Origin of the sequence: Geobacillus sp. YHL, assembly GCF_022341265.1 — a bacterium.
GTDB lineage: Bacteria > Bacillota > Bacilli > Bacillales > Anoxybacillaceae > Geobacillus > Geobacillus thermoleovorans.
Map to the genome: position 1 here is coordinate 1 of NZ_JAEIGB010000018.1, position 57321 is coordinate 57321.

At 52.0% G+C, this 57321-nt stretch carries 52 protein-coding genes, 4 pseudogenes and 3 riboswitches (1 of these 59 only partly in view); of the genes and pseudogenes, 38 read left to right on the plus strand and 18 right to left on the minus strand.

From position 1 onward, the window contains the following. The 6 genes and pseudogenes from JCR24_RS13485 to copZ all read left to right on the plus strand — a co-directional run. Positions 1-602, plus strand: a pseudogene (locus JCR24_RS13485) (IS630-like element ISBs2 family transposase); the annotation flags it as partial. Positions 603-718: 116 nt separating this feature from the next. Continuing rightward, positions 719-2152, plus strand: a complete 1434-nt coding sequence (locus tag JCR24_RS13490; RefSeq protein ID WP_238980794.1) for a glycoside hydrolase family 1 protein — start codon at positions 719-721, stop codon at positions 2150-2152. 133 nt (positions 2153-2285) lie between these two features. Continuing rightward, on the plus strand, positions 2286-2837 hold the full coding sequence (locus JCR24_RS13495; RefSeq protein ID WP_238980795.1) for an NADPH-dependent FMN reductase: 552 nt from the start codon (positions 2286-2288) through the stop codon (positions 2835-2837). Positions 2838-2985: 148 nt separating this feature from the next. Next, complete coding sequence (locus tag JCR24_RS13500) at positions 2986-3297, plus strand: metal-sensing transcriptional repressor (protein WP_013523213.1); 312 nt, start codon at positions 2986-2988, stop codon at positions 3295-3297. Positions 3298-3312: 15 nt separating this feature from the next. After that, entirely contained in the window at positions 3313-5709 is a 2397-nt protein-coding gene (locus JCR24_RS13505; RefSeq protein WP_238980796.1) for a heavy metal translocating P-type ATPase, read from the plus strand. A 21-nt stretch (positions 5710-5730) separates the two neighbouring features. Continuing rightward, on the plus strand, positions 5731-5934 hold the full coding sequence (gene copZ / locus JCR24_RS13510) for a copper chaperone CopZ (RefSeq protein ID WP_011230404.1): 204 nt from the start codon (positions 5731-5733) through the stop codon (positions 5932-5934). 217 nt (positions 5935-6151) lie between these two features. Here the strand turns inward: copZ and JCR24_RS13515 are convergent, their stop codons facing one another. Together JCR24_RS13515 and JCR24_RS13520 are read right to left on the minus strand one after the other, a co-directional pair. Further along, entirely contained in the window at positions 6152-7738 is a 1587-nt protein-coding gene (locus tag JCR24_RS13515; RefSeq protein ID WP_238980797.1) for a multicopper oxidase family protein, read from the minus strand. A gap of 129 nt (positions 7739-7867) precedes the next feature. Continuing rightward, positions 7868-8758 (minus strand): C39 family peptidase, encoded by an 891-nt coding sequence (locus JCR24_RS13520; protein WP_013146009.1) that lies wholly within the window; start codon positions 8756-8758, stop codon positions 7868-7870. Between the two features lie 286 nt (positions 8759-9044). Here JCR24_RS13520 and asnB point away from each other — a divergent pair, with 286 nt between their 5' ends. From asnB to JCR24_RS13540, 4 genes are all read left to right on the plus strand, one after another. Further along, the gene (gene asnB / locus JCR24_RS13525; protein ID WP_011230407.1) at positions 9045-10952 is read left to right on the plus strand and encodes an asparagine synthase (glutamine-hydrolyzing); all 1908 of its coding nucleotides are present in this window, start codon (positions 9045-9047) and stop codon (positions 10950-10952) included. Between the two features lie 384 nt (positions 10953-11336). Further along, entirely contained in the window at positions 11337-13004 is a 1668-nt protein-coding gene (locus JCR24_RS13530) for an IS1634 family transposase (protein WP_238980798.1), read from the plus strand. Positions 13005-13414: 410 nt separating this feature from the next. Further along, positions 13415-13610, plus strand: a riboswitch (cobalamin riboswitch). A 55-nt stretch (positions 13611-13665) separates the two neighbouring features. Further along, complete coding sequence (locus JCR24_RS13535) at positions 13666-16023, plus strand: ribonucleoside-diphosphate reductase subunit alpha (RefSeq protein ID WP_238980799.1); 2358 nt, start codon at positions 13666-13668, stop codon at positions 16021-16023. A 110-nt stretch (positions 16024-16133) separates the two neighbouring features. Further along, positions 16134-17174 (plus strand): ribonucleotide-diphosphate reductase subunit beta, encoded by a 1041-nt coding sequence (locus JCR24_RS13540; RefSeq protein ID WP_014195238.1) that lies wholly within the window; start codon positions 16134-16136, stop codon positions 17172-17174. Positions 17175-17634: 460 nt separating this feature from the next. On the opposite strand, the gene JCR24_RS13545 is transcribed toward JCR24_RS13540, so the two are convergent. After that, positions 17635-18171: an HD domain-containing protein gene (locus tag JCR24_RS13545; protein WP_062898484.1), complete on the minus strand. Its 537-nt coding sequence runs from the start codon at positions 18169-18171 to the stop codon at positions 17635-17637. Between the two features lie 129 nt (positions 18172-18300). Further along, positions 18301-18654 carry a 2Fe-2S iron-sulfur cluster-binding protein gene (locus tag JCR24_RS13550; RefSeq protein WP_011230415.1) on the minus strand — a complete coding sequence of 118 codons (354 nt, stop codon included), beginning with the start codon at positions 18652-18654 and terminating at the stop codon, positions 18301-18303. Between the two features lie 136 nt (positions 18655-18790). On the opposite strand from JCR24_RS13550, the gene JCR24_RS13555 reads away from it, so the two are divergent. Beyond that, positions 18791-19255, plus strand: coding sequence for a hypothetical protein (locus tag JCR24_RS13555; RefSeq protein ID WP_011230416.1), 465 nt, complete (start codon positions 18791-18793; stop codon positions 19253-19255). A 169-nt stretch (positions 19256-19424) separates the two neighbouring features. Here the strand turns inward: JCR24_RS13555 and JCR24_RS13560 are convergent, their stop codons facing one another. Beyond that, positions 19425-20279 (minus strand): family 1 encapsulin nanocompartment shell protein, encoded by an 855-nt coding sequence (locus JCR24_RS13560; protein WP_011230417.1) that lies wholly within the window; start codon positions 20277-20279, stop codon positions 19425-19427. A gap of 15 nt (positions 20280-20294) precedes the next feature. Next, positions 20295-20888, minus strand: coding sequence for an IMEF encapsulin system ferritin-like cargo protein (locus tag JCR24_RS13565; protein WP_238980800.1), 594 nt, complete (start codon positions 20886-20888; stop codon positions 20295-20297). Between the two features lie 224 nt (positions 20889-21112). Here JCR24_RS13565 and murB point away from each other — a divergent pair, with 224 nt between their 5' ends. Both murB and JCR24_RS13575 read left to right on the plus strand, forming a co-directional pair. Continuing rightward, on the plus strand, positions 21113-22027 hold the full coding sequence (murB, locus tag JCR24_RS13570) for a UDP-N-acetylmuramate dehydrogenase (protein ID WP_013145998.1): 915 nt from the start codon (positions 21113-21115) through the stop codon (positions 22025-22027). 110 nt (positions 22028-22137) lie between these two features. Beyond that, on the plus strand, positions 22138-23076 hold the full coding sequence (locus JCR24_RS13575; protein WP_023633960.1) for a diacylglycerol/lipid kinase family protein: 939 nt from the start codon (positions 22138-22140) through the stop codon (positions 23074-23076). Between the two features lie 349 nt (positions 23077-23425). On the opposite strand, the gene JCR24_RS13580 is transcribed toward JCR24_RS13575, so the two are convergent. Next, the gene (locus tag JCR24_RS13580; RefSeq protein ID WP_225995649.1) at positions 23426-24487 is read right to left on the minus strand and encodes a DUF5667 domain-containing protein; all 1062 of its coding nucleotides are present in this window, start codon (positions 24485-24487) and stop codon (positions 23426-23428) included. Positions 24488-24813: 326 nt separating this feature from the next. Here JCR24_RS13580 and JCR24_RS13585 point away from each other — a divergent pair, with 326 nt between their 5' ends. The 6 genes from JCR24_RS13585 (at position 24814) to JCR24_RS13610 (ending at position 29738) form a co-directional block, all read left to right on the plus strand. Then, positions 24814-25557, plus strand: coding sequence for a threonine/serine exporter family protein (locus tag JCR24_RS13585; RefSeq protein ID WP_063167400.1), 744 nt, complete (start codon positions 24814-24816; stop codon positions 25555-25557). Between the two features lie 12 nt (positions 25558-25569). Further along, complete coding sequence (locus JCR24_RS13590) at positions 25570-25995, plus strand: threonine/serine exporter family protein (RefSeq protein ID WP_020279520.1); 426 nt, start codon at positions 25570-25572, stop codon at positions 25993-25995. A 115-nt stretch (positions 25996-26110) separates the two neighbouring features. After that, complete coding sequence (locus JCR24_RS13595) at positions 26111-27280, plus strand: M20 peptidase aminoacylase family protein (RefSeq protein ID WP_238980801.1); 1170 nt, start codon at positions 26111-26113, stop codon at positions 27278-27280. Then, positions 27255-28094 carry a GNAT family N-acetyltransferase gene (locus tag JCR24_RS13600; RefSeq protein ID WP_238980802.1) on the plus strand — a complete coding sequence of 280 codons (840 nt, stop codon included), beginning with the start codon at positions 27255-27257 and terminating at the stop codon, positions 28092-28094. The genes JCR24_RS13595 and JCR24_RS13600 overlap by 26 nt, the downstream gene beginning before the upstream one ends. Further along, on the plus strand, positions 28091-29218 hold the full coding sequence (gene menC / locus JCR24_RS13605) for an o-succinylbenzoate synthase (protein ID WP_238980803.1): 1128 nt from the start codon (positions 28091-28093) through the stop codon (positions 29216-29218). The genes JCR24_RS13600 and menC overlap by 4 nt, the downstream gene beginning before the upstream one ends. 25 nt (positions 29219-29243) lie before the next feature. Next, the gene (locus JCR24_RS13610) at positions 29244-29738 is read left to right on the plus strand and encodes a GNAT family N-acetyltransferase (RefSeq protein WP_015374232.1); all 495 of its coding nucleotides are present in this window, start codon (positions 29244-29246) and stop codon (positions 29736-29738) included. A gap of 59 nt (positions 29739-29797) precedes the next feature. Here JCR24_RS13610 and JCR24_RS13615 read toward each other — a convergent pair whose 3' ends face one another. Together JCR24_RS13615 and JCR24_RS13620 are read right to left on the minus strand one after the other, a co-directional pair. Further along, positions 29798-31333 (minus strand): solute symporter family protein, encoded by a 1536-nt coding sequence (locus JCR24_RS13615; protein WP_238980804.1) that lies wholly within the window; start codon positions 31331-31333, stop codon positions 29798-29800. Further along, positions 31333-31674 carry a DUF485 domain-containing protein gene (locus tag JCR24_RS13620; protein ID WP_015374234.1) on the minus strand — a complete coding sequence of 114 codons (342 nt, stop codon included), beginning with the start codon at positions 31672-31674 and terminating at the stop codon, positions 31333-31335. The genes JCR24_RS13615 and JCR24_RS13620 overlap by 1 nt, the downstream gene beginning before the upstream one ends. A 314-nt stretch (positions 31675-31988) precedes the next feature. Here JCR24_RS13620 and bcaP point away from each other — a divergent pair, with 314 nt between their 5' ends. The 3 genes from bcaP (at position 31989) to JCR24_RS13635 (ending at position 35505) form a co-directional block, all read left to right on the plus strand. Further along, a complete protein-coding gene (gene bcaP, locus JCR24_RS13625) occupies positions 31989-33404 on the plus strand; it encodes a branched-chain amino acid transporter BcaP (RefSeq protein WP_238980805.1) in 1416 nt (471 codons plus the stop codon). Positions 33405-33682: 278 nt separating this feature from the next. Further along, on the plus strand, positions 33683-34441 hold the full coding sequence (gene sigI, locus JCR24_RS13630) for an RNA polymerase sigma factor SigI (protein ID WP_238980806.1): 759 nt from the start codon (positions 33683-33685) through the stop codon (positions 34439-34441). After that, complete coding sequence (locus JCR24_RS13635; protein WP_238980807.1) at positions 34438-35505, plus strand: anti-sigma factor domain-containing protein; 1068 nt, start codon at positions 34438-34440, stop codon at positions 35503-35505. Before sigI ends, JCR24_RS13635 begins: the two co-directional genes overlap by 4 nt. Positions 35506-35517: 12 nt before the next feature. Here the strand turns inward: JCR24_RS13635 and JCR24_RS13640 are convergent, their stop codons facing one another. Then, positions 35518-35718, minus strand: a complete 201-nt coding sequence (locus JCR24_RS13640) for an alpha/beta-type small acid-soluble spore protein (protein WP_025948410.1) — start codon at positions 35716-35718, stop codon at positions 35518-35520. 118 nt (positions 35719-35836) lie between these two features. On the opposite strand from JCR24_RS13640, the pseudogene JCR24_RS13645 reads away from it, so the two are divergent. The 7 genes and pseudogenes from JCR24_RS13645 to JCR24_RS13675 all read left to right on the plus strand — a co-directional run. Next, positions 35837-36076: pseudogene (locus JCR24_RS13645) on the plus strand (sugar ABC transporter substrate-binding protein); the annotation flags it as partial. 283 nt (positions 36077-36359) lie between these two features. After that, a pseudogene (locus JCR24_RS13650) lies at positions 36360-36632 on the plus strand (ABC transporter permease subunit); the annotation flags it as partial. Positions 36633-36797: 165 nt separating this feature from the next. Then, a complete protein-coding gene (locus JCR24_RS13655; protein WP_238980808.1) occupies positions 36798-38036 on the plus strand; it encodes an MFS transporter in 1239 nt (412 codons plus the stop codon). 85 nt (positions 38037-38121) lie between these two features. Beyond that, positions 38122-38321 (plus strand): annotated as a pseudogene (locus JCR24_RS13660) (glutathione-dependent formaldehyde dehydrogenase); the annotation flags it as partial. A 61-nt stretch (positions 38322-38382) separates the two neighbouring features. Beyond that, complete coding sequence (locus tag JCR24_RS13665; RefSeq protein ID WP_011230440.1) at positions 38383-38538, plus strand: hypothetical protein; 156 nt, start codon at positions 38383-38385, stop codon at positions 38536-38538. Next, positions 38535-38702 carry a hypothetical protein gene (locus tag JCR24_RS13670; protein WP_011230441.1) on the plus strand — a complete coding sequence of 56 codons (168 nt, stop codon included), beginning with the start codon at positions 38535-38537 and terminating at the stop codon, positions 38700-38702. The genes JCR24_RS13665 and JCR24_RS13670 overlap by 4 nt, the downstream gene beginning before the upstream one ends. Next, entirely contained in the window at positions 38695-38847 is a 153-nt protein-coding gene (locus JCR24_RS13675; RefSeq protein ID WP_013145978.1) for a hypothetical protein, read from the plus strand. Before JCR24_RS13670 ends, JCR24_RS13675 begins: the two co-directional genes overlap by 8 nt. Positions 38848-38926: 79 nt before the next feature. Here JCR24_RS13675 and JCR24_RS13680 read toward each other — a convergent pair whose 3' ends face one another. Then, positions 38927-40699 (minus strand): B12-binding domain-containing radical SAM protein, encoded by a 1773-nt coding sequence (locus JCR24_RS13680; protein ID WP_238980809.1) that lies wholly within the window; start codon positions 40697-40699, stop codon positions 38927-38929. A gap of 264 nt (positions 40700-40963) precedes the next feature. Between JCR24_RS13680 and JCR24_RS13685 the strand changes: the two genes are divergently transcribed. Both JCR24_RS13685 and JCR24_RS13690 read left to right on the plus strand, forming a co-directional pair. Then, on the plus strand, positions 40964-43180 hold the full coding sequence (locus tag JCR24_RS13685) for a PAS domain-containing sensor histidine kinase (RefSeq protein ID WP_238980810.1): 2217 nt from the start codon (positions 40964-40966) through the stop codon (positions 43178-43180). After that, a complete protein-coding gene (locus JCR24_RS13690; protein ID WP_011230446.1) occupies positions 43170-43664 on the plus strand; it encodes a methylated-DNA--[protein]-cysteine S-methyltransferase in 495 nt (164 codons plus the stop codon). The genes JCR24_RS13685 and JCR24_RS13690 overlap by 11 nt, the downstream gene beginning before the upstream one ends. Before the next feature lie 149 nt (positions 43665-43813). Here JCR24_RS13690 and JCR24_RS13695 read toward each other — a convergent pair whose 3' ends face one another. The 6 genes from JCR24_RS13695 to JCR24_RS13720 all read right to left on the minus strand — a co-directional run bounded on the left by JCR24_RS13695 (position 43814) and on the right by JCR24_RS13720 (position 51004). Beyond that, positions 43814-44827, minus strand: a complete 1014-nt coding sequence (locus JCR24_RS13695) for an ABC transporter permease (protein WP_238980811.1) — start codon at positions 44825-44827, stop codon at positions 43814-43816. After that, complete coding sequence (locus tag JCR24_RS13700) at positions 44769-46319, minus strand: sugar ABC transporter ATP-binding protein (protein WP_238980812.1); 1551 nt, start codon at positions 46317-46319, stop codon at positions 44769-44771. Before JCR24_RS13700 ends, JCR24_RS13695 begins: the two co-directional genes overlap by 59 nt. After that, entirely contained in the window at positions 46316-47476 is a 1161-nt protein-coding gene (locus tag JCR24_RS13705) for a sugar ABC transporter substrate-binding protein (RefSeq protein ID WP_238980813.1), read from the minus strand. The genes JCR24_RS13700 and JCR24_RS13705 overlap by 4 nt, the downstream gene beginning before the upstream one ends. Continuing rightward, entirely contained in the window at positions 47463-48530 is a 1068-nt protein-coding gene (gene mtnA, locus JCR24_RS13710) for an S-methyl-5-thioribose-1-phosphate isomerase (RefSeq protein ID WP_238980814.1), read from the minus strand. The genes JCR24_RS13705 and mtnA overlap by 14 nt, the downstream gene beginning before the upstream one ends. A 69-nt stretch (positions 48531-48599) precedes the next feature. Next, positions 48600-49790 carry an S-methyl-5-thioribose kinase gene (gene mtnK / locus JCR24_RS13715; RefSeq protein ID WP_060788073.1) on the minus strand — a complete coding sequence of 397 codons (1191 nt, stop codon included), beginning with the start codon at positions 49788-49790 and terminating at the stop codon, positions 48600-48602. 138 nt (positions 49791-49928) lie between these two features. Further along, a riboswitch (SAM riboswitch) is annotated at positions 49929-50097 on the minus strand. A gap of 94 nt (positions 50098-50191) precedes the next feature. Further along, complete coding sequence (locus JCR24_RS13720) at positions 50192-51004, minus strand: carbon-nitrogen family hydrolase (protein WP_238980815.1); 813 nt, start codon at positions 51002-51004, stop codon at positions 50192-50194. A 97-nt stretch (positions 51005-51101) separates the two neighbouring features. Between JCR24_RS13720 and JCR24_RS13725 the strand changes: the two genes are divergently transcribed. The 5 genes from JCR24_RS13725 to JCR24_RS13745 all read left to right on the plus strand — a co-directional run bounded on the left by JCR24_RS13725 (position 51102) and on the right by JCR24_RS13745 (position 55660). Continuing rightward, positions 51102-52289 (plus strand): pyridoxal phosphate-dependent aminotransferase, encoded by a 1188-nt coding sequence (locus JCR24_RS13725; RefSeq protein ID WP_305054824.1) that lies wholly within the window; start codon positions 51102-51104, stop codon positions 52287-52289. Positions 52290-52373: 84 nt separating this feature from the next. After that, a riboswitch (SAM riboswitch) is annotated at positions 52374-52482 on the plus strand. A 71-nt stretch (positions 52483-52553) separates the two neighbouring features. Next, positions 52554-53795, plus strand: a complete 1242-nt coding sequence (gene mtnW / locus JCR24_RS13730; RefSeq protein ID WP_062898494.1) for a 2,3-diketo-5-methylthiopentyl-1-phosphate enolase — start codon at positions 52554-52556, stop codon at positions 53793-53795. After that, complete coding sequence (gene mtnX / locus JCR24_RS13735) at positions 53792-54454, plus strand: 2-hydroxy-3-keto-5-methylthiopentenyl-1-phosphate phosphatase (RefSeq protein WP_238980816.1); 663 nt, start codon at positions 53792-53794, stop codon at positions 54452-54454. Before mtnW ends, mtnX begins: the two co-directional genes overlap by 4 nt. Further along, complete coding sequence (locus tag JCR24_RS13740; protein ID WP_013145967.1) at positions 54451-55083, plus strand: methylthioribulose 1-phosphate dehydratase; 633 nt, start codon at positions 54451-54453, stop codon at positions 55081-55083. Before mtnX ends, JCR24_RS13740 begins: the two co-directional genes overlap by 4 nt. A 34-nt stretch (positions 55084-55117) precedes the next feature. Beyond that, the gene (locus JCR24_RS13745) at positions 55118-55660 is read left to right on the plus strand and encodes a 1,2-dihydroxy-3-keto-5-methylthiopentene dioxygenase (RefSeq protein ID WP_011230457.1); all 543 of its coding nucleotides are present in this window, start codon (positions 55118-55120) and stop codon (positions 55658-55660) included. A 46-nt stretch (positions 55661-55706) separates the two neighbouring features. Here the strand turns inward: JCR24_RS13745 and JCR24_RS13750 are convergent, their stop codons facing one another. Beyond that, positions 55707-56441 (minus strand): ZIP family metal transporter, encoded by a 735-nt coding sequence (locus JCR24_RS13750; protein ID WP_238980817.1) that lies wholly within the window; start codon positions 56439-56441, stop codon positions 55707-55709. 221 nt (positions 56442-56662) lie between these two features. On the opposite strand from JCR24_RS13750, the gene JCR24_RS13755 reads away from it, so the two are divergent. Together JCR24_RS13755 and JCR24_RS13760 are read left to right on the plus strand one after the other, a co-directional pair. Further along, positions 56663-57112, plus strand: coding sequence for a MarR family winged helix-turn-helix transcriptional regulator (locus JCR24_RS13755; protein WP_238980818.1), 450 nt, complete (start codon positions 56663-56665; stop codon positions 57110-57112). A gap of 87 nt (positions 57113-57199) precedes the next feature. After that, positions 57200-57321, plus strand: the 5' end (the start) of a protein-coding gene (locus JCR24_RS13760) for a phosphate propanoyltransferase (RefSeq protein WP_031212856.1). The gene runs 445 nt beyond the window's last position; the window shows 122 of its 567 coding nt (coding positions 1-122); it begins with the start codon at positions 57200-57202; its stop codon lies beyond the right edge, outside the window.

Below are 57321 nucleotides of genomic sequence, written 5' to 3' on the forward strand. Positions count from 1 at the left end.
ACTAGCCAATGCCGATGAAGAGAAACAAAAAGAATTCGTCGAAATCACCTTCCCTGAAGTAAAAAAAACTGGTAGATGGGAACATCGCCCATGTCCTCTTTCAAGATGAGTCGATGATTCGTGATTACCAAGCGATTCAAAAAACATGGTTTGTCAAAGGAAAACAACGAATCATTCCGACGTTTGGAAAACATCAAGGGCTGAAGCTGATTGGCACGTTGAACTACGAAACAGGGGAAGTGTTTTGCATCGAAGAAGAACGCTATGACGCGGAAACATTTCTTCGATTTCTTCAACTTGTGTTAGAACGCTATCCCACAGGCAAAATAGTGATGATTTTAGATAACGCTCGAATTCACCATGCCAAACTCATTCAGCCATTTTTAAAAGAACACGAAGATCGGTTAGAGCTCGTCTTTTTGCCACCATACAGTCCGCAATTGAACTTGATTGAAGGGCTATGGAAATGGCTGAAATCAGACGTGATTTACAACGTGTTCTATTCGAGTGTGCAAGAAATTAGAAAGAATGTCCAAGCCTTTATTCAGCGAATCAACCAGAAACCAGAACAAACGATCGATCGTTTGTGTGTTCAGTTGTAAATCTTTAATTCAACTTATATAGCAAAGTTATTTTTGGTAAACTAATGAGGAGGGGGAGCACTGGGGAGGTGCTCTTCTTGTTTATTATGTGCCTATAGAGAAGGAGGAATAAACCGATGAATAAAAAGTTTCCAGAAGGCTTTTTATGGGGAGGAGCGACGGCGGCCAACCAGATCGAAGGAGGATTTGGCGAAGGAAACAAAGGGGTAAGCATTGCCGATGTGCTTCCGGGAGGAAAGATGAGGCAACAACTGCTTAGGGAAAAAGGGTTGCAGTTTGCCATTGATAAGGAGAAGTACACATACCCGAACCATGAAGCGATCGACTTTTACCACCGGTATAAAGAGGATATAGCCCTGTTTGCTGAGATGGGATTTAAAGCGTTCCGCCTATCGATCGCCTGGACGCGCATCTTCCCGAACGGCACCGAGCTTGAGCCAAATGAAGAAGGGCTTGCCTTCTATGATCGGGTGTTCGATGAGTTACATAAATACGGGATTGAGCCGGTGGTGACGATTTCCCATTATGAAATGCCGCTCCATTTGGCCAAAGAATACGGTGGCTGGCGGAGCCGCGAACTGGTAACGTTGTTTGAACGTTACGCCAAGGTGATTTTCCAGCGTTATAAAGATAAAGTGAAATATTGGCTGACGTTTAACGAAATAAACGGTGCGCTCCATTTTCCGCTCATGAGCATGGGATTTGTGCCGGAAAGCGAAGAGACGAAATATCAAGAGTTGTTTCAAGCGTTCCATCATCAATTTGTCGCCAGCAGCCTGGCGGTGAAGGCGTGCCGCGAGATCATTCCGGACGCAAAAATCGGCTGCATGATTCTCGCCGCCCCCGTGTACCCGTACGACTGCAATCCAGAAAACGTCATGCATGCACTTGAAGAGGAGCGGCTGTTGAATTTCTTTTGCGCCGACGTTCAAGTGCGCGGCGAGTATCCATCCTTTATGAAACGCGTGTTCGACGAGCGCGGGGTGAAACTCGATATTCGCGACGGGGATTTAGAACTGATCAAGAAGCATACGGTCGACTATATCGGTTTAAGCTACTATATGTCCGTCACCCAGAAAAAAGACAAGATGGATGATGAGCTCATCCCCGGCAGCGTATTTGATGGGGTGAAAAATCCGTTCCTTCAAGCGAGCGATTGGGGCTGGGAGATCGACCCTATAGGGCTGCGCATCATTTTAAACCGGTTGTACGATCGGTATCGCGTACCGCTTTTTATTGTGGAAAACGGGCTTGGGGCGCATGACAAAGTGGAAGAAGACGGCTCGATTCACGACGATTACCGCATTGACTATTTGCGCCGTCATATTGAAGCAGCGCGCGAAGCGATCGCCGATGGCGTCGACTTGCTTGGCTATCTTGTATGGGGCTGCATTGACCTCGTGAGCGCCTCCACCGGCGAGTTTTCAAAACGGTACGGGTTGATTTACGTCGATAAACACGATGACGGCAGCGGCACGCTCGAGCGGAGAAAGAAAAAGTCGTTTGATTGGTATCAAAACGTCATCGCGACGAACGGGGAAGAGTTATAATGGGAATGACCGCAAGGGGAATTTGAAGCAAAAGGCAGCTTCTGGAAGTAAAAGGAAAAATAAGAGAATGCATGCTCGCCTTGCGCTGTGGAGGAAATTGACCATCAACCCCATTTGAAGGAGGACGAAAATGATGAACATTGTGGCTCTTGTCGGAAGCTTGCGAAAAGACTCATATAACCGGAAATTAGCGGAGTGGATGAGGGGACGGTACAAAGACAAATTCCAATTGGACATGGCCGATATCGGCGCTTTGCCGCATTACAATCAAGACGATGAGCTCGATCCACCGGATGTCGTGGCGGCGTTCAAGCGGCAAGTGGCGGATGCAGACGGCGTTTTGATCGTGACGCCGGAGTACAACTGGTCCGTTCCCGGCGTGTTGAAAAATGCGTTAGACTGGCTGTCGCGTGTGGACAAAGTGTTGGTCAATAAACCCGTGATGATTGCCGGAGTATCGACAGGGATGATGGGAACGATCCGTGCCCAGCTTCATTTGCGCCAAATCTTGCAAAGCCCGGGGCTAGCGGCGAAAGTGTTGCCGCCGGCCGGGAACGAGGTATTGATTAATTTTGTGAACCAAAAGTTCGATGAATCGGGGCAATTGACGGACGCAGCAACGATCCAATTGTTGGATCAGGTGATCGAACGGTTTGTTCAATGGATTGCCCAAAGCGGACGGTGAGCACCGTTCGCTTTTTCTTTCGGTAGGCAATGAGTCCGAGTCAGCTGAACAATTGGCTTGATGATGGTGGGCATGATTTGTATTAAGGAGCTTATGTTGCGTTTTATACCCATTACCGGTATAATGTAATGAAAAGAGGTGATGTTTGATGAACCATTATGAAGATCATCATGTGGATAAAAAAATGGTTCCACGAACGGAACAGGAAATCGAACGCATCATCAAGCGCTTGAAGCGCATTGAAGGGCAAGTGCGCGGGGTGCAAAAAATGGTGGAGGACAATCGTTATTGCATCGATATTTTAGTGCAAATTTCAGCGATCAGAGCGGCGTTGAACCAAGTCGGGCTGCAGCTGCTTGAACGCCACGTGAGCCATTGCGTGGCGAAAGCGATCCGTGAAGGGAGCGGAGACGAATCGATTCGCGAATTGATGGATGTGATGAAACAATTTTCGAAGTAAGGGAGGGAAAGGGAAATGGGAGAGCCGAAAACCGTGACGCTGAAGGTGACGGGCATGACATGCGCCGCGTGCGCCAATCGGATTGAGAAAGTATTGAATAAGATGGATGGCGTCAAAGCCCATGTCAATTTGGCCATGGAAAAAGCAACGATTCAATACGATCCATCAAAACAAACGATCGCCGATATCGAAACGAAAATTGAGAATTTGGGGTATGGCGTTGCGACGGAAAAAGTGACGCTTGATATTGAAGGAATGACATGTGCGGCCTGTGCGACGCGGATTGAAAAAGGGTTAAATCGGATGGAAGGTGTGACAAGCGCTGCTGTCAACTTGGCGACAAACAGCGCGGTGGTCGAATACAAGGAGGGTGTTACATCTGTCGAAGACATTTTAGAGAAAATCAAAAAGCTTGGGTATAAGGGGCAAATTCGAAACGAAGAACAAGACGATGCTGGCCGGAAAGAAGAGCGGTTGAAACAAAAACAACGGCAACTTGCCATTTCCATCATCTTATCGTTGCCGCTGCTTTATACGATGCTGGCTCATATGCCGTTTGATATGGGCTTGCCGATGCCGCAGCTCTTGATGAATCCGTGGTTCCAGCTTCTTTTCGCTACACCGGTTCAGTTCTACATCGGCGGTCCTTTCTATGTCGGGGCGTACCGGGCGTTGCGAAACAAGAGCGCGAACATGGACGTCCTCGTGGCGCTTGGAACATCGGCCGCGTACGTTTACAGCTTGTACGAAGCTTTTCGGACACTTGGGAATCCTGACTATATGCCGAGACTGTATTTTGAAACAAGCGCCGTCTTGATTACGCTTGTGCTTGTCGGAAAATACGTTGAGGCTCTTGCGAAAGGGCGGACAACGGAAGCGATTTCAAAGCTCCTTAGCTTGCAGGCAAAGGAAGCTACTGTCATCCGTCATGGGGAAGAAAGAAAAGTTCCGCTCGAGGAAGTGGTGATCGGCGATACGATCCTTGTCAAGCCAGGAGAAAAAATCCCGGTGGACGGTACGGTCATCGCCGGAGCATCTTCCGTAGACGAATCGATGATTACCGGTGAATCGATCCCGGTTGATAAAAAGGAAGGCGACTATGTGATCGGGGCGACGATGAATACGAATGGCGTACTGACCATTCGTGCCGAAAAAGTCGGAAAAGATACCGCGCTGGCCAATATCATTAAAATCGTTGAAGAGGCGCAAGGGTCGAAAGCCCCGATTCAGCGGATGGCGGACACGATCTCTGGCATTTTCGTTCCAATCGTTGTCGGCATTGCTGTCGTTGCATTCATTATATGGTACTTCTTTGCTGCGCCGGGTGATTTGGCGAAAGCGCTTGAGGCGGCCATCGCCGTTCTTGTCATCGCGTGCCCTTGTGCGCTCGGTTTGGCCACACCGACATCGATTATGGTCGGCACCGGCAAAGGGGCAGAACAGGGAATTCTCTTTAAAGGAGGTGAGTACCTAGAGAGAACGCATAAAATCAATGCCGTATTACTCGATAAAACAGGAACCGTGACAAAAGGAAAACCGGAAGTCACCGATGTGCTAGCCTTCCGCGAGGACATGCTCGATTATGCGGTTTCCGCCGAGAGCGCTTCGGAGCATCCGCTGGCTCATGCGATTGTTGAATACGGGAAGAAACAAGCGATTTCGATGAAGCCATTGGAGCACTTCTCCGCCATTACCGGCCACGGAATTGAAGCTGTCATTGACGGAAAAAGCATCCTTATTGGGACGCGAAAATTGATGAAGGAACGCTCTGTAGCGATTTCTGTGCATGAAGATAAAATGGTAGAGCTTGAAAAACAAGGGAAAACAGTGATGCTCGTTGCCATCGATGGACAGCTTGCCGGCATCATTGCTGTCGCGGATACGGTGAAAGAAAGCTCGAAAGAAGCGATTCAAACATTAAAACAAATGGGCATCGATGTCTATATGGCAACAGGGGACAATCAACGGACAGCGGAAGCGATCGCCAATGAAGTAGGCATTGAGCATGTGTACGCCGAGGTGCTCCCGGAAAACAAAGCGAACATCGTGGAGGATTTGCAAAAGCAAGGAAAACGAGTCGCGATGGTCGGCGATGGGATTAACGACGCTCCAGCTCTGGCCAAAGCGGATATTGGGATGGCGATTGGCACAGGAGCTGATGTCGCCATCGAGACCGCTGATGTGACCTTGGTCGGCGGCGATTTGCGCCATATCCCGAAAGCCATTGAGTTGAGCCGCCAAACGATGAAAAACATTCGGCAAAATCTGTTCTGGGCGTTGTTTTATAATACGATTGGCATTCCGGTCGCCGCTTTCGGATTATTGGAGCCATGGATCGCTGGAGCGGCGATGGCATTCAGTTCTGTGTCGGTTGTCGCCAACGCGCTTCGTTTGAAACGCGTGAAACTATAAACATTCAAGGAGGAATGGACGATGACCATTACATTACAAGTACAAGGAATGACATGCGGACATTGCAAAGCGGCGGTGACCAATGCCCTTCAAGCGTTGGATGGCGTCAGCCGTGTAGAAGTGCATTTGCAAGAAGGAACTGTCGATGTGGAGTATGATGAAACAAAGGTCAGCGTAGAAAAACTGAAAGAAGCGATTGAAGAGCAAGGATATGATGTGAAATAACATACGGAAGGTGCCCCGAAGTGATGACGGGGCACTTTTTTATCCAGAGCGTAACGGGACATTGTCATCGCCTAAACGAGTTCTCGGCTGGGGAAAGTTTTTTCTCTTCTTGAAGAATATCGAGAAAGCGAGATGTTATAATGAAAATAACAGGCGCGGAAAAAAGAGGGACTGACCCAAAACGCATTTGTGTTTTGGGTCAGTCCCTTGAGCTTTTTTATTCACCTTTATTGGTTGTGTCATTCGGATCTGGAGTATAGTCCGATTTGTAGTCGGTATATTTGACTTCTGTCACCATTCCCGCTGAAGCATGGTGCAAGTCATGGCAATGGAACATCCAATTTCCCGGATGATCCGCTTTAAACGCGACGACATATTCTTCACCAGGGTTTACATTCAAGGAATCCTTCATCAATGGAGAGCCTGTGACCGGCTTGCCGTTTTTGCTCAACACTTGGAAGAAGTGCCCGTGTAAATGCATCGGATGTACATCCATCGGCGAGTTGTTCACGATTTTTACTTTTACGAAATCTCCTGTCTTCACATAGATCGGCGCTGTGTCAGGATACGTTTTCCCATTAATCGTGTAGATCATGCCATTTTTGCCCATGGCGGTTCCTAAATCCATTGTATACTCTACATCATATTTTTGGTCTAACGTAAATGGACCTGTTTCATATTTTCCATATGTTGTCATATCCACGACAGGGAGGTTTTCTTTTGCATTTGCTTTGTCCGTATTGTTTGCTTGTCCTTCGTATTGAATTTTCACTTTCATGCCATCGGTGCCTTTCATATTGCCGTGGCATTCCAGCAGCCATTCACCCGGGTTATTGGCGATAAACTCAATGTCGTAGCGCTCACCCGGAGCGATATTCAACAGTTCATCTTTGATTGGTTGCGGGTTCTTTAACGGTTGGCCGTCCGTTGCGACAATTTTAAACTCATGTCCATGCAAATGAAGCTTGTGGGACATGTACCCTGCATTGATCAGACGAAGCCGCACTTTTTCGCCTTTTTTCACTTTTAACGGTTGGACAGCAGCCCCGCTTTTTCCGTTAATCGTGAAAATATCGTACATATTCATATTATGTCCCATGCTGTTCATATCCATTTGTTGATTATCAGAGCTATTTCCATTATTCATATTACTATGATCCATGCCGCTCATATTCATGTCCATATGGCTTTCGGCGTCCGGGTCGCTCATCCATTCATCTAATACAAGCGTGTAATCTCGATCGACTTTTTCTTCATTTTTCGGTTCTACGATTAATGTACCGTATAATCCCTTGTCCACTTGCTCGGCGCTTTTTTGATGGGAATGATACCAATACGTTCCCGGCACGGTTGCTGTAAATTCATACGTAAACGTTTCACCCGGTTTAATGGCGTCCATCGTGACACCCGGTACTCCATCTTGGTTATTTGGAACAGGGTAGCCGTGCCAGTGAATCGTTGTCGGTTCCGGCAATTCATTTTTTACTACGATTTTTACTTTGTCTCCTTGCTTCACGCGGATTTGTGCACCAGGCACGGATCCATTATACGTGTATACCGGGAGTTTGATTTGACCATTAATGGGTAATAACGCTTCCTTCGCAGTAAGGTGAATTTCTTTCCCGGATAATACTTCTGTATTGGTTGCTAAAGGCAATTGCTGCTTGCTCGTTTCAGCGGAAGTATTTTCTTTTTCCATATTCATGCCGGACATGTCGTGTCCCTGCATGGAAGATGGATTTGAGCAAGCTGCGCCAATCGCTGCTACTCCTGCGAAAATGGCGCCAAGCAGCCATTTTTTCATGTCGTTTTCCCTCCTTAAGCTTGTAGTGGGAGATGCAATGATATGATAAAAAATAGATGTGCAAAATGTATGGAGAAAATCGTTCAACTGAAATGTAAAAAAAGGCAAGCGATTCGGATTCACCGATGTCTAACGGTGGTAGGTAATCGCCTGCCGTCCCATTTGAACCCAAGCGTCGATAAAGTCTTGTTTCGGCGCTTTTTGGTTTTTGACAGCGGTCAATGGATCATTGAAATAAATGTACTGCTCATCGTATCCCGTAATGAGCACCGCGTGTTCCCGGTACGTGATTTTGATCGGGCCTTGCGGGGTTTGCCATTCCCGAAAGGCAGAGGGAGGAAGAGGACGAAAGGTGGTGTTGGTGATCACCCAAACCGGTGTGCCTTTGGCCAAGTATGTATAGATGTTCTCAAACGATTGCCCTGTTAAGTCGATGATTTGGTTAGGCAAGTACCGCTCAGCCAACTGCTTGATCGGCTTATGGTACACGCCGTATCCAGGCTTCGATAACGTATACATATCGCCGACAAACCCTTCATTTGGGTGGCCGTAAAACACTTGGCCATTTCGCACTTGATACGGAGTAGGATTTTTCTTGATTTGTTTCGCCAACGTCATCTTATCGACGCGAATGCCGGCATGATTCAAGAGCATGGCCAAGCTGGTTACTTCGCATCCCCTCGGCAGTTCCGGAAGCTGAGACAAAAGGGGGGCGTCAATCAGGACGGATGTCCTTAGCGCTTGTTTCTTTGAAGAGGCAACTGATCGATTCGCCTCCTTTGCTTGATTGCTGGGGGACGGATTGGTTTCTCTGCTGTTTCTGTTCTGTATGAAGGCTTTGATGGCATCGCCTGTCTGGGCCGAACTTGCATAATAGGATAATGAGGCGGCCAATAGCAAGAAACAGGAAATATACAATCCGAGCGACAGTTGATCCATCCTCCCGTTTAGAGGTCTTCTCAAGAGAACAAAACAAAGGGAAACGATGAGAAAAGTCAAAAAAAGGATAAACGCTAACAAGCCATTCTCAACTCCTTTATAACACGTGTGTGTTTTTATAGTAACAGATCGATGTGCAAAAATGGTGAAATTCACACTTTCTCCATATTTTATCGTTAATATTATGAGAAACTGAAAATCTTGCAAGCAGTTTTCCTGAAAAAATGGAAACAGATTGTTTTTGAAACTTGATGTTGTGTACGATAGAATGAAAGTGTCTTTGTATAAATCATTTTAGTTTTAAACAAAAAGGTTTTTGGTGTTGTTTTTGGATTCTTCTTAGCAAAGTGGGGGGACAATCATCGCCATGTGCGGTTTTATTGGCTGTATTCATGATCGCCCAAGAGCGATTGAGCAAACATGGAAAACAACGTTGGTGGAGATGAACCGCCTGATTACCCATCGCGGCCCCGACGATGAGGGGTATTTTTTTGATGACTACGTGAGTTTTGGTTTTCGGCGTTTGAGCATCATCGATCTGGAGGCGGGACATCAGCCGCTGTCTTATGAAAACGATCGATATTGGATCATTTTTAACGGGGAAATTTACAACTATCTTGAATTGCGGGAAGAGCTGGCGGCGAAAGGATATTCGTTTGCGACGCATTCGGATACCGAGGTGATTGTTGCCCTTTACAGCGCGGAAAAAGAAAAAGCGGTCGAAAAGCTGCGCGGGATGTTTGCGTTTGTCATTTGGGACAAGCAAGAGAAAACGGTGTTTGCGGCGCGGGATCCGTTCGGCATTAAGCCGTTTTTTTATGCGGAGCAAGGAGATCGCACGTTTTTCGCTTCGGAAAAGAAAAGCATCTTGCTGGCCCTCAGACAGGAATCGCCAAACGGTGATTCCCTGCAGCATTATTTAACATTCCAATATGTCCCTGAGCCGCTGACGATGTCGGCCGGCATTTACAAGCTGGAGCCGGGGCATTATCTCAAGAAAAAAGTCGGAAAACCGCTCACCATTCATCGTTATTGGAAGGCATCCTTCGAGCCCATTCGCCAATCGGAAGAGGAGCTTGTAAAGAAAATCCGCGATGCGCTGTTTGATTCGGTCAACGTCCATATGCGCAGCGATGTGCCGGTCGGTGCGTTTTTGTCGGGAGGCATTGATTCATCGTTCATCGTCGCCATCGCGAAACAATTCCATCCGCACCTGAAGACATTTTCCGTCGGGTTTGAGCGGGAAGGGTTCAGTGAAATCGATGTCGCAAAAGAAACCGCAGAGAAGCTTGGGGTAGACAACATTAGCTATGTCATCTCACCGCAGGAGTATATGGAAGAGCTGCCGAAAATTATGTGGCATATGGACGATCCGCTTGCCGATCCTGCGGCTGTGCCGCTGTATTTTGTCGCTCGTGAGGCGAGAAAGCATGTCACGGTTGTGCTTTCCGGCGAGGGGGCGGACGAGCTGTTTGGCGGCTACAACATTTACCGCGAACCAGAGTCGTTGCGGCTGTTTGCGCGCATGCCAAACATCGTAAAAGCGGTGTTGCGGGTGATCGCGAAGATGCTTCCGGACGGAATGAAAGGAAAAAGCTTTTTGGAGCGCGGAACGACGCCGCTTGAAGAACGGTATGTCGGCAATGCGAAAATCTATAGCGAAAAGGAAAAAGCGGCGTTGCTCAAAACGTACCAAGAGGGGCGCGAATATACGGCGGTGACGGCTCCTTTTTACCGCGAAACGCTTCATTACCCACCCGTCAACCGGATGCAGTATATTGATCTTCATACATGGCTAAGGGGCGATATTTTAGTCAAAGCGGACAAAATGACGATGGCCCATTCGCTTGAGCTGCGCGTTCCCTTTTTAGACAAAAAGGTATTTGAGGTTGCTAGGCAAATCGCCCCTGACATGAAAACAGCCAACGGCACGACGAAATATATTTTGCGCAAAGCGGCCGAGGGCATCGTACCGGATCATGTGTTAAACCGGAAAAAATTAGGGTTTCCCGTGCCGATTCGCCACTGGCTGAAAAACGAAATGTATGACTGGGCGAGACAGCTCATCAACGAAAGCGAAACTGATCATCTGTTCCATAAGGACGTGCTCTATCGGCTGCTGGATGAACATGCCCGCCACAAGGCGGATCATAGCCGCAAGCTGTGGACGGTCTTGGCGTTTATGGTTTGGCATCAAGTCTATGTGGAAAAGAAGTACGATTTTGCTCAATCCGTACAAAACGAGAAGCGGCCAGCGTCTGTTTTGGAGGCGTAGCAGAGAAATGAAGCGTCCCGGAGCTCAGTCGGGACGCTTTTTTATCATCTGAACCGAGAAAACTCTCATTCCTTCCAGTGAAGCGAAAGCGGGGAAACAGGTCCGCTTTGATTTTTAAAACAGGATTTTATCATCTCTAACCGAGAAGATCCCCCCTTCCACGCGTTCAGTGTAAGCGGGGGATATGAATCGGCGCCTTCCATCATGGATGTTCCCCCCGAGTTCGACAGTTTTGAGGCCATTTTAGGCAAATGAAAATGGCCAAAATGCTGTTATATCAAAGATTTCGCGATGCGGATCCTAGAAAAAAACGCTGAATTTCATAGGCACACGACTTGTTTATTTTAACTTTTAAAACAGCTGAATATCGGTTATAATATAGGCATGTACATACGGCGAGTAACACGCAAAAACAAAGATGGAACGACCGTGGCGTATCTCCAGCTTGCTCACAACGAATGGGATCCGAAGGCCAAATATGCGAAAGCGAAGGTGATTTATTCGTTTGGGCGCGAAGACGAGGTGGATCGCGCTGTCTTGGAGCGTCTGGCCAAAAGCATTTCGCGATTCCTTTCTCCTGAGCAGGCTTGGGAAATCGAGACGTTGACAGGAGAAGTGTCGGATGACTTTCAGTTTCAATCAAGCAAACGCCTTGGTGGCGCTTGGCTTTTGGATCAGCTCTGGAGACAACTGGGATTGGGAGAGATTCTCCACTCCTTGTTTGCCTCCCGATATCATCAGATTCCGTTGGAACGGCTGATTTTTGCCATGGTGGCGAATCGTGCCCTTCATCCGTCAAGCAAGTTGGCGATGGAGGAGTGGGTGGAGAAAGACGTGCATATCCCTCATCTTCCCCAAGTCGCCAGCCACCAGTTGTACCGGGCGATGGATGAGCTGCTGGCTGTGCAGCCGGAATTGGAACGCCAAGTGTTCCATGCCGTGGCCGATTTATTGAACCTGGAAGTCGATTTGATTTACTTTGATACGACTTCGTCGTACTTCGAAGTGGATCCATCCGAAACACCAGAAGGAGAATCGCTTCGAAAGCAGGGGTTTTCCAAAGATAAGCGTCCCGATTTGGTCCAAATCGTCATTGGACTGGCCGTCACCCGGGAAGGAGTCCCCATTCGCGCTTGGGTATGGCCTGGCAATACGATGGATATGACGGTCATCAAACAGGTGAAACAAGACTTGATTGGCTGGAAGCTTGGGCGTGTGATCAGCGTGATGGACCGCGGATTTTCGTCTGAAGAGAATTTGCGAATCTTGCAACAGGCCGGGGGACACTACATTGTCGGCGAAAAAATGCGGTCCGGCAAAGCCGCCGTCGAAGAGGCCCTAAACCGTCGCGGGCGCTACCAACAAGTTCGCGAGAACTTGCATATCAAAGAAATCATCGTGGGCGACGGAGAAGCGCGTCAGCGCTATGTTCTCGTGTACAATCCCAGCGAAGCCGAACGCCAACGCAAGGAACGGGAAAAGCTGCTCGAATCGCTGAAAGAGGAGTTGGAGGGGCTTCGCCAACTCCCCAATGAAGCTCATCATAAGGCCACCTGCCGGCTGCGTTCCCATCCGTCCTACGGAAAATACTTGCGTCAATTGAAGGATGGAACGCTTCGCATCGACAAGCAAGCGGTTCGTGAAGCGGAAAAGTACGATGGCAAATATCTCATCCGAACCTCCGATGACACCTTGTCTGCCGAGGATGTCGCGCTTGGGTATAAGCAACTGGTGGATATCGAGCAGGCCTTTCGGACGTTGAAATCAACACTCGAGCTGCGCCCCATGTATCATCGCTTGGAAGACCGTATCCGGGCGCATGTGCTGCTCAGTTGGCTGGCTCTCTTGCTGGTTCGGATCGTGGAGATCCGAACTCATGAATCGTGGCCGAAAGTAAGAGACGAATGCGAGCGTCTCATGCTTGGACATTTTTCTTCAAAAAACGGCGACCTTTATCAACGAACCGAACTGACGGCCAAACAAGCGCTATTCCTTGCGGCTCTAGGGCTGGAACCTCCTCCAAAGATTCTAGGCATCCACCCTCGCACCTAGATACACGCCCGAAGTGTGCCCAAATGCCTCCGATCCCTTTTGTATCAAGGGGCGAGAGGCATTTTGTTTGCCTAGTGACTGTCGAACTCGGGTTCCCCAACGCCGCCCAAAATATCTTGAAAGAAGGGCTTCGTTGGCTGTCTTCGGAAGGCAACCAAACCGTGGGATGCACGGGGATGGCTTGGCTGGCAACCTGACGTGGGGCGGGTGTTCCAAAGAATCTCCCACCTCTACGCATTTGCGTAGGTGGGAGAGTGTTCAGGAACGGAATATGAACAAAAAACGATAATTGGCAGAAAGGAAAATTCCATTCAACTGCTCTTGCAATTTTCCCGGTTTTGGTATATGCTTGTTCCATCAGGATGCTAAAATACTATATATTGGTTTTGAAGTCTTGTTGTACAACTACATATCGTTCTGCCAAGCAATGGTGTCCATCAGGACTTAATAGGGAATCCGGTGTGAATCCGGAACTGCCCCCGCAACTGTATGTGCGGACGAAATGGGATGGCCACTGGCGGCAAGAGCCATTCGGCGCGCCGCTGGGAAGGCCCCAAAGTAGGACGATGCACGAGTCAGGAGACCTGCCTTGCTTGGAACGTTTCATGTTCTTCGGGGTGTGAGAAGATGAAACGATAGGGGAAAAGAAAAAGGGTTTCGTATGCCTTTTTTCCGTCTGTCGTTTCATCCGCTCGCCTGCCCGAGCGGATTTTTTATTGAAGGAGTGGGGAAACGAATGACCGCATTGACGAAAATGATCATCATCGATGACCAAGGGAAGCCGGTTTCTTTTTCACGTGAAGAGTTTGCGTCGCTGATTGGGCAAGCCGCCGCTGGATTCGGCCGTCTGTCGCTTGATGAATACGTCGAGCGTGTTTGGCAGCTTCTCAGTCGAAAGGAGTCCGTCACGGTAGAACAGCTGCACCAAACGGCTATTTTGGAAGGACTTTCTTACATTGATGAAGATGAGCCGGACTGGACATTTGTGTGCGCCCGGCTGTATTTGCGGCAATTGTACCGTGAAGCGGCGCGGCAGCGTGGGTATGACGAGCGCGAGCGGTATGGCGATTTCTACTCGCTGCTTGTTGCGCTGACAGAACAAGGGGTGTACAGTCCGCTGCTGCTTGAACGTTATACGAAAGAAGAAATTGATGCCATCGGTGCGTTTCTTGATCCGGAGAAGGACAAGCTGTTTACGTACATCGGGCTGCGCACGCTCGCTGATCGGTATTTGGCCCGCGATTATGAGCGGCGGCTGTATGAATTGCCGCAGGAGCGGTTTCTTGTCATCGCCATGACGCTAATGGCGAATGAACCACCCAAGCGGCGCCTTGAGCTCGTGAAGGAAGCGTATTGGGCGTTAAGCAACTTATACATGACCGTGGCGACGCCGACGCTTGCCAATGCCGGAAAGTCATACGGCCAGCTGTCGAGCTGCTTTGTCGACACGGTCGATGACAGCTTGCAAGGGATTTATGACAGCAACACCGACATCGCCAATTTGTCGAAATCGGGCGGCGGCATCGGCGTCTATTTAGGCAAAATCCGTTCGCGCGGCAGCGACATCAAAGGATTCAAAGGGGTCTCCTCCGGCGTCATCCCGTGGATGAAGCAGTTGAACAATACAGCGGTGAGCGTCGATCAGTTGGGACAGCGAAAAGGGGCCATTTCCGTCTATTTGGATGTATGGCATAAAGACATTTTTGCGTTTCTCGATGCGCGGCTCAACAACGGTGACGAACGGCTGCGGACGCATGATTTGTTCACCGGCGTTTGCATCCCTGATTTGTTCATGGAGCAAGTCGAACAGCGCGGCGACTGGTATTTGTTTGATCCGCATGAAGTGCGGAAGGTGATGGGGTTTAGCTTGGAAGATTTTTATGATGAGGAAAAAGGGTGCGGGAGTTTCCGCGAGAAATACTGGCAATGTGTCAACGAACCAAGACTGTCGAAAGAAAAAGTGCCGGCGATCGAAGTGATGAAAAGCATCATGCGCAGCCAGCTCGAGTCGGGGACGCCGTTTATGTTTTACCGCGATGAAGTGAACCGGCAAAATCCGAATCGCCATCTCGGGATGATCTACTGCAGCAACCTTTGCACGGAAATCGCGCAAAACCAAAGCCCAACGGTGATGAAGCGGCAATATGTAAAAGACGGGATGATCATCATTGAAAAAATACCAGGCGATTTTGTCGTCTGCAATTTATCGTCGATCAACTTGGCGCGGGCGGTGATCGATGGGGTTTTGGCGCGGCTCATCCCGATTCAAATGCGGATGCTCGATAATGTCATTGATTTAAACAATATTCCGGTGCTGCAGGCCGGCCTGACGAACGAAAAATACCGCGCTGTCGGGCTTGGAACCTTTGGCTGGCATCATCTTTTGGCGTTAAAAGGCATTCGCTGGGAGTCGGAGGAAGCGGTCCGCTATGCCGACGAGCTGTATGAAACGATCGCGTATTTGGCGATTCAAGCGAGCATGGAGCTCGCCAAAGAGAAAGGGAGCTACCCGGCGTTTCCGGGGTCGGACTGGCAGACGGGCGCTTATTTTGAGCGGCGCGGCTACGAAAGCCACGGTGAACTCGATTGGGATCGGCTGAAGCAAGATGTGGCCCGCTACGGGATGCGCAACGGCTATATCATGGCCATCGCCCCGAACGCATCGACGTCGATCATCGCTGGCAGCACGGCGAGCATTGATCCCATTTTCTTAAAAGTATACGCCGAGGAAAAGAAAGATTATAAGATTCCCGTTACGGTGCCGGATTTAAACGAACAGACGACATGGTATTACAAATCGGCGTACCATATCGACCAACGTTGGAGCATCAAGCAAAACGCCGCCCGCCAGCGCCATATCGACCAAGCCATCTCCTTTAACTTCTACGTCATGAACACGATTAAGGCAAAAGAGTTGCTCGATTTGCATTTGACGGCGTGGAAGTCGGGGTTGAAAACGACGTATTACGTGCGTTCGACATCGGGGACGATCGAAGAGTGCGATTCTTGCGCGAGCTGACCAAGGGGCGCAACAAACGCCTTTGGTCGGGCTTTCCCTTCCTTGTGCGGGAGGGGCGTCCGCGGTTGGCCGCGCACATGATACTAGAAAACGAAAGGAAGGAATGGACGATGACGATCGGCTTAGTCAAACGACCGATTATGGATCCAGAGGCGCCGAACCGTTCGACGGGCATTATCAACGGCCGCTGCTCGAATGTGTTGAACTGGGACGATATCGCCTACCCATGGGCGTATGCGAAATATAAGCGAATGCTCGCCAACTTTTGGACACCGTTTGAAATCAATATGGCCCAAGATGTGAAGCAGTTTCCGCAGCTGACCGACCGCGAGCAGGATGCGTTTTTGAAAATCATTGGACTCTTGGCGCTGCTTGACAGCATCCAAACCGACTACGCCGGACGTGTCGCTGATTACATTACGGACCCGAGCATCAATGCGCTCATGATCATGCTCGCCCAGCAGGAAGTCATTCACAACCATTCCTATTCGTACGTGCTCTCGAGCCTTGTGCCGAAAGCGAAGCAAGATGAAGTATTCGACTTTTGGCGGAACGAACCGACGCTGCGCAAGCGGAACGATTTTGTGACGAACGGCTACAAGGCGTTTGCGGAAGAGCCGAATGTGGAAAACTTGTTGCGCTCCATCGTTTTTGACGTCATTTTAGAAGGACTGTTTTTCTACTCAGGGTTTGCGTTCTTCTACAACCTTGCGCGCCAGCAAAAAATGGTGGCGACGAGCACGATGATCAATTACATCAACCGCGACGAGCACATTCATGTTGATTTGTTTGCGAAAATTTTCAAAGAAGTGTTGAACGAATACCCGGAGTATCGGACGCCGGAGCTTTCCGATTTTGTCCGTGAAACGTTTACGAAAGCGGCTGAGCTGGAAATCGAATGGGCCGGGGAAATCATCGGGAATGACATCGATGGCATCGACTTGGCTGATTTGGAAGCGTACATTAAGTTTTACGCCAACGTCCGCGCTCATCAGCTCGGTTTTGACCGCCCGTTTGACGGCTATCGGACGAACCCGCTCCGCTGGATTAAAGCGTATGAAGAAGTCGACCTCGGCAAATCAGACTTCTTCGAGCAAAAACCGCGCCAATATACGAAAGTGCAAGTGGACAACGGATTTGATGAGTTATAAATGAGAGAAGCCACGTTTGACAACGGTCAGCGTGGCTTTTTTGTCAGGCAAGGCCGTTCGCCTTTTGCTTGACTTGCCGTTTTTTGACCTACATTTCGCACCCTGAATAAAAATTCAAAGTAAGCCTGATTTTAACGAATAAAAATTAGTTATTTTACAATATTTGGAAAAACATTTATTTTTATGTGAATATTGAGATTGTTTTTTGTATATTATGCAAAGGTTGCGAAATATGAGTTTTGAACGAACAGCAGCGGGCGTTTTAGCAGGACAGATGATGCCAAGCAGTCTTGAAATGTGAGCGAACGATGTATCATTCAATGGGGATGGGACTTGGTGTTGCTGGCGCGCACAGTAGCCCACCTGATTCAAGGGTGAGCTGCTTCCGTTCAGAGCAGACATGGTTTGTGGCGATATCTCGTTTCCTGTTTACGGGAAATGACGACATTAAAGCAACTGTTCAAATGATATCTCCGAGCCACTTTTGGGCGTGCTGACGGCTGACGAGTTCGTCGAGCTGGCGGATTTTTTTCCATGCTAAGTCGTCGCTGATCGTTCGATAATGGTGGCGGCCGCCGGGCTCCTCGTCGGCTTCGTCGGCCCATTTGACGATGGCTTGGAGCGGCGTTCGTTTCCATTCTCCGTCTGGAAGGTAGGAATCGGTATGAAGCAAAATCGCCAGGGCAATTTCCTTAGCGTTTTGCGGATGTTCGCCCAGGCGGATCAGCAGCTTATGGGCGCGCTCGGCCCCTTTGATGGCGTGGATGTCGTTTTGCCGGTATTGTTCGTAGTCCCAACGGCCGTTTTTGTACCATGTGTAATGGCCGATATCATGAAGCAGTGCCGCTTTTGTCGCCAAGTCGACGTTCACTCCGTGGCGGAGGGCAAGGTGGTAGGCATGGTACGCCGCGGTGATGGCGTGGGCGAGGCCGGATCGTTTTAAATATTTTTGCGCAATCGGATGGGCAAAGACGTCGGTTAAGGTGACCGTTCTCATAGGCATCCCCTCCGTTTTTTGTATTTCTCACCATCATACCATGGCGTAAAGAGTCAGGCAATGAGAGAAAGTAGGTGGGAGCGGTTGCATGGGAAAAAATAAGCCGATCGTGCTAAAATAGCGCTCGGCTTATTGGATTTGTGCTTGGCAGGCAAGCCGTTTGGCTGGTTGATCCGTTTTTTCGCGCTCGCGCCGCGTTTTCGGAGCGAGAAGGTGAGCGCCGGCCAGAACGGTGACCATGCAACGGCCACACGTTCCTTTTTTGCATTTGTGATCGAGCAGAACACCTTGTCCTAGGGCGGCGTCAAGAAGCGAAACGCCGGGGGCTGGCTGCACGGTGAACGTTTTCCCTTTTTGTTCGATTTGAATGACAGACGGCCGCACGGCGGACGGCCCATCGGGCTTAGGCGGCGCGGCAGAAATGGAGCGCTCCGATGGCCGGACGGCAGGCTTCAGTGAGCCGACCGTGAATGTTTTACCCATTTTTTTACACATCTCCTTTAAATTACATGGTTAGTTTGAAAATGAATCTCATTTACATCCGAATGAATGATTGGTATCATAATAGTAAAAGGAATTGCGAAAACGCCATCTTGGCTAGGGACAAGGGGGAGACACCATGGGCATTCCGATGAACGGACTGCGCGATATGAAAGCGATTTTGGCCAACGAGCGAAAAGTCGGCGGCGCGGTGGAAGCGGCGCTTCTCCGCCTCCGTTCCGGCGAAGAATATCGAAACGTCTGCATCGTTCATATCGATCAACTAGGCGCCCAATACTATTCGGTCGGTTTTGTGACCGAACAAGGGGAACGGCTCATCGTCAACGTTCATGACATCAGCGTCATCTCTGCGCCTGAACATAAAAAAATTCGTGAGCTGAACAACGCCGCTTATAAACGGGAAGCCATCAACAACAAGCGGCGCTATTTAAAACGCCTCTTTGAGATTTATGAAGGCAGTTATACCGTTCATTTTTGGCGGGAAGCGAAAATGATTATCGATGACATCGGTGTTGAGGCGCTCAGCCCCGAATTGTCGCTGCTCGTCTCCAACGTTCAAGGACAAACGGCCCGCACCGCTTAATGGGAAAATCAAGAAACCGCCCGGCGATCTCCCCTATCGTCCGGGCGCGTCTTCGTTAAAGGGAATTTGCTGTGCCTCGTTTTCATGGCGCGGATCGCTGGCCATATGCCGTTCTTGCTGTTTGATGGCAAGGGAAGCCCGCGTGCCGCTTCTCCGGATCAGGCGCTGCTCATGCTGACTCGTTCGGATCCTCGAGCGTGCAGATGGCGCTTGGACGTTTGATGCGCGGCACAACCGATTCGTAGACACGGAACAAGTAGTTCATGTTTTCCGTATCTAAAAACGCGGTTTGCACATCGACGGCAACAGCGAGGTCGATGTTTTGCCGCCCTGTGTCAATGACGACCCCGCGTTTGCCTTTAATGACCGGAGTTTGGTAAATGCCGGCGGTCATCAGCTCGCGGATGTGCTCAATTTCAAGCACGTGCGTTCCTTCATGGACGCGGTGGATCAACGCATACAATTCCGGCGACAAGACGAGCGCGTATGGGCCGGTATGGCCGAGCTGAAGCAGCTTGTTGCGTGCTTCGACGACGTCAGTAAAGGCGTTGCCCGATTTCATCCAATCGCTGCGAATGTGGGCGATTTTTCCTTTGACGTTCATAATGCCCGGCACATCAAATTCAGTTGAACCATTGAAAATCAAATCGTCCTCGAGCAGCGCGCACTGCTGGGCGGCGTTGGCGGCGGCGGAAAAGTCGATCGGGCTGCCGAGCTGTTTCGCCTGTTCAATGTCACGCCAGTACAAAATAAAGTCTTTATACAAAAGCGGGATCGTTAAATGCACGCGGCGCGCCGGCTCGGAAAGGCTCAGCTCTTTGCCGTGGAAGCTCATGTCCCCCTGTTCCGGGTTCATATAAATATCGTTGGCGACCGACTGGACACCTTCGCCGAGCGGACCGTACAAATCGATAAATCGGCGGCCGACGAGCTGGCGCCGCGCCGTTTCAATGACCAGTTCGTCAAGCTCGCCCCATTGGCTGCTTGTGAGCGGGGCTTCTGGATACAGCTTCGTTTTATCCATGTTTCCTCTCCTTTCTTATCCGTGTTTTAAGCTGCCGACTGTCAGTTGCCGTCTCGTTCCGATCGATGGGCGGACAGGCGCCGGGTCGGAAGGCGGGACGGCGTACTGCGCCAGTTTCAAATGGTCTTTTTGATGCTCTTTTTCGTCAGTCGGCACCGAAGCAGCGAGGGAAACCGGCGCATCCAGTGCACGGTTGAGCATTTCAAGGGCGGCTTTCATCCGCTGGTAGTCCGCAGCGGTCATGTCGCGCAGTGCCGCAATCGCCGGTTCATGTTCCGTTCCTTTATAGTGGAAGAGGGACAAATCGAGATGCTCCAAAAAGTTGTGCAAGCCGAATTTTTCAAGGCTGATGTCTTGCAACAGGCGCAAAAAGTCGCCGTTTTCCCGCGATAAGAATGCTTCGTCCGCCAATGCCTCCTCCAACTTTGGAAGCAAGGCGGTCAAACGGTCAAACCGGTGTTCCTCTTCTTCGTAAATATGATGCCAATACAGCCGTTCATGGTCGTCCGCGGCCTTTTCAATCGTCGGCTCTAAAATCGCTTGAAACTGGCTGAGCGCCTCTTTCGACCGGCCGAGAATGGCGCTGACTTCCGCTAACGTGTCGTACAATGGACTCCCTCCTACACTATGATTGATTGTTATCATCTTTTCCATATTGAAAGAGGCATAAACATCTCGTCTTCCTTCGAACGTCACCTTTTCTCCTGGTCCGGAATAAAACAGAATAAGGAACATTGCCCACTTGATATGCGACGCGATTCCAGCGATAATGGAAACGATGTGGAATGAATGCCGCCAAGCGGCACGGAAGAAGTAAAGAAGGTGACAGAACGATGGAACATGCGGAACAGATTTATCAAAGACTCGTAGAGATTTGTGGAGAAAGAAATGTCCTTCGCGATGAGCCGATGAAAAACCATACATTGGTGCGGATCGGCGGCAAGGCCGATTTTCTCGTCTGGCCGGAGACGTACGAGCAGGTCATTGAGGTGTTGCGGCTGAAAGAAGAGTACGGCCTGCCGTTTACGCTTCTTGGCAACGGTTCGAACGTCATCATCCGCGATGGCGGGCTGCGCGGCATTGTCATGCAGCTTAGGCATTTGAACCGCATTTGGCGTGAAGGAAACAACGTGATCGCACAAAGCGGGGCGGATATTAAAGCGGTGTCGCGGTTCGCGCTCGAACAACACCTCACCGGGTTGGAGTTTGCCTGCGGCATTCCGGGATCGGTCGGCGGGGCGATTATGATGAACGCCGGAGCGTACGGCGGTGAAGTGAAAGATGTGCTTGACCATGTCAAAGTGGCGACGCTCTCCGGTGAGTTGAAAACGCTGAAAAACGAGGAGCTGGAGCTTGGCTATCGAACAAGCATTATCAGCCGGACGCATGATATTGTGCTTGAAGTCGTCTTTGCGCTCCGGCCGGGCGACTATGCACAAATCAAGGCGAAAATGGATGATTTAACCTTTCAGCGCGAATCGAAACAGCCGCTTGAGTATCCGTCGGTCGGAAGCGTGTTTAAGCGTCCGCCGGGCTATTTTGCCGGCAAGCTCATCCAAGACAGCGGCCTTCAGGGAAAAGGATTCGGCGGTGCGGAAGTGTCGACGAAGCATGCAGGATTCATTATTAACAAAAACAATGCGACCGCTGCCGATTACATTGCGACGATCGAAATGGTGCGCAAAACAGTGAAAGAAAAATTCGGGGTCGATCTGGAGTTGGAAGTCAAAATTATTGGCGAGGAATGACGGAGGATCCGAATCCGGTTTGCGGGTTCGGATTTTTCTCATTTCGACGAGAGGAAAAATGAAACCAACCGCCAATAGGTAAGAAAAGGGGTTATGAATGGGGGAAGAGGATGAACCTTTATTTCATTATCAATCCAGCCGCCAAAAACGGCCGGTCCGTGTCCATTTGGAAGCAGCTGCAACCGCTGCTGGATCGGGAAGGAATCGCCTATCAGGCATATTGGACGAGCCGAAAGGGAGAAGGAAAGGAAATCGCCCGACGAATCGGCGAGGAAAGCGTCGAGCCGACGGTGATTGCGGCGGTCGGGGGCGATGGGACCGTGCATGAAGTGGTGAACGGAGCGGGTTCGTTTCCGCACGTTGCGATTGGCTGCATCCCCGCCGGAACGGGAAACGACTTTGTCCGCGGTTTCCGTCTTGCCCGAAAACCGAAACAGGCGCTCCAACGGCTGTTGAGTGACGTTCGATCCGGCAAGGATTTGGCTTTCGATCTCGGCCGTTTTGCCAGCAGCGCCGTGCCCGACGGCGTGTTTGCCAACAGCATCGGCTGCGGTTTTGACGCCCATATCGCCCGCATGGCCAACCGTTCAAAATGGAAAGGGAGGCTGAATCGTTTTGGACTCGGTTCGTTCATTTATGTGTTTTATTTAGTAAGAGAGTTGTTTCGCTATCAACCGGTTGACCTTGATATTTGTGTGGATGGACAGAATTATTCGTTTTTGAAGGCCTGGCTGGCAACGGTTTCGAATCACCCATACTACGGTGGGGGAATGCGCATCGCTCCGTCCGTCCGGGCCGATGACGGCTTGCTTCATGTGACGGTCGTCGGGCCGATGCCGCGTTGGAAAATTCTTGCGCTGTTTTTAACCGTATTTTGGGGCGGGCATGTACGAATGAAAGAAGTTTGCGTGTTCACTGGTCGGAACGTGCGCATCCGCCCTGCCGCTCCTGTCCCGATCCACGCGGATGGCGAGGATGCAGGAGAAGGGGAAGTATTTGCTTGGATTGAGCCGGGGCGTTTGCGGGTCATTGGCGTGAAAACCAGGTGAGTGATTCATTCGTATACTGCAAGTAGACGTAAGGAGGGCGAGGCATGGGGAAGCACTGTTGGCTTTGCCCTGCGCGATGGATTGCCGGCGGCAATCAAGGCGCATTTGATTATTCGCTATAGCATCGAGGCGTTTGACCGAGCGATTGTGATTCGCGAAGTGATTAGCTAGGGATTTACCAGCATGGCAAATATTCTGAATAAGCAAAGCAAGAGCAAGGAAGCGAGCGGTTAAGGCGGAGGTGAAAGAACAATGGAACGACGATGTCCATTATTGTCAAGGAGAAAGGGCTGTTTCCCGTTCGCTTCGGAAAACAGCCCTTGCTTTAGCAACAGCTTCAAAACGGAACTTATTTTTTGTTCTTTTCTTCCTTGTCTTGTTTTCTATGGGCCGGCGAATGGTCGTTTTTCACCTGCGGTTTGGCTGTTTGTTTCGGAGGTTGTGAAACAGAGACGGAGGCGCGGAACGCTGCTTGCTGCTTTCCGGCTGCCGCTGCTTGATGTTCCCGGCCGTTTGCTTTGGCGCTCGCGGCGACACCTTGGCGGACACTGCCCTTTGCTTCCGCTTTTATGGCTCGCGTCAGCGACGATTTCGTGTCTGCTTTGGGGGCGGTGTTCGTTTGTTCATCTAGACGAACCGCTGTATCGTCTTCCACCGGTGCAGCGGCTGGCTTTTCTGTTTCGATGGATTCAGGAGCCGTTGGTGCGCTCTCGTTTTTCGCTTCCTCCGTTTCGCCGGCCGGTGCTGTCGGTGCTGTTTGTTCATCGCCTATTTCCTCTACTTGGCTGCTTTGTTCTGCCTGTTTCGCCAACCGTTTTTCTATTTTGGCTTCCAGTTTTTGTTTCGCTTTTTCAATGTTGCGGGCGAGCACCTCTTTGGCGCGCGGGTTTTTCACCCGTTCAAGTGCGGCTTGCAAGGCCGTGATGTTTTGCGAAAATTTTTCTTCCAGCTGTTGGCGCAATGCTTCGGCATCAGGTTTTGCGGTTTCCCCGCTTGGTTCATCCGCTTGTTTTGTTTTTTCATACACATTCCATGCTTGATCTTGTTGTTTCAGGGCATTGGCGAGCACTTCTTTTGCTTGCTCGACGTCTCCGCGTTCAAGCAGCGCCTTTGCTTCGGCTAGCCGCTCTTCAGCGAATTCAGCGAGCCGTTTCGCCTTTTCCGCATCGTCAAACGTGAGGGCAAGTTCGATTTTTTCCATCATGGTTTTGACAAAGTAGAAAAAGTCGCCTGGCAACAAAACCGGGACGTCGTGGTTGACACCGGCATCTGCTTCGGTTGCCGTGTTGCCGTCTGTTTTCCCCTCGATTCCTGTGCTGGCGAACACCGCCGGGCTGTAAGGAGTGAGCGCAACAGCAGCGGCAAGTGCGCTTGTTGATAGTATGCGAGGGAGCGAAAATCGCTTGTTCATCACCATCGTTCCTCCTTTTGCATTGGGTTTCGTTATAACGTTTTCGCAGTTGACCCGTCTGTTTTCGACTGTAGGCGCGAAAAATCAGGCGAAAGAAGCAGAAAAATAGGAAAGAAAGGGAAACGGTGAGATTCCCTTCACGGTTTGGCAGTTAGCCGCCTGTTTGGTATAATGGAAATAAGTTTGGTAACGACGATATCCAAGGCGACTCCTGCCAATCCGTTTGGTGGGAGTTTGTTTTTGCGATGAGCGCCTAGTGGGGCTGACGGGATAAGGGGGCACCGGCCAATGCCATGCCGGGCGAAAACGAAAGGAGCAAACCGGTCATGACGGAGCGGGTGGATGACATTGTTGATGTTTGTTTATTAGCGGGAAAATTGATGCTTGAAAGCGGTGGGGAGACGTACCGGGTGGAAGATACGATGGGGCGCATCGCCGCTTCGTTCGGTGTTTCCCGCTCACACAGCTATGTGACCCCAACGGGCATCATGTTTTCCGTTGAGGGAACGAATGTAACACGGTTTATTCGCATTTCCGAGCGTTCGACCGATTTATCCAAGGTGGCGCTTGTCAACCACATTTCCCGCCGCATCAGCAGCGGCGAACTGTCGCTCGACGGAGCGCGCAAAGAACTGGAACGCGTTCAGCAGCTGCCACTCGGTTATCCGCTTTGGCAGCAAACCGCTGCCGCAGCGGCGGCGAGCGCTTGTTTTGCCTCGCTGTTAGGCGGCATGAATCATTTTCTCCCTTCCCTTCTTTCTGGTGGAATGGCGTTTTGGTGTTTTGAAATGATGCATCGGTTCGTGAAAATCCGATTCTTCGCTGAATTTTTTGCCGCTTTTGTCGCCGGTGGGATCGTGCTGTTGATGGAAAGTGCCGGATTTGTCAGGGACGTAGGAAACATGATGATTGGCTCGGTGATGCCGCTCGTGCCGGGGCTGGCGATTACCAATGCGGTGCGCGATTTAATGGCCGGCCATTTGATCGCCGGTTTGTCGCGCGGTGCTGAGGCGTTTTTAACCGCGTTTGCGATCGGCACCGGCATTGCCTTTATTTTATCGATTCGTTAGCAGGGAGTACCGATGATGATTGTGCAGCTGTTGCTTAGCTTTGTGGCGTCATCGCTGTTTGGCGTCATTTTCAATATTCCGAAACGATTGCTGCCGCACAGCGGATTTGTCGGCATGAGCGGCTGGGCGATGTATATGGCCGCCGCCCGGTCGGGGGTGGACGGTGTCGCCGCCACGTTTGCAGCGGCGTTTTTCGTCGCTTTTGTAAGCAACGGGTTCGCCCGCCGCTATCGAACGCCGGCGACGATTTTTATCGTCTCTGGCATTATTCCCCTTGTGCCGGGCGGAACAGCGTTTGAGGCGATGCGCCATGTTGTCATGAACGATTACAATGCGGCCATTTCACTAGCGGCAAAAGCGTTCATGATTTCTGGGGCGATTGCGATGGGGCTCATTTTTTCTGAGGTCGTCAACCAACTGGTCAAGCGCCGCCCTTAACTGCGTGTAGTTGTTTTTTCCAATCATTTGCCTATCGTTGTATTTGTTTGCTTGAATATTATAATGAATATAACGATGTTTTTTCTATTGATTTTAAACAGCGGGGGAGAGCGGGATGAAAGAAATTGTTCAGCAGATGAAAGCGGAGCTATGGGAGATTTTCGATCACCTTCATCGTCATCCAGAAATCAGTTGGGAAGAGTGGCAAACAACCGAATTTCTTCGCCGAGAGTTGGAGCGCGAAGGGTATCGGGCGCGGACGTTTGCCGATTGTCCGGGCGTGGTGGCGGAAATCGGAGCCGGGCCGTTTACGGTTGGGGTGCGCAGCGATATGGACGCTCTTTGGCAAGAAGTTGACGGCGTTTGGCAGCCGAACCACGCGTGCGGGCACGACGCTCACATGACGATTGTGCTTGGCGTGGCGAAATTGCTTCGCCGCATCGGCTATGAGCCGCCGGGGACGCTGCGGTTTTTGTTCCAGCCGGCTGAGGAAAAAGGCACGGGGGCGCTGAAGATGATCGAAAAAGGAGCGGCTGATGGCCTAACGTTTTTGTACGGCGTTCATTTGCGCCCAATTCAAGAGGTAAAAGGCGGTTATGCGTCTCCGGCGATCATTCACGGAGCGGCGCAATGCATCGAGGGGCGGATTCGCGGCGTGGCGGCGCATGCCGCGCGGCCGCATTTAGGCGTCAACGTCATTGAAGTTGGCAGCGCCATCGTGCAGGAGCTCGGCAAAATTCATATCGACCCACAAGTGCCAGCGTCGATCAAAATGACGAAGTTTCACGCCGGTGAAAAAGATGCGAACACGATCCCGGACTACGCGGAATTTGCCCTTGATTTGCGGGCGCAAACGAACGAGGCGATGGAGCGGCTCGTCGAGGGGCTGCGCCATGTGATCAATGGGGTCGCTGCGATTTACGGAGCTGATATTGAGCTTGTTGAGCGGACGCGCATCGTCGCCGCTGATCCTGATCCAGATGCTGTGCGGCTGATGGAGGAGGCGATTATCACGACTTTAGGGACGGAAAAATGCGTTCCGCCGGTCGTGACGTCGGGAGGAGAGGATTTCCATTTTTATTCCTTTCAAAAACCGGAGCTGAAAACAACGATGCTCGGATTGGGCTGCGACTTGCGTCCAGGGCTCCATCACCCGAACATGACGTTCCGGCGCGATGATTTGCTTTCCGGCGTGGAAATTTTGGCGCGGGTTGTGATGAACACGTTTGCGACGTTTGCGCCGCAGGGGGAGAACGAGCGTGCCTCTGTCGCTGCAAATCATTGAGACGATCGAACAGTTGAAAGAGATGGCCAGGCTTGAGGAGGAGATTTGGAAAACGACGCCGGTTCCGCTCCATCAAACGCTGACGGCGGCGAAAAACGGGGGCATTGTGATCGGCGCGTATATGGACGGGAAGCTTGTCGGCTTTGTCTACAGCTTTCCTGGGTTTCGAAATGGGGAAGTGTACCTTTGTTCCCATATGATGGGGATTGTTGAATCGTTTCGTGATCGTGGCCTCGGCTATCGCTTGAAAATGAAACAGGCGGAAGAAGCGCGGCGGCGCGGCTACCGGGTCATCCGCTGGACGTATGACCCGTTGCAAAGCCGCAACGGCTATTTGAACTTGGCGAAGCTTGGGGCTGTTGGCGTCGAGTATGTGGAAAACTGCTACGGCGAAATGAATGACGCGTTGAACGGTCAACTGCCGTCTGACCGCTTCATCGTCGAATGGCGGCTTGATGAGCGTCCGACCGGGGAGCGGAGCTTGGCTAAAGCTGATCTTCTCAAGGCCAGAAGTCTGACGGTGCTCGAGGCAGGGCAAAGGGCTGACGGCCTATTGCAGCCGGTGCCGAGAGACATCGATGAAACAGCGGCGCCGTTGTTGTTGACTGCTGTTCCACTTGACTTTCCGCAGCTGAAAGAGCGGGATTTCGCGCTGGCGCTTGAGTGGCGGCTGGCGACGCGCGCCTTGTTTCAGCGGCTGCTTGTGGAAGGATGGATTGCCGCCGGCGCTTGGCGCTGCCTGGAGGAAGGGGTGCTTTATTACATATGGAAGCGGCGGAGTGAACGATGGCAGCAGAAAGGGGAAGAAGAATGACGATCAACATCGAGTACGTCATATTGCGCCATTTGCAAATGGAGTTGAAGGCGCCGTTTACGACGAGCTTCGGCACGTTTCAAAGGAAAGAGTTGATTTTAGTGGAAGTTGTCGATCGCGACGGCGTTTCCGGCTGGGGTGAATCGGTCGCATTTTCCGCCCCGTGGTACAGCGAGGAAACGGTGAAAACGAACTGGCATATGCTCGAGGATTTCCTTGTGCCGCTTGCGTTGGCTGAGCCGATCCACCACCCGGAGGAGCTGTCAAAGCGCTTTGCCGCCATCCGCCAAAACAACATGGCGAAAGCGGCGCTTGAGGGGGCGGTATGGGATTTGTACGCCAAGCGGCTCGGCGTTCCGCTTTCTCAAGCTCTCGGAGGAACGAAAAAGGACATTGAAGTCGGCGTCAGCATCGGCATCCAGCCGACGGTTGCCGATCTGCTTCAGGTGATGGAACGGTATGTGGCGCAAGGGTACCGGCGGATCAAGGTGAAAATCAAGCCGGGATGGGACGTTGATGTCATCCGCGACGTGCGGCGCGCGTTTCCTGACGTGCCGCTTATGGCCGATGCCAATTCAGCGTATACGCTTGCCGATGCGGATCGGCTGAAAGCGCTCGATGAATTCGGGCTGATGATGATCGAGCAGCCGCTCGCCGCTGACGATCTTGTCGATCACGCTCGGCTGCAGCCGCTTCTTCAGACGCCGATTTGCCTTGATGAAAGCATTCGTTCCTATGACGATGCGCGCAAGGCGCTTGACCTTGGCAGCTGCCGCATCATCAACATCAAAATCGGGCGCGTTGGCGGGCTTGGCGAGGCGAAGCGCATCCACGATCTTTGCGCTGAGCGCGGTGCGCCGGTCTGGTGCGGGGGGATGCTGGAGGCAGGCGTCGGGCGCGCCCACAACATCGCGATCACGACGTTGGAAAACTTCACCCTTCCCGGCGACACCGCCGCGTCGTCGCATTATTGGGAGCGGGATATCATCACGCCGGAAGTTGAGGTGCACGGCGGCTTGATCCGCGTGCCGGACGCTCCCGGCATCGGCTATGACGTCGACCGCCGCCAAGTGGAGCGGTATACGCAGTTTGCGAAGGTGTTTCACCGTACGGCGACGGCATAAAGGATGATAAAGGGAGAAAGAAAAAATGATGATCAGACCGATTGAAGTTCGCGATGCGGAACATTTCTTGGAGTTGTGCAAAAAAATTGATGAATCTGGTTTTATGTTATTTGAGCCTGGCGAACGGCAAACAACGGTTGAGCAACAAAGTAAATCGATTGAAAGAATGTTGTCTGAGCCGAATAAAATGATCTTTGTTGCTGAAACGGAAAACAAGCTTGTCGGGTTCCTTGCTGTCATAGGAGGCGATGTAAAACGAAATCGACATTCTGCCAATGTTGTTTTGGGAGTTCTTGAAGACTATCAAGGACAGGGCATTGCCACTAAACTATTCAACAAAGCGTTTGAGTGGGCAAAGGAAGTTGGAATTTTGAGATTAGGACTTACGGTCATGAAAGGGAACGATAAGGCGTTCAACTTATATAGGAAGATGGGGTTCGTATTAGAAGGCGAGAGGGTTCAATCGTTAAGAGTGAATGGGGAATTTGTAAATGAATATTACCTATACAAACTGTTATAATGCTAATTGGGGCTGGCCCAAACGCAAGCACGTTTTGGGCCAGCCCCTTCTTTGCTGTGTTACACGCGTCCTATCCCAGTATTTGCTTTGACGACAATTTCCGTATATTTCTTTTCATCCGATTTTTTCGACGAGACGAGCGTGCCAACGATCGCACCGATAAAGCCGAGCGGAATCGAGATGATGCCCGGGTTGGCGAGCTTAAAGAGCGGTTCGCCGACGAAAATGGCGGCGCCCGGCTGCGGCGACCAGACGTTCGGGCTGAAGAAGACGAGCACCAAGGCGCTGATCAGGCCGACAAGCATCCCCGTAATCGCTCCAGTCGTGTTAAAGCGGCGCCAGAAAATGGTGAATACGATCGTCGGCAAGTTGGCGCTGGCGGCGACCGCAAATGCGAGCGATACGAGGAACGCGACGTTCATTTTTTGTGCAAACAGCGCTAACAAAATCGACAACACCGAGACGCCGACGGATGCCCAGCGGGCGGCGAGCATTTGTTCTTTTTCCGTCGCCTGGCCGCGCCGCAAAATATGGCTGTAAAAGTCATGGGCAAACGCCGAGGCGGCTGACAGAACAAGTCCGGCGACAACGGCCAAAATGGTCGCAAAGGCGACGGCAGAGACGAAAGCGAACAAGAAATCTCCGCCAAGCGCTTCCGCCAACAGCGGGGCGGCCATATTGCCGGCCGGGTTGGCGGCGACGATTTTGTCATAGCCGACAAACGCGGCGGCGCCAAAGCCTAAAAAGATCGTCATGACGTAGAAAAGCCCAATGATCCATGTCGCATACACGACCGATTTGCGCGCAGTCGGGGCGTCTTTGACCGTAAAGAAGCGGATCAAAATGTGCGGCAGCCCGGCCGTCCCCAACACGAGCGCCAAGTTGAGTGAAATCGTATCGAGTGGATCCTTAAACTTGTTGCCCGGGTTTAAAAACGCCTCGCCAAGCGGCGTCGCTGTTTTCATTTCGTGGAACATTTTGGCGATGCTGAAATCGAATTTGGCAAAGACGATGATGGAAATGATAAACGTACCGACCATCAGCAAGACGGCTTTGACGATTTGCACCCAGCTCGTTGCCGTCATGCCCCCGAAGACGACGTACACCGTCATCAAAATGCCGACGATCAAGACGGAATAAATGTAGTCTAGACCCAACAGAAGCTTGATGAGGCCGCCGGCGCCGACAAGCTGGGCGATCATATAGAAGATCGAGATGGCCATCGTATTTAACGCCGCGACGCCGCGCACTTTCTTATCATCAAAACGGGCGGCGATCATATCGGCCATCGTGTATTTGCCGAGGTTGCGAAGCGGCTCGGCAACGATATACAAGACGACAAGATAAGCGACAAGGAAGCCGATGCTGTAAAAGAAGCCGTCAAATCCCGTCAGCGCGATCATGCCAGCGATTCCTAAGAAGGATGCGGCGGACATATAATCGCCTGCGATGGCGAGCCCGTTTTGCCAGCCGGTGAGGCTGCTGTCCGCGGTGTAAAATTCGCTTGTCGTTTTCGTCCGTTTCGAGGCGTAGTACGTAATGACAAGCGTCAAGGCGACGATAATGAGGAAGAGGAAAAAGGCGAGCCCGTGCATTACGTGTTTCCTCCTTCCGCTGCTTCTTGCTTCACTTGCTCGACGATGGCATCAAATTGTGCTGCGCGTTTCGAATAAAGGATGCATAAGGCCCATGTCATAATAAACTGCGCAAAGGCAAACAGCCACGCCCAGCTGACCGGCCCAATCGCTGGTGCGTTGAGCGCTTTCGAATACGACGTCAACACCGGAAGGGCGAAGTAAAAGACGAAGAAAAAGACGGTGGCTGGGATGATGAAGCGCTTCTTCGCCTGAATGAGCCCGCGGAACGAAGCGGATTGAGCGATGGCATCATAGTTGATGCCGCCCTGGTCGACCCTTGATTGTTTTTTCACTGCCATTGTAATCCCTCCTTGTCATTAAAGCGTTTTCAAAAAGGACTATGAACTGTTCTGCCGCAAACGGTGGATGTGCCCCCCTTTCTGACACAAATTTGTCACACATTCATTATACATTTATCTGAAAAATTTGTAAATTGATGTTTTTTGTTATTTTTAAAAACTATTTTTTGCTTTACCGCACAAAACGGAGAAAATTTTTTGCTGTTTTTCTTATTTTCGCACTTTACAAAAAAACAAGGATCATGTAGAATGACAACTGTATTCGACAATAAAATTCAACAATTTTCTACAAAAAACGACAAGGGGAGACATCTATGAATTTGTTTCGTAAAAAACCGATTCAGTTGCTCATGAAAGAATCGGGGGCAAAAGGAGCTTCGCTGCGAAAAGAGTTAGGCGCATTTGATTTGACGATGCTCGGCATCGGCGCCATTATCGGGACAGGCATTTTCGTCCTGACCGGGGTGGCGGCGGCGGAACATGCTGGTCCGGCTCTCGTTCTTTCGTTCGTTTTGTCTGGGTTGGCGTGCGTGTTTGCGGCGCTTTGTTACGCAGAATTTGCCTCAACCGTGCCAGTGTCGGGGAGCGCTTACACTTACAGCTATGCCACGTTTGGTGAGCTCATCGCTTGGATTTTGGGATGGGATTTGATTTTGGAATACGGGGTTGCTTCGTCGGCGGTCGCTGTTGGTTGGTCCGGCTATTTCCAAGGACTGCTTGCCGGTTTTGGCATCGAGCTGCCGAAGGCGCTAACGAGTGCGTATGATCCGGCGAAAGGAACGTTCATCGATTTGCCAGCGATTATCATCGTTCTGTTCATTACGTTTTTGTTGAATTTAGGTGCGAAAAAATCGGCTCGTTTTAATGCGGTGATCGTTGCCATTAAAGTGGCGGTCGTGCTGCTCTTTTTGGCGGTCGGTGTTTGGTACGTCAAGCCGGAAAACTGGACGCCGTTTATGCCGTATGGCTTCTCTGGCGTAGCGACCGGCGCGGCGACGGTGTTTTTCGCTTACATCGGCTTTGATGCGGTGTCGACGGCGGCGGAAGAAGTGCGCAATCCGCAGCGCGATATGCCAATTGGCATTATCGTCTCGTTGCTTATGTGCACATTGTTGTATATTGCGGTTTCGCTCGTATTGACAGGCATCGTTCCGTACGAGCAGCTCAACGTGAAAAACCCAGTGGCGTTTGCGTTAAACTATATCCATCAAGACTGGGTGGCGGGCTTTATTTCGCTCGGGGCGATCGCAGGTATTACGACGGTATTGCTTGTTATGCTTTATGGGCAAACGCGTCTCTTTTACGCCATCAGCCGCGACGGCCTGTTGCCGAAAGTGTTTGCCCGCATCAGCCCGACGCGCCAAGTGCCGTATGTCAATACGTGGCTGACGGGAGCGGCTGTAGCGGTATTCGCCGGCATCATTCCGCTCAACAAATTGGCGGAACTGACGAACATCGGCACGCTCTTTGCCTTTATCACCGTCTCGATCGGCGTGTTGGTGCTGCGTAAAACGCAGCCGGACTTAAAGCGGGCATTCCGCGTCCCGTTCGTTCCGGTCATCCCGATTTTGGCCGTGTTGTTCTGCGGCTACCTTGTTCTTCAGCTTCCGGCGATGACATGGATCGGTTTTGTCTCGTGGTTGCTAATCGGTTTAGTGATTTACTTTATCTACGGCCGCAAGCATAGTGAGCTGAATGAAATGGCACGGACGGAAGAAAAGGCCGGATGAACGGCCAAACAATGAAAAAGGGGCTGACCCAAATGGGGAAACAGCCCCTTTTTCCATTTCGTCAAACTTTTCGGCAACACCGCGTTTCCCCTTTTTCATTAGATGGGAAAAACACCTGATTTTTTGCCGATGGAAGGCGTGTGCTCGGCGCGGCGGCGTTGGGCTCTTTTGGGGACCTGTGTTCACTTGCACAGCTAAAAAAATCCCCTTTGAACGACGGTCATATTTGGATTGCGATGTGCGAATAGTATAAAGAACGAGCGTCAGTCCGGTTTTGTATGAGCGGGGTGAAAAGGGTGTTTGGGACATTATTGAAAAGAAGAGAGAGAACGCTTGAACGGACGGTTGTGGAAATTCAGCGGGGAAATGAAGCGTTGCGCAATGAGCTTATCCGGCAATATAAGCCGTTTATCGTCAAAACAGTCTCAAGTGTATGCAAGAGGTTCATCCGCGAGGAAGATGATGAGGCGAGCATCGGGCTGATCGCTTTTAACGAAGCGATTGAAAAATATGCGTTGCACAAAGGAGGTTCCTTTCTGTCGTTTGCGGAGCTGCTCATTAAGCGGCGCCTCATCGATTACATTCGAAAAGAGGTGAGAATGCGAGAGGCCATATGGCATGTCGAAGATGGAGAAAACGGCGAGCAGGCGGCGCAAACGTACGTAGATGCGAAATTATCGGTTGAGGAGTTTTATAGGCAAATCGAACAAGAACAGCGTCGGGAAGAAATTCTTCATTACCAGCAAGTGCTGAAACAATTCGGCATTCATTTTCACGATTTAGTCGAACAATCGCCAAAACATAAAGACGCCCGCCTCAATGCCATTCGCGTCGCCGAGTTGCTTGTGGCGAACGAGGAATGGCTCGCCCTGTTGTTTCGAAAAAAGCAACTGCCAATCAAACAGTTGGAAACGATGGCGTCGGTCAGCCGCAAGACGATTGAGAGAAATAGAAAATACATTATTGCGGTCGCGGTTATTTTGGCAGGCGATTACATTTACCTAAAGGACTATATAAAAGGGGTGCTTTCATCGTGAAAAAGGGAATTGTGCTGGAGTTGGATGAAGAGTTCGTCACGGTATTGACGCCGGAAGGGGAATTTCTTCGATTGAAAAAAGAAAAAGAATGGGAGATTGGAGAAGAGGTCAAAGCGAATGCGGTTGGCCGTCCTTTTCCGTTTCGCCGCCGTTCGTTTCGATATGCGCTCATAAGCGTTCTGACGGCGGCCGCGGTGCTTCTGGCGACTTGGATTCAATGGCCTTCTAATGCGGTGTACGCCTACATGTCGATCGACATCAACCCAAGCATGGAAGCGGGAGTCGATGCGGAGCTGCGCGTGTTGACACTGAAGGCTTACAATGAGGAAGGAAAGAAGGTGCTGACGGCGCTTCCTTCCTGGAAACGTCAACCGTTTTCTTCGGTAGCGAAACAAATCATTGCGCTAAGCGAACAAAAGGGGTATTTAAAGAAAGGCGGGGAAGTGCTGATTACGACGGTGGAGAGGGAGCGCGACGCCTCTTCGGCGCGGAAGCTGTCTGCCGCGCTCGCCGATATCCAGCGGTCAGTGGCGGATGACCGGATTGTCATTACCACGGCCAATAGTACGATGGCCGTGCGCAACCAAGCTGTCAAACGGGGGATGACAACCGGAAAATTATTGCAAATCGAGAAAAAGGTGAAACCGGCTGCGCCAGCATCTGTCCGCTCGGCAGATGGAAACGGCCGGAAAGGAGAAGGTTGGAAAGATAAGGCCAAAGGTGGAGAAAAAGAAAACAAAATGCCAGCGGTCAAAGAACAACCGACACAACAGCCGTCAAAGAAACAGAACCATAACGAGTCAAACCCGAAGCCATCAAAAAACGAAAAACAGTCGCCGCGCAAGCAGAAACATTCTCATCCGACCAAAGGAAGCCTTTCTCCTGAAAAAGAGAGTTATGTGAAATGGAAAAGCCATGGGAACGCCCGTCCGTTGCGGCCAGGCGCTCATTATGAAAAGAAAAAGGGGAATGGGGGCGACAGCGGCAAGGAGGGACATCGCCGCCAAGCCGACGCCCACCGCCATTTGAAAGCGATGGATGCCAAAACGAAAAAAGCCGAGTGATTCCGCTCGGCTTTATTCCGTTTTTCGGCCTGCCAATTCGCTTTGTGCTTGAGCAATGAGCCGTTTCGTCATTTCTCCGCCGACGGAGCCGTTGGCGCGCGAAACCGTGCCAGCCCCGAGCTGTACGCCAAACTCTTGGGCGATTTCGTACTTAATTTGTTCCAACGCTTGTTCGATGCCTGGAACAAGCAGTTTGTTGCTTGAACGAGCCATATGAAATTCCTCCTTGATGGTTTTTTTGATGAGGTATGATTAGTATGGACGACCGAACAAAGAGATATGGTTGGGAATTACAGGAGGAATTTTTCATTAAAAAAGATTGCAAATAAGATACGCTTTGCCGACGCGCAAATCGGTCGCTGCGGCACTAGGATTTGACAAAGATCCGCTGCGTGCACCGCTTGTCGCTGGCGCATCGTATGCAACTGTATGGCAAAACGGAACGAACTTGCCGATTATTACGAACAACTTCAATAACCAATTTGTCAGCGCTTTCCTCGGTGAACGTCCGCTTGCTGAGGCATTGAAAGAAGCGCAAAAAACGGCCAATAGCGAAATCGAGAGCAAATAAGGCGAATCAGCCCCTGGCAGACGGGCATGCTCTGCCAGGGAGCTGTTCCTTTCTTTCTAACTGCAGCTGTTTTCGGCTGCGTTAGAAAGAGGGGAATAGCGATTTTCGATTCTCGGCAAGGAGAGGGAATAAGATGAAAAGAATGTCAACGAAGCGAATGTGGCGCGAAGCGGGGGCAAGCTACCTGTTTTTGTCTCCTACTTTATTTGTGCTGCTTCTTTTTATTATCGGGCCGATTTGGTTTGCGATCTTTCTGGCCTTTCATAAAGTGCAATTGTTGGGCATGACATTGCCGCTCGCTCGTCCAGCTCTGGCGGCTCAGGCCATTTTCGTCTTCATGGGTTCGTGGAACGATTTCATGCGCCCACTCATTATTTTGTCCGATCCACAGCTGTTTACGTTGCCGCTTGGCCTCAATAGCTTCAAAGGACAGTACATCAGCTATTGGAACTACATTATGGCGGCATCCATGGTGTTTACGCTGCCGGTGTTGGTCATTTACGCCTTTTTCAACCGCTACTTCATCAAAGGAATTTCGTTCACGGGCGGAAAATAACGGACGTTTTGTACAACGGTTTTCCGGTCATGACAAGAAGGGGCTGTTCGCCAAACGGAGGGTTGTCCTCCTTTGGTGGCAGCTTTTTTTCGCGCGGCATATCCATGAAAAAAACGCACATCATATAAGTGGAAATATCGACTTCATAAGAAAGGGACCGAAGCGATGGAATGGACGGTGCAGCTGTCAAAACAGGCAGGGAGGCAGGCTGGTCGGGGGTGGGCGGTCGCTGCGCTTGCCTCGATTCCGCTTGTCATGACGCTGGGCAATTCGATGCTCATCCCGGTGCTGCCGGCGATGGAACGGCATCTCGACATCACGCCGCTGCAGTCGAGCCTGCTGATCACGATGTATTCCGTTGTGGCGATTTTGTTCATTCCGCTGGCCGGATATATAAGCGACCGCATCGGGAGAAAAATGGTCATCGTTCCAAGCCTGTTGCTGGCGGCGGTGGGAGGGGGGCTGGCGGGATGGGCTGCTTGGCGGGTGAGCGACCCGTACGGCTGGATGATCGCCGGGCGCATGTTGCAAGGGCTCGGGGCGGCCGGGGCGTTTCCGATCGTTTTGCCGCTTGTCGGGGATTTGTTTCCGGATGAGGAGGAGGCAAGCCGCTGTTTAGGGACGGTTGAAACGGCGAACACGTTCGGCAAAGTGCTAAGCCCGATTCTCGGGGCGATGCTGGCTGGCATCATTTGGTTTTTTCCATTTTTTTCGTTCCCTGTCTTTTGCCTGCTATCGGCAGCAATGATGGTTTGGTCCATCCAGGTGCCGGCGCGTCGGGAGCGGCCGTTGCCGTTTCGGGATTTTATTGCGGTGGTGGCGGCGATTTTCCGCCGCGAAGGGCGTTGGCTGATCGGGGTGTTTGTCATCGGCGGTTTGTTGATGCTTGTGTTGTTTGCGTTTTTATTTTTCCTTTCAAGCCGTCTTGAAGATGTGTATGGCATTGATGGAATGAGGAAAGGATGGGTGCTCGCCATCCCGCTCGGGGCGCTCTGCCTCGCTTCATTTGCGGCCGGGAAAGCGATTGGCGACCGGAAACAGCGGATGAAATGGGGCGCTGCAGCCGGCTCCGTTCTATTGGCGGCTGCGTTGGCCCTCGTTCCCCTTCATCCATCCCTTTCCGTTTGGCTGGCGTTGTTCTCGGCAGCCGGCATCGGCGCTGCGCTGCCGTGTTTAGATGCGCTTATCACGGAAGGAATTGAGAAAAGCGAGCGCGGGACGGTGACATCGTTTTACAGTTCGCTTCGTTTTATCGGCGTGGCTGCCGGACCGCCGTTGGCAGCCTGGCTGATGAAAGGCGGCGCCGGTCCGCTTTTGTTCTTGCTCAGCGGGCTGGCGTTGCTTGGCGGAGCTCTTGTCGTTTGGCTGATCCGTCCGGAAGGAGAGAAAGGAGGAAGAGGATGAGAGCCGTCACATACCAAGGCATAACTTTGGCTATTCTGAAACGTTTGGCGGCTACCCGGGCGGGCAAGCTGAATATTTGCGCGTGCTTTCGCGCAACATTACGCTGAAAATGAGGCAGGCGCCGGTCATTCATTACATTCCGACGCTGTACGAATGGATCGTCGAAGGAAAATTCGACCCGACTGATATCATCACGAACCGTCTTCCTCTTGACGAGGCGCAATATGCATACGAGATTTTCGATGAAAAAAAGACGGCTGCATTAAAGTGGTACTCAAACCGTAGCGGCGCATAAAGTTGGCGCAGCGGAGACACGATAAGAAAAAATGCGGGAAGGAGGATCGATGTGACTGACATTGCATTCCCGGTTGCCCGCCTGCAAGACGGGACGCTTCGCCAGCTCCAGCAACTCGAACAGCGGCTGCGTGAAGAAACAGGAGAAGAAATTGTGCTTGTCGCTTATGAGCGGAAAACGGTTGATGAGGAGGAGACGAAACGATGATGAAGCGAAAAGTGAAATTTGACGCAGCGAAAAACAACAATAAAACGCCAACGGAAAGTTTGCCGGATACCGAATTTGCGGCACAATATGCCGGCGAGGAGGACATGATCCGCGGTGCGAACCGCAATTCGAAAAAAGGGAGACAAGGAGGCGGCGATGGGTAAAGAGCATAAGGAGCGGCCCGCTCGAACGAATGAAGAAATGGCGTTTGAATGGGGCGATTTCGCTCGTGATCAGCCGTTTTGGCTGATCGAGGAGCAAAAGCAAGCAAAGGAGAAGGAGACAAAACAAAAAGAGCCGCCGCGGTGAGGCCGCCGTTTTGATGGGATTGGATCGGTGGGCGGACAAAGAAGAGCGCTGGAAACAGCGCTCTTTTTCGCTTGGGCGTTCAAGCCGATGCGGATGACGCAAACAGGGTGGAAAGCGGTGCAGAAAAGACCGTAGCTCCTGTGCCAGACGGGTCGAAATAGGCGACGATGGCCGTTGGCGCAAACGAGAGCTGCTTCGCGGCGATATAGCGGCCGACATCGACCGGCACGATTTCCACGACCGTATGTTTAAACAATTCCTTTTCCCCGAGCCCGAGGGCGGCAAAGTCCTCCCCAAGCGCCTCGGGGCGCTCAAGCAGCGCGCGGTAGACGGTCGTGCGCGTCGTTTTCTCCGTTTTTTCTTCCCACCACGGCTTGCGCGGTTTGTATTTTTGGTTGCGCAAGTAGTCGTATTTCATGAGCGATTCGGCGACAGGCAGGGCCTCTGGCGCACACGTACGTAAAAACTCATGCAGGCGGCGGAATAAATCCTCAAGCTGATGGCCAATGCGCGCCCAGCCGCGCTCATCCCAATACGTGCCAAATTGCTGGAAAAAGTCAAACGGCGATGGGAACACATCGGTCACCAAGTACTCGATCGTTTCGTCCATTCGATGGGCGTTCCAATACTTTTCGAGCACGTCTTCCACTTGCTTGATGCGGATGACGTCATCAAACGACAAGACGTTGTTGGCGAGCACTTCGTATGGCGCATGGTCCATATACACATAGCCGTACTCCTCGGCGCGCAGGCGCAACCCAGTGCCGCGCAGCAGTTTCAAAAAGCCAAGCTGCAGTTCTTCCGGGCGAAGGGCGAACACGTCGTTAAACGTCTTTCGGAACGAGTTGTAGTCTTCTTCGGGCAGACCGGCGATCAAATCCAAATGCTGGGCGATTTTCCCGCCTTCTTTAATCATCGTCACCGTTCGCGAAAGTTTTGCGAAGTTTTGCTTGCGCATAATGAGACGGTTCACTTCGTCGTTTGTCGACTGGACGCCGATTTCAAAGCGGAACAGCCCGGGCGGCGCCTCCTTGTTTAAAAACTCGATGACCTCCGGGCGCATAATGTCGGCGGTAATTTCAAACTGAAATACCGTTCCCGGTACATGTTCGTCAATTAAAAAGCGAAACATGTCCATTGCATAGCTGCGGCTGATGTTGAACGTCCGGTCGACGAACTTGATCGTCCGCGCTCCGTGCTTCATTAAATAGCGCAAATCATCCTTGATTTTTTCACGGTCAAAATAGCGGACACCTACTTCAATCGAGGACAGGCAAAATTGGCAGCTGAACGGGCAGCCGCGGCTTGTCTCTACGTAGATGATCCGGTTCGGAAGATGTGGGATGTCTTCCGGAAAGCGAAACGGCGACGGCATATCAGCAAGGCGGATTTTGTTTCGCTGCGGATTGACGACGATGCGCTTTCCATCGCGAAACGCCAGCCCTGCGACATCTGCCACTTCTTTGCGGCCTTCTAAGGCAAAGAGCAGCTGTTTAAACGTTTCTTCCCCTTCACCGATGACGATAAAATCCAATTCCGGCACCCGCTCCATCCATTCACGCACATCGTACGACACTTCCGGTCCGCCGGCGACGATGACAATATTCGGCGCTGCTTTTTTCAACAGCTTGACGACTTTGATCGTTTCTTCAATGTTCCAAATGTAGCAGCTGAAGCCGATGACATCCGGACGGCGTTGGTACAAATCAGTCACAATGTTCAGCACCGGGTCTTTGATCGTATACTCAACAAGCTTGACGTCAAATTCGGGCTGAGCGTATGCTTTTAAATAGCGGATGGCTAAATTCATATGAATGTATTTGGCGTTCAATGTCGCACAGACGATGTTCATCGCAACAAAACCCCTTTGTCTATAATATAGCAGCAAAACTCCTTTGTCTATAATTTATAGATGCAATTGGAAGCTTTCATTTGGCTTTAAGCGAGGGGGGAGAGTTGACTATCATGCAGTTTAGCCAAATGAAAAAGCAGAAAAACTTGTCGAACATTGTGGAAAAGAATTTTAAAAAATCTTCGTAAATCAAGGGAGGAGTAAATTTTTCCACATCGAATATATATTTCGTTGAATGGTTTGAATAGACAAGGAGAGATGGATATGGCCCAAAGCCTTTCTCCTCGGGAAGAACAAAATGCATCGCCGGATGTGCGGTCGCTTGAAGAGGAAAATCGGCGGTTAAAAGAGCGGTTGAACAGTTATTCGATCATTTTTGAGCGGTCGCTCGATGCGATCGTGATTTTAAATAAAAACGGTGAATTTGTCGATGTGAACGAAGCGGCGTGCAAGCTGTTTGAGATGGATAAGTTTTCGTTGATCGGCCATTCGTTTTCTTCGTTCCTCGAACTTGTGCCGCCCGATATTTTGCTGTTTCAGCGCTCGATGTTGCAAAAGTTCGGTTCGTTCAGCGATGAACTGCTCATCAAACTGCCGGACGGCAAAGTGAAGCATGTGGAATTTTCGATGAAAAAGGATGTGTTCGACGAATTTGACCTTGTCATGATGCGCGACATCTCAGCCCATAAGGCGCTTGAGCGCGAACGCATCATTCATGAGTTTTTGTTTCGCGACGTATTCAACCGCGCCGTTGACGGCATCGTCATTTTCGATGAATTTGGGCGGTTTATCGATGTCAATCCGGCGTTTTCGATGAGCTTGAACTTGGAAAAAGGAAAACTGCTCAATTTGTCGTTTCAGCAGTTCGTCGCCCGCGAATGCGCCAATGAGTTCGCTCGGCTGCTCGCGGAAGTGAAAGAAAAGGGAACGGCCAAAGGCGAGTTGTCGCTTGTCCGCCCGGACGGAACGGTGAAAATGTTTGAGCTGACGGCGACTTCCAACGTCTATAGCGGGTTTTACATGGCCATTATGCGCGATGTGACAGAAAAAAAAAATATGGAAATCAAGTTGCAAAAAAGCGAAGAACGGTTCCGGGCTATTTTCGAACAAGCGCATGAGGCGATCCTCATTTGGGACGATTTTGGCTACATATTGAACGCCAATCCGGCGGCGAGCCGGACGTTTGAGCTGCCCTTGAATTTGCTTGTGCGCCGCAATTTGTTTGATTTTGTCGACTATGGGGACGAAAAGGTGAAACGCATTTTCAGCGAGTTCCGGCGCAAAGGGGAAATCCGTGACGAGCTGACGTTTCATATGCCGAACGGTGAGGATAAGCAGCTCGAGTTCACCATGAAAAAAGGAGCGATCGACGGGTACCACTTGACGATTTTCCGCAATGTGAGCGAGCGGCGGAAAATCGAGCGCGAGCTGCGCGAAAGCGAGCAAAAGTTCCGGAGCATTTTCGATCATGCGATGGATGGTATTTTGCTTTGGGATGCCAAGCATCGGATCATCGACGCCAATCCGGTTGTCTGCGGCATTTTTTCCGTCGAAAAGGAGGCGCTGCTTGGCCGAATGGTGGTCGAGCTCGTTCCGGAGCGGGCGCGCCGCCAGCTCAACAAGCTGCTTCAACAATGCCAACGCACCGGCGAAGCGAGCGGCGAGGTCGAATTTTTCGACGAGGGAAAAGGGAGAATTATTGAGTTTTCACTGAAAAAGGAAGTGATTCCCGGCGTCGGGATGATGATGCTGCGCGATGTGACCGAGCGCAAGGAGATGGAGCTGCAGCTGCGCAAGTCGGATACGCTCCACGTCGTCGGGGAATTGGCCGCCGGCATCGCCCATGAAATCCGCAATCCGATGACGGCGCTAAAGGGTTTCATTCAGCTGTTGCAAGGAAGCATTGACGGCGACTATTCGATGTATTTTAATGTCATTATGTCGGAATTGAAACGGATTGAGTCGATCATCACCGAGTTTCTGGTCTTGGCGAAGCCCCAGGCGGTGCAGTACAAACAAAATGATATCTGCAAAATTATGCAAGACACGATCGATTTGATCAGCGCCCAAGCGATGATGCACAACGTGCAAATCATCGCCGACTTCGAGCGCGGGCTGCCGCCGGTGTATTGCGAGCCGAATCAGTTGAAGCAAGTGTTCATCAATATTTTGAAAAACGCCATCGAAGTGATGCCAAAAGGCGGGGACATTACGGTGCGCATCACCCGCGCCGGGTGCTATGTGCGCATCTCCATCACCGACCAAGGATGCGGCATTCCAAAAGATAAAATCAAAAAGCTTGGCGAGCCGTTCTATACGACGAAAGAACGCGGCACCGGCCTCGGCTTGATGGTCAGCTATAAAATCATAGAAGAGCACCAAGGGAAAATTGAAGTGGAAAGCGAAGTCGGCGTCGGCACGACGTTCCATATCACGCTGCCGATCGAACGAATGGAAAGGGAGGACGACGATGACGATTGAATATGCAGTATACCGCTCAGAGCTGCTCGGCGACATTTACATCGCCTCCGACGGCGACGCGATTGTCAAAGTCGAGCTGTTTCCAGAAGAATGGCGCGCGTTCGCCGGCGAACATCCGGCTGTCAAAAGCTGGTCGCCGCTTCTTGAACGCGCGCTTAGGCAGCTGGATGAGTATTTCCACGGTCGACGCCAAGCATTTGACTTGCCGCTGAAGTGGAAGGGAACTGCCTTCCAAGAAGAGGTGTGGGCGGCGCTTTGCCGCATTCCGTACGGCGAGACGGCGACATACGCTGACATCGCCGCGCAAATCGGCCGCCCGAAAGCGGTGCGCGCCGTCGGTCAGGCAAACCGGGCGAATGAACTGTCGATTCTCGTTCCGTGCCACCGCGTTGTCGGCAAAAACGGCGCTCTCATTGGCTATGCTGGAAGCCGCACCGATGTGAAGGCGAAGCTGTTGGAGCTTGAGCGCCGCTTACGTAGATGACGCTCTTGCGTTCGTGGAACAGGCAAAGGGTTTGGAAGGCGTTGTATGCGGATGCTGCAATGAAGCAGGCGGAAAAAGAGGCTGACGGCTTGCCTAGAAAAACGCGTCTGCCCCCGAGGATTGCCATCCACGGGGGCAGAGATCGGGCGTTATTTTTTTTGCCAATGCGACAAGGCGAGGGCGCCGACTAAAATGGCGCCTTTTATAATGTCTTGGGCGTAATACGGAACGTTTGCCATCGTCAAGCCGTTCAGCAACACGCCCATTAAAATCGAGCCGAACAATGTGCCGATGACGTTCGGCTTGCCGGCGCCAAAGACGGAAAAGCCGATGTAGGCGGCGGCGACGCTGTCCATTAAAAGCGAGGCGCCGGCCGACACTTGCCCGGTGCCGATGCGCGAGGCAAGGACGATGCCGCCTAAGGCCGCAAAAAACCCGCTGATGACGTATGCATATGTCCGATAGCGGTTGACCGGGATGCCTGAGAGCCTTGCCGCCTCGCGGTTTTCCCCGGTCAAATAAAAGAGGCGGCCGGGTTTCGTGTACGTTAAAAACAGATGAGCGGCAATGACGACAAACAGCATAAGCAAGACCGAAAACGGCACGCCGAACAGCTCTCCCTGGCCGATAAATAAAAAGGAAGGAATGAATTTGCCCGGCGCCGTGCCGCCATCGGGCAGCGGCATGTCGTTGTAGATCGAAAACCCTTTCGTATAGGTGAGCTGCACGCCGTTAATGGCGTACATCGTCGCCAACGTCGCGAGCAAATCGGGCAATTTGAATTTGACGATCAACAACGAGTTCAAGAGCCCGACAGCAATGCCGAGCAACAGCGGCACGAGCAGGGTGATGAAAATTTCTTGGCGGTACAGGACGAGCGCCGCTGCGCTCGCGATCGTCGCTAGGCTCACCGTCGAGCCGACGGACAAATCGAAGCCATCGACGATGAGCGAAAACGTAATGCCGATTGCCACGAGCGTCACGATCGAAATGGACCGCAAAATGTCACTGAAGTTTTCATACGTAAAAAATCGGTCTTGCGTGATGCCGAAGTAGGCGATAACGGCAAGAATGGCCAGCAAGGTGCCGTGTTTATACAACAATTCAAGAATGGACGGCGCCGTTTTTTTCGACGGCGCTGTGGAAACGGCTGGCTGGCTCATGGATCTCACCTCCGCTGCAATAGTAAACAAGCTGTTCATACGTCAATTCAGCGGCCGGCAGGCGAGCGAGCAGCCGGCCGTCGACCATCACGTAGATGGTGTCGCAAATGTCAAGCAGCTCTTGAAATTCGCTGGAAAAGTACAGCACCGTTTTTCCTTCATCGGCAAGGGAGCGAATGATGGAAAACACCTCTTGTTTCGCATGGACGTCGATTCCTTTGGTCGGTTCGTCAAACAAAAAGACGCGTGCGTTTGTGTTGAGCCATTTGCCGATGACGACTTTTTGTTGATTGCCGCCGCTCAAGTGGCGAACGACGGTGGTGCTTGACGGCGGATGAACACCTAGCGAGCGGACGAGCCCGTCGGCTTCAGCCGCTTCTTTCGCCCAGCTGATCCATTGCCAGCGCGACAGGCGGGAAAGAAGGCGGACGGTCAAGTTCGTTTTCACTGATTCGGGCAAAAACAACCCTTGTTTGCGCCGTTCTTCCGGGATGAGGCAAAGGCCGGCGTCGATGGCTTCATAAGGCGATGAGAACACATAGCGTCTGCCATCAATTTCCCACTCGCCGGATGTGTTCCGGTGGGCGATGAGGCTTTCGGCAAGCTCCGTCTTGCCGGCGCCGACGAGGCCAGCGATGCCGACGATTTCGCCGCGGTGGGCGTATAGGTCGACTGTTGTCCCGGTTTTGTCGATCAAAATTCCGCGGGCGGCAAACGCGATGTCGCTTCTGTATGTGCGTGCTTGTTTCGCGGCGGCGGTCCGCTTCGTTCCAGTCATATGAAGGACGATGTCCTCAAGCGGCAGGCTGCGGGCGCCTCCGTGATAGACGACGCGGCCGTCGCGCAAAATCGTCAGCCGGTCAGCGATCTCCTGAACTTCTTTCAGTTTATGAGAGATGTAAATAAAGCCGACGCCTTGCTGCTTCAGTTCATCGATGATGGCAAACAGACGCCTTGTTTCCGCCTCGCTTAAGGCGGCCGTCGGTTCGTCTAGGATGATATAGCGCGCGTTGGATGAAAGCACTTTGGCGAGCACAATCAGCTGCTTTTCATGGAGCGAGCAGTCGCGAACCAATTTCGTCGGCGGCAACGACAGGCCGACGCGGCGAAGCAGGGCGGCGGCCCGCTCTTTTTCTTGACGCAGCGAGCGAATCGGCCGTTGCTTCACATGGACGAACTCGTCCGCCGCTACATTTTCGTAAATCGGCAAGCCGGGAAAGAGCGCTGTGTCAACTTCTTGAACGACGAGGCCGATGCCGGCTTGTTTTGCTTCGCGCGGCGATGAAAACGTGTATATCGTACCGTCGATCGTGATCGTACCAGCGTCAGGCGGAATGGCGCCGGCCAAAATGTTCATGAGCGTGCTTTTGCCGGCGCCGTTCATGCCTAAAAGGGCGTGGACTTCGCCAGGACGAACGTCGAAGTCCACGCCGTCGAGCACGCGCACGGCGCCAAACGATTTTTCCATGCCCCGCATTGACAACCCGTTCATTTTTTGTTCACCTGGGCTTCCAACGTTTTCATCCACGGCGAGATGGCGACATTGGATTGCCCCCAGCCCGGGATGTATTGCGAAAGCTCATTCATCGACACTTGTTTGTCCGGAAGATCGGACCGTTTCACTAAATGCGGCTCAAGCGAGTAAATGTTCGGCGTTTTTTCTCCGGCGATTTTTTGATACGCGAACCGCACTTGGACGCGGCCGACTTCGGCTGGGTCGGTCGCCGTTGTCGCCACCCATGGGCTGTTTGGTTTTTGGATCATTTGCAAGTCTTCATCGCTCAAATCGATGCCGTACACTTTAATTTCCGTGCGCCCAGCTTGCTCGATGGCGCGCGTCGCCCCTTTGGCGAACTCGTCCCAAGTTGCGAAGACAGCGTCAATGTCGCCTTTGTTCGGGTATTTTTTCAAAATCGCTTCCATTTGCGTTTGTGTGTCCAAAGCTGTGTTGGCGCTCGCCGTGCCAAACTTGGCAATTTCTTTAATGTTCGGATAGCGTTTTTTGAACGCGTCATAAATGATATGGCGGCGTTCCATCGGGGTAAAGCCGCCGACCCAAATCGTGACGATGTTGCCTTCCCCGTTTAAGTCTTCTGCGAGCGTTTTTAATGTTTTCCAGGCGAGGCTGTAGTCGTCTTGGTCGATGACGGTGACGCCGGGAATGTTCAAATCGTTGTCAAACGCCACAACTGGAATGCCTTTGGCGACGGCTTTTTTCACCGGGCCTTCGAGCGCATCGGCGCGGCCGTGGTCAAGCAAAATGGCGTCAACATTTTGCGTAATGGCCGTCTCAACGTACGATGCCATTTTGGTTAAATCGTTGTCGGCGTTGTAAATTTGCACCTCGCCGCCGAATTTTTGCACTTGTTCTTTGACGCCGGCGATGTATTGCGATGAGAACGTGCCGATGGACAGTTGCATAATGGCGGCGATTTTCACCGGCTTTTTCAACTTTTCAGGAATGGCCGCTTGCTCGTCGCTTGTTGCCGTCGAGTGGCTGGATGTCGTTTCCGTTTTGTTGTTCGTGGTCTTGGCTTCGTTGGCTGGCTTGGAGCTCACGGCATCTTGCTCGTGTGTGCAGCCAGCCAAGATGGAGAACACGGCAAAGAAAAGAAGAAAAAGGGAAGATAAGGCCTTAAATCGTTTCATGTTGCTCCTCCTTTGTGAATAATGATGGCAGCGTTGCGTTGTAATTGCCGCGAATGATGCCTTTTTCGGTAATGATGGCGGTAATGAGTTCGTTTGGCGTCACGTCAAACGCCGGATTGTATACGTTGACGCCTTCCGGGGCGATGCGCACGCCGGCGATGTGGGTCACTTCATCCGGATGGCGCTCTTCGATCGGGATGTCCGCACCTGTTTTCGTCGTCAAATCGATCGTGGACAACGGCGCAGCGACGTAAAACGGAATGTCAAACGACTTCGCGAGCAAGGCCAGGCCGAACGTGCCGATTTTGTTCGCCGTATCGCCGTTTCGCGCGATCCGATCGGCGCCGACGATGATGGCGCTGATCTGTTTCGCTTTGATCGTTTGCGCTGCCATGTTGTCGGTGATGAGCGTCACATCAACGCCCGCTTGCATCAGTTCCCAAGCGGTCAGGCGCGCCCCTTGCAAAACGGGACGTGTCTCAAGGGCGTAAACGGATAGCTCGATTCCTTTTTCTTTCGCCAAATAAAACGGGGCGAGCGCTGTTCCGTAGCGGGCGGTGGCGATCGAGCCAGCGTTGCAGATCGTCATCACACGATCGCCCGGACGAAAGAGCGACAACGCGTATTCGCCGATGCGGCGGCACACATCCTCATCTTCCACTTGAATGCGGATCGCCTCATGGATGAGCGCCGTTTTTGCCTCGTTGATGGAGACGGCGTTTTCGACAGCGGCGACGAGCCGGTCAAGCGCCCAAAACAAATTGACGGCGGTCGGTCGGGCGCCGGCCAGGTAGTCGCGATCCTGTTTTAAGCGGCGGCGGAATTCATCGAGCGATTTGGTGTCATAGCCCAGTGCGGCAAGCGCCAGGCCATAGGCGGCGGTGATGCCGATCGCCGGCGCGCCGCGCACTTTCAGCGTGGCAATCGCCTCATAGACGTCTTCCAGAGTGTGCAAGTCGATATATTCGATGATGGATGGAAGCTTTTGCTGGTTTAAAATCGTCACATGCGTCTCGCGCCATTCGACTGAGCGCGGGATGGCAAATGTGCTCATTGCTGTCTTCCTTTCTTTTGGCGTTGTTCGTTTGTCCGGCCCGTCGCCGGCGGGCCGGATCGAATGGCATTACTGCTTGGTTTCGGCGAGCAGCCGGCGGAAGCCATCCGTTCCTGTCAGCTCAGCCCGCTCAATGATCAAGCGGCGGCCGAGGCGGAGCGCATGCCGTTTGGCAACAAGCCGTTCATCTTTGTGCTCGATGCCGTCAAGGTCCGCCACATGGGCGAGGCCGATCGTCCGGCGGATGACTTCGCAGCCGGCAAAGCCGACGGCGTCGATGAACGCGTGCCGGAGCACGTCCTCGAGCAAGCCCGGCGTCGCGGCGTACGTTTCCACGCTCTCGGTGCGCCAAAGGTTTGAGAACACGGACGCAAAGACGTCCCATGTCCGGTCGATGTGGTCAAAGAGCGGTTGGCGCTCTAATTCAGAGCGGGACAACGCATTTAACAGCAAATTGGCAAAAAATTGGCCAAGGTCAAACCCGATCGGACCGTAAAAGGCGAATTCTGGGTCGATCACTTTCGTTTCGTCGGCGCTTACGAAAATGCTGCCGGTATGCAAATCGCCATGCAAGAGCACATCGGCTTCGGTTAAAAACTTGCGCTTCAGCTTTGCTGCTTCTAGGTGCAAGCGGTCATCGCGCCAAAGCGCTTCAACGTCTGGGCGCAATTCGTCTTCAAAGTTGTTCGTTTCGTGGTCAAAAAACGGGTCGGTGAAGACGAGGTCTTCCGTGATTTTGCACAGTTCCGGATTGACGAAGCTTTGCGCCAATTTCTTTTTCTCTTGCTGGTTCATGCCGAAATCAGACGTATAAAACGCCGTCTTGGCGACAAACTCGCCGATATGCTGGGACAAAAGCGGATACGTTTTTCCTTCGATCAACCCTTTGCGGGCGATTTGCAAACGGGATAAGTCTTCCATCACCGTAATGGCGAGCGATTCGTCAGAATAGTAGACTTTCGGCACGTATTGCGGCACATAGCTCGCAAACGTGCGCAGCGCGTTGCTTTCGATGACGGCGCGCTTTAACGTAAGCGGCCAGCTTTCGCCGACCACTTTGGCGTACGGCAACGCTTGTTTGATGATTACGCCTTGCTTTGTTTCTTGGTCGACGATATGAAACACTAAGTTCAAGTTGCCGTCGCCGATCTCGCGGCACAAAAGAGGCGCCCCGTCGCGGAATAAGCCGAGGCGGACAGCGAGAGATACCGCCTTCGGTTCGGTCAGCGGTTCGTAAACCGATGTTTGAACAGTGGTCATTGCCTTGTTCCCCCTTTTTTCATTTCGCTCGTTTTCAAATGCCGGTTCTGACGCGCGCTAAAACTCGGCGTTTCCGGCAAATGAAAAAGCCTCTTTCGCATACGGAAAGAGGCTTGAAGATTCATTCGTTCTTCGCGCCTCTTATCTTTCAGAAAGACATCGGTCTTTCTGTTGGACTTAGCACCGTGCCCTGCGGAAGCATGACGCTTCCGGCGCCGCCCTTGGCGTGCGCCCTATCTCACGATAGTATTACGGTCGGTTGCTGGGCTTCATTGGGCCAATTCCCTCAGCCAACTCTTGATAAGAGTACCGATTTCTCGTATTCAGTTTTTGCAATTTTCACGATGTTGTCAATCGTTTGGTTGTTTGATTCGAATGATACATGGTCGATCAATCGATTGTCAATACGTTTTGAAAAAATTTTTTGCCGCTTCGTAGTCGTGCGGCCGGCGGTCGGCAAACACCGGGATGCGCGCGCGGACGTCCGCAACGAGTGCGGGATCGATGTCGGCCGAGAGAATGCCCGGCTTCTCGTCCGCCTCGGCGATCACTTCGCCCCATGGGTCGATGACGAGCGAATGGCCGGCAAAGACGTTGTTCGGGTCGCGGCCAGCCCGGTTGCAGGCGACGACGTAGCATTGGTTTTCAATCGCCCGCGCCATCAAGAGCGTCCGCCAATGGTGCAGGCGGGGAAGCGGCCATTCGGCGACGACAAACAGCACTTCCGCCCCAGCCATAGCATGGGCGCGAATCCACTCCGGAAAGCGGATGTCATAGCAAATGACCCCGGCGCATGAAAGCCCGTCAAGCGAAAACAAACCTAAGCTGCTTCCCGGCTGCAAATACAAATGTTCATCCATCAATTGGAACAGGTGAAGCTTGCTGTATTCGCCAACGATTTGACCGTTCCGGTCGGCGACGATCATCGTGTTCGTCACGCCGGTTGTTGTTTTTTTAGCGACCGAGCCGGCGACGAGATGGATGCTGTGTGCTTGCGCTAGGCGGGAGGCGAACGCTTTCGCTCGTTCGGCGCCTTCGTCGGCAATCTCATCTAGGCGCGTCAAATCGTAGCCGGTCGTCCATAATTCCGGCAGCACGATGATATTCGCGCCGTCCTTGACGGCCGATTCAATGGCGCTTTCCGCGCGCCGTTCGTTTTCGTTCGGGTCGCCAAACGCAATATCAAGCTGGAGGCAGGCGATGCGGATCGTCATGAGTTTTCACCTCGAAAAAATTTTGCTTTACATTTTGCTTTTTACGATATATGATGTTGCACTAGAATTTCAAGAATTTTTTAAGAAGGTGTGGGCGATGACGATGGAAATTCCTTTTTCCGAGCTGCTTGAGCAGTTGCCAAAGCAATTTTTCGCCTCGCTTGTCGCAAAAGTGGGGGAGAAAATCAAGGCCGGATGCGACGTGATCAATTTAGGGCAAGGCAACCCGGATCAGCCGACGCCAAAGCATATCGTTGAGGCGATGCAGCGGGCGGCGGCCAATCCGAAATACCATAAATATTCGCCGTTTCAAGGCTACTTCTTTTTGAAAGAAGCCATCGCCGCGTTTTACGCGCGTGAATACGGGGTGAACATCGATCCAGACCGCGAAGTCGCCATTTTGTTCGGCGGCAAGGCCGGGCTTGTCGAACTGCCGCTTTGCCTCGTCAACCCGGGCGATGTGGTGCTTGTCCCGGACCCGGGCTATCCGGACTATTGGTCGGGGATCGCGCTTGCCCGCGCGCGGATGGAAATGATGCCGCTTGTTGCGGAAAACGGTTTTTTGCCGGACTATGAAGCCATTCCGGCGGCAGTGGCCGACCGAGCGAAGCTCATGTTTTTAAACTATCCGAACAATCCGACCGGCGCGACGGCGACAAAGGAATTTTTCGCGGAGACGGTGGCGTTTGCCGCCAAGCACGGCATTGCCGTCGTGCACGATTTCGCTTATGGGGCGATCGGCTTTGACGGCCGGAAACCGGTCAGCTTCCTGGAAGTCGATGGGGCGAAAGACGTCGGCGTCGAAATTTATACGTTTTCGAAAACATACAATATGGCCGGCTGGCGTGTGGCGTTTGCCGTCGGCAACGAGCGGATCATTCGGGCGCTTGAGCTTTTGCAGGATCATTTGTATGTCAGCTTGTTCGGCGCCATCCAGGAAGCGGCCGCCGCGGCGCTCCTTGGTCCGCAAGATTGTGTCACGGAGCTGGTCGCATTGTATGAGGCGCGCCGCAATGCGTTCATCGCTGCGCTCTGCGAGGCCGGCTGGGAGGTGCAGGCGCCATCCGGGTCGTTTTTCGCCTGGCTTCCGCTGCCAAAAGGCATATCATCCGCTGAGTTTGCCGACATGCTGCTTGAGCGGGCGCATGTCGCCGTCGCCCCAGGCATCGGGTTCGGCGAGCACGGCGAAGGGTATGTGCGCGTCGGCCTCTTGACCGATGAAGCGCGGCTTCGCGAAGCAGCGGAGCGGATCGGCCGCCTTGGATTGTTCGAAAAAAATTTTTGAAAAATGATTGACAACGCCAATCGGCGATGTCATAATTCAAAGTAAATTTGCCAATTGTTTGATAAGTGCATAAACGAGCAGGCTTTCTTATCAAGAGCAGGCGGAGGGACGAGCCCAATGAAGCCCGGCAACCGGCTTGGCGCGCGCCAAGCACGGTGCTAATTCTTGCAGCGGAAACGCTGAGAGATAAGAAGAGCGCCATGGATGAGTGACGCCTCTTCTTATGAAGAGGCGTTTTTATTTCGAGATTGAGAGGGATGAACGATGAGTGCAGTGATGGCAACGTATTTGCTTCATGATGAAACAGACATTCGGAAAAAGGCGGAAGGGATCGCGCTCGGCTTGACGATCGGCACGTGGACCGACTTGCCGGCGTTGGAGCAGGAGCAGCTTCGCAAACATAAAGGGGAAGTCGTCGCTATTGAAGAGCTTGGCGAAAGCGAGCGGGTAAACGCCTATTTCGGCAAGCGGCTGAAGCGGGCGATCGTCAAAATCGCCTACCCGACAGTCAACTTCAGCGCCGATTTGCCGGCATTGTTGGTCACGACGTTCGGCAAGCTGTCGCTCGACGGTGAAGTGCGGCTGCTTGATTTAGAGTTTCCGGATGAATGGAAGCGACAGTTTCCTGGGCCGCGCTTTGGCATCGACGGCATTCGCGACCGAGTCGGGGTGCATAACCGCCCACTGTTGATGAGCATTTTTAAAGGCATGATCGGCCGCGATTTGGCGTACTTGACGTCGGAATTGAAAAAACAGGCGCTCGGCGGCGTTGACCTGGTCAAAGACGATGAAATTTTGTTTGACAGCGAACTTCTTCCGTTTGAAAAGCGGATCACCGAGGGCAAGGCGGCGCTTCAGGAAGTGTACGAACAAACGGGCAAGCGGACGTTGTATGCCGTCAACTTGACCGGCAAAACGTTTGCGTTAAAGGACAAAGCGAAACGAGCCGCCGAGCTTGGCGCTGATGTGCTGTTGTTTAACGTCTTCGCTTATGGGCTTGACGTGTTGCAGGCGTTGCGCGAGGATGAGGAGATTGCGGTGCCGATTATGGCTCACCCGGCGTTCAGCGGCGCTGTTACGACGTCCGAATTTTATGGGGTGGCGCCTTCGCTTTGGCTTGGAAAGCTTTTGCGGCTCGCCGGCGCCGACTTTGTCCTGTTCCCGTCGCCGTATGGCAGCGTGGCCTTGGAGCGTGAGCAGGCGCTTGGCATCGCAAGGGCGCTCACCGACGACCAAGAGCCGTTTGCCCGGGCGTTTCCGGTGCCGTCGGCCGGCATTCACCCGGGATTGGTGCCGCTCATCATCCGCGATTTCGGCCTTGACACCATCGTCAACGCCGGCGGCGGCATTCACGGCCATCCGGACGGGGCGATCGGGGGCGGCCGGGCGTTTCGCGCGGCGATCGACGCGGTGTTGGCCGGCCGTCCGCTTCGTGAGGCGGCTGCAGAAAACGAAGCGCTGCAAAAAGCGATCGACCGCTGGGGCGTCGTTGAGGTGGAAGCATGACGAAACAGCTCGTTCTCTTTTGTGATTTTGACGGCACCATTACGGAAAACGACAACATCATCGCGATTATGAAACAGTTCGCCCCGCCGGAGTGGGAGGCGTTAAAAGACGACATTCTCGCTGAGCGCATTTCTGTTCAGGAAGGAGTGGGGAAGATGTTTTCCCTCCTTCCGTCCTCGCTAAAGGGAGAAATCATCGATTTCCTGCGGCGCACCACCCGGTTGCGCGCGGGATTCCGAGAGTTTGTCGCGTTTACGAAAGAGCGAGGCATTCCGCTTTATATCGTCAGCGGCGGCATCGACTTTTTCGTCTATCCGCTGCTTGAAGGGCTCATTGAACCGGAGCGCATTTTTTGCAACGGCTCCGATTTCAGCGGTGAGACGATCCGCATCACATGGCCGCATGCATGCGACGGTGAGTGCCAAAACGGCTGCGGCTGCTGCAAGCCATCGCTCCTTCGCAAGCTTGCCCGCCCGGACGGATACCATGTCGTCATCGGCGATTCGATTACGGATTTAGCGGTGGCGAGGCAAGCGGATTACGTGATGGCGCGCGATTTTCTGCTCCAAAAATGCCAAGAGCTCGGCTTGCCGCATGCGCCGTTTGCAACGTTTTTTGACGTGATTGATGCGTTGCAGCGAATGGAGGTGATCGTATGAGCATCGTCGTGAAAAAGTGGAACGAGCTCGCGGAAGTGAAAGCCGAGCTCGCCGCCCGCGACTGGTTTTTCGCGACAAGCGGCAATTTGTCGATCAAGGTGACAGACGACCCATTGACGTTTTTGGTGACAGCGAGCGGCAAGGATAAGCGGAAGCAAACAGACGAGGATTTTCTGCTCGTTGACGCCGCCGGAAAACCGGCGGAGGAAACAAACTTGAAGCCCTCGGCCGAGACGCTCTTGCACGCGGAAATTTACGGACGGACGAATGCCGGCTGCGTCTTGCACGTTCATACGGTCGACAACAACTTGATTTCTGAACTGTATGCGCAAAACGGGGAAGCGGTCTTTTCCGGCCAGGAAATCATCAAGGCGTTCGGCATTTGGGAAGAAAATGCCGCCGTGCGCATCCCGATCATTGACAATTACGCCGACATTCCAACGCTCGCTCGGGAGTTTGCGAACTATATCCATGGCGACGCCGGCGCCGTGTTGATCCAAAACCATGGCATCACGGTCTGGGGGCGTACAGCGTTTGAAGCGAAAAAACATTTGGAGGCATGGGAGTTTTTGTTCCGCTGGCAGGTGAAGCGGCTGCTTTTGCAGCGGGCCGGCCTGCCGGTTGGCTAATCCATATACATTTTTCCAAAGGAGGATGTGAATAATGGCAGTCATCAAAGTGAGAAAAACGGGCCAAGTGATTGAAGGAGAAGACAATGTGCGCGCGTTTTTGAACAGTCAAGGGGTGTTGTATGAACATTGGGACATCACGAAACTGCCGGAGCATTTGCGCGATAAATATGTTCTGACAGATGAAGAAAAAAATGAAATTTTAGCGACGTTCAAAGACGAAATTGAAGATTTAGCGGCGCGCCGCGGCTACAAAACGTGGGATATCGTCGCTCTGTCCGACGCGACGCCGAACTTGGATGAGTTGCTGAAAAAATTTGAACAAGTGCACATCCATACGGAAGATGAAGTGCGCGCCATTACGGCCGGCCATGGCATTTTCATCATCAAAGGCGACAAAGAAACCGGCTATTTTGATGTAGAGCTTGAAGCCGGCGACGTCATTTCCGTGCCGGAAGGGAATCCGCATTACTTTACGCTCATGGATGACCGTCGGGTCGTTGCGGTGCGCTTGTTTATCGACCCGTCCGGCTGGGTCGCTCATCCATATGAAGAAAAAGAGGAAGCCGTCCAATAACAATGAACGCCCCGCTGCTTATATACAGGCAGCGGGGTTGTTTTCGTTAAAACGATTGTGTTAGAAAAATCATAAACAAAATGCCGACAATAAACGCGTACGTCGATGTCCGTTCATTTCCATCGCCATGGCTTTCGGGAATGAGCTCTTTGTAAATGATAAACAGCATCGCCCCCGCGGCGAACGCCAGCCCGTACGGAACGAGCCCACGAAAAAGGGAGGTTAAGTAAAAACCGAGCAGCGATGTGACGATTTCCACGGCTCCGGTCAACGTGGCGAGCAGAAACGCCTTCAAGCGCCCGATTTGCTGGTTGATTAAAAACAAAGCGACCAAAAACCCTTCCGGTGCATTTTGCAAGCCAATCGCCAGGGCGATTAAATTGCCGATTTGGGAAGAGCTGTCGGAGGCGTAGCTGACCCCGACCGACAGACCTTCAGGCAAATTGTGCAACGTAATGGCGGCAATAATGAGCATCGCTTTTTCATCAAATTGCAAGCCGCTTTTTGTATGTTCCAAGTCAATATGGGGGACGGTCATTTCAAGCAACGTCAAAATAAGTACGCCAGCGGAAAGCCCTACTGTTAACGTGCTGAAGCCCCCTGATTTTAACGATTCCGGAATGAGACTCATCATCGAAGCCGCCATCATAATGCCGGCGGAAAAGGCCAGCAGTACGTCACGCCACCGGTGGGTGAGCGATTTGGCCATAAACAAAATCGGCACGGCGCCAAGCCCGGTGGATAAGGCGGAAAGCACGCTTCCAGCCAACACTTGGTTCATCTACTTCCCTCCCTGACATCTTTTCTCCTTCTTCACATATGCATCATTCATCGGAATGTGACAGTCGCCCAAGCGCCGACATTATAATAAATTTATCATAGCCGAAGGAAAAGCCGTGAACCAGGAAAATGCATCATCGCAAACAAAAAACGGTTGCCCGGGAATTTGCTGTTCCAGTATAATGAAAGTAAGAAAATGTCAACTTTAAAGGGTTGGATGCTATGGAACAAAAGGAACAGGCGTTGCAGCAGTCATTAAAATTATTCATCGTGTTATCGAGGGCATATCGGTCGGTCAGCGACCAAGTAAACAAGTCGATTCAAGCGTTCGGCGTGAATCCGACCGAATTTGCGGTGCTCGAACTGCTTTACCATAAAGGCGATCAGCCGCTCCAGCAAATCGGGGAAAAAATTTTGCTCGCCAGCGGCAGCATCACGTATGTCATCGACAAGCTTGAAAATAAAGGCTTGATCATCCGCCGCGCCTGTGAGCGGGATCGCCGCGTGACGTATGCGTCGATCACCGACAGCGGCCGGCAGTTCATCCAGCGCGTGTTTCCCGAACATGCCGAGACCATCCATGAAACGGTGGCGGCCCTGACGCCGGAAGAAAAGGAACAGGCCATCGTGTTGCTGAAAAAATTAGGCTATGGCGCAAAAAGCAGAGACTGACCTCGCGTCAGTCTCTTTAATTTTTCCGAAAATGGATACGTTATATAAAGAACATAACACTGCAAGAAAAAGGAGAGATCACCATTGATGATTCCTGTTGGGGTGTCCAACCGCCACATTCATTTATCGAAAGAGCATATGGCGGCGCTGTTTGGCGAAGGCGCCGAGCTGACGGTGCTCAAGCCGTTGTCGCAGCCCGGACAGTTCGC

Bases quoted from the DNA above. Each gene is read 5' to 3' on its own strand.
- JCR24_RS13745 (WP_011230457.1), top strand. From the start codon at position 55,118: ATGGCAGTCATCAAAGTGAGAAAAACGGGCCAAGTGATTGAAGGAGAA.
- JCR24_RS13505 (WP_238980796.1), top strand. From the start codon at position 3,313: ATGGGAGAGCCGAAAACCGTGACGCTGAAGGTGACGGGCATGACATGC.
- JCR24_RS13540 (WP_014195238.1), top strand. From the start codon at position 16,134: ATGACGATCGGCTTAGTCAAACGACCGATTATGGATCCAGAGGCGCCG.
- JCR24_RS13545 (WP_062898484.1), bottom strand. From the start codon at position 18,171: ATGAGAACGGTCACCTTAACCGACGTCTTTGCCCATCCGATTGCGCAA.
- JCR24_RS13580 (WP_225995649.1), bottom strand. From the start codon at position 24,487: ATGAACAAGCGATTTTCGCTCCCTCGCATACTATCAACAAGCGCACTT.
- JCR24_RS13555 (WP_011230416.1), top strand. From the start codon at position 18,791: ATGGGCATTCCGATGAACGGACTGCGCGATATGAAAGCGATTTTGGCC.
- JCR24_RS13595 (WP_238980801.1), top strand. From the start codon at position 26,111: ATGAAAGAAATTGTTCAGCAGATGAAAGCGGAGCTATGGGAGATTTTC.
- JCR24_RS13615 (WP_238980804.1), bottom strand. From the start codon at position 31,333: ATGCACGGGCTCGCCTTTTTCCTCTTCCTCATTATCGTCGCCTTGACG.
- JCR24_RS13685 (WP_238980810.1), top strand. From the start codon at position 40,964: ATGGCCCAAAGCCTTTCTCCTCGGGAAGAACAAAATGCATCGCCGGAT.
- JCR24_RS13720 (WP_238980815.1), bottom strand. From the start codon at position 51,004: ATGACGATCCGCATCGCCTGCCTCCAGCTTGATATTGCGTTTGGCGAC.
- JCR24_RS13740 (WP_013145967.1), top strand. From the start codon at position 54,451: ATGAGCATCGTCGTGAAAAAGTGGAACGAGCTCGCGGAAGTGAAAGCC.
- bcaP (WP_238980805.1), top strand. From the start codon at position 31,989: ATGAATTTGTTTCGTAAAAAACCGATTCAGTTGCTCATGAAAGAATCG.
- JCR24_RS13700 (WP_238980812.1), bottom strand. From the start codon at position 46,319: ATGAACGGGTTGTCAATGCGGGGCATGGAAAAATCGTTTGGCGCCGTG.
- JCR24_RS13670 (WP_011230441.1), top strand. From the start codon at position 38,535: ATGATGAAGCGAAAAGTGAAATTTGACGCAGCGAAAAACAACAATAAA.
- asnB (WP_011230407.1), top strand. From the start codon at position 9,045: ATGTGCGGTTTTATTGGCTGTATTCATGATCGCCCAAGAGCGATTGAG.
- mtnX (WP_238980816.1), top strand. From the start codon at position 53,792: ATGACGAAACAGCTCGTTCTCTTTTGTGATTTTGACGGCACCATTACG.
- JCR24_RS13620 (WP_015374234.1), bottom strand. From the start codon at position 31,674: ATGGCAGTGAAAAAACAATCAAGGGTCGACCAGGGCGGCATCAACTAT.
- JCR24_RS13675 (WP_013145978.1), top strand. From the start codon at position 38,695: ATGGGTAAAGAGCATAAGGAGCGGCCCGCTCGAACGAATGAAGAAATG.
- JCR24_RS13640 (WP_025948410.1), bottom strand. From the start codon at position 35,718: ATGGCTCGTTCAAGCAACAAACTGCTTGTTCCAGGCATCGAACAAGCG.
- JCR24_RS13610 (WP_015374232.1), top strand. From the start codon at position 29,244: ATGATGATCAGACCGATTGAAGTTCGCGATGCGGAACATTTCTTGGAG.
- sigI (WP_238980806.1), top strand. From the start codon at position 33,683: ATGAGCGGGGTGAAAAGGGTGTTTGGGACATTATTGAAAAGAAGAGAG.
- JCR24_RS13750 (WP_238980817.1), bottom strand. From the start codon at position 56,441: ATGAACCAAGTGTTGGCTGGAAGCGTGCTTTCCGCCTTATCCACCGGG.
- JCR24_RS13690 (WP_011230446.1), top strand. From the start codon at position 43,170: ATGACGATTGAATATGCAGTATACCGCTCAGAGCTGCTCGGCGACATT.
- mtnA (WP_238980814.1), bottom strand. From the start codon at position 48,530: ATGAGCACATTTGCCATCCCGCGCTCAGTCGAATGGCGCGAGACGCAT.
- JCR24_RS13725 (WP_305054824.1), top strand. From the start codon at position 51,102: ATGACGATGGAAATTCCTTTTTCCGAGCTGCTTGAGCAGTTGCCAAAG.
- JCR24_RS13680 (WP_238980809.1), bottom strand. From the start codon at position 40,699: ATGAACATCGTCTGTGCGACATTGAACGCCAAATACATTCATATGAAT.
- JCR24_RS13705 (WP_238980813.1), bottom strand. From the start codon at position 47,476: ATGAAACGATTTAAGGCCTTATCTTCCCTTTTTCTTCTTTTCTTTGCC.
- JCR24_RS13500 (WP_013523213.1), top strand. From the start codon at position 2,986: ATGAACCATTATGAAGATCATCATGTGGATAAAAAAATGGTTCCACGA.
- JCR24_RS13495 (WP_238980795.1), top strand. From the start codon at position 2,286: ATGAACATTGTGGCTCTTGTCGGAAGCTTGCGAAAAGACTCATATAAC.
- JCR24_RS13560 (WP_011230417.1), bottom strand. From the start codon at position 20,279: ATGGATAAAACGAAGCTGTATCCAGAAGCCCCGCTCACAAGCAGCCAA.
- JCR24_RS13490 (WP_238980794.1), top strand. From the start codon at position 719: ATGAATAAAAAGTTTCCAGAAGGCTTTTTATGGGGAGGAGCGACGGCG.
- JCR24_RS13535 (WP_238980799.1), top strand. From the start codon at position 13,666: ATGCCTTTTTTCCGTCTGTCGTTTCATCCGCTCGCCTGCCCGAGCGGA.
- copZ (WP_011230404.1), top strand. From the start codon at position 5,731: ATGACCATTACATTACAAGTACAAGGAATGACATGCGGACATTGCAAA.
- mtnK (WP_060788073.1), bottom strand. From the start codon at position 49,790: ATGACCACTGTTCAAACATCGGTTTACGAACCGCTGACCGAACCGAAG.
- JCR24_RS13550 (WP_011230415.1), bottom strand. From the start codon at position 18,654: ATGGGTAAAACATTCACGGTCGGCTCACTGAAGCCTGCCGTCCGGCCA.
- JCR24_RS13575 (WP_023633960.1), top strand. From the start codon at position 22,138: ATGAACCTTTATTTCATTATCAATCCAGCCGCCAAAAACGGCCGGTCC.
- JCR24_RS13590 (WP_020279520.1), top strand. From the start codon at position 25,570: ATGATGATTGTGCAGCTGTTGCTTAGCTTTGTGGCGTCATCGCTGTTT.
- mtnW (WP_062898494.1), top strand. From the start codon at position 52,554: ATGAGTGCAGTGATGGCAACGTATTTGCTTCATGATGAAACAGACATT.
- JCR24_RS13515 (WP_238980797.1), bottom strand. From the start codon at position 7,738: ATGAAAAAATGGCTGCTTGGCGCCATTTTCGCAGGAGTAGCAGCGATT.
- murB (WP_013145998.1), top strand. From the start codon at position 21,113: ATGGAACATGCGGAACAGATTTATCAAAGACTCGTAGAGATTTGTGGA.
- JCR24_RS13530 (WP_238980798.1), top strand. From the start codon at position 11,337: ATGTACATACGGCGAGTAACACGCAAAAACAAAGATGGAACGACCGTG.
- JCR24_RS13695 (WP_238980811.1), bottom strand. From the start codon at position 44,827: ATGAGCCAGCCAGCCGTTTCCACAGCGCCGTCGAAAAAAACGGCGCCG.
- JCR24_RS13755 (WP_238980818.1), top strand. From the start codon at position 56,663: ATGGAACAAAAGGAACAGGCGTTGCAGCAGTCATTAAAATTATTCATC.
- menC (WP_238980803.1), top strand. From the start codon at position 28,091: ATGACGATCAACATCGAGTACGTCATATTGCGCCATTTGCAAATGGAG.
- JCR24_RS13585 (WP_063167400.1), top strand. From the start codon at position 24,814: ATGACGGAGCGGGTGGATGACATTGTTGATGTTTGTTTATTAGCGGGA.
- JCR24_RS13655 (WP_238980808.1), top strand. From the start codon at position 36,798: ATGGAATGGACGGTGCAGCTGTCAAAACAGGCAGGGAGGCAGGCTGGT.